The following is a 57,671-nucleotide window of genomic DNA, read 5'->3' on the forward strand; positions in this document are numbered from 1 at the left end:
CAACGATTGATGGTTTTTTTGGATTAAGATCAATCTTACCCACTTGAACCGGACCAGATATAATTGCTCTCGCTTTTATAACCTCTTGTTGTTTTACTCGCTCTTCCTCAATTTTACGTTTGTCTTCGATTTCTTTCTCTCGTTCTAAACGCAAAGCTTCTTTTTCTTTTCTTTTCTCTTCCCCTACTTCTTTAGAAGCCTCCTTATTCCCTTTGTCACCTGCAAACTGACCGCACAAGACATTGTATACATCATCAGAAATTTTTGCGTTTGGATTTGCTTCAATAGCAATCCCCTTATCTTTTAGATAATCCACAGCTCTTTCTAAAGAAATATTCAATTCCCTTAAAACTTTGTTTATTCTAATAATTCTCTCTTCAGACATAAAACCTTTTTATTATTACCTTTTTTGTTATTCCTCACTTTACTCCCAACCCGATACCTACCGAGCAAGAATTAATTGTAAAGTGGCATGTTTATCGTTGAAGACACATTGACTAGCTGTCAAATTCTTCTTTCAATATTCTCATTACATCTAGAATCGTTTCCTCTTCCAGGTCTGTTCTTCTTACTAAATCTTCTACTTCTTGTTTTAAGATACTTTTTGCTGTATCCAAACCAATTTTTGCAAATTCTTCAATAACCCAGTCTTCAATTTCATCTGAAAACTCAGTCAATTCAACATCATCCTCATCAGCTGTAGCACCTGCAATATCACCTTCACGAATAACGTCTAGCTCATAACCAGTCAATAAACCCGCTAATTTAATGTTGTGCCCACCACGACCAATTGCTTTTGAAACTTCTTCAAGCTTCAAGAAAACTTCTGCTCTTTTTGTTTCTTCATTTATCTTAATAGAAGATACTTTTGCTGGACTTAATGCTCTCGTGATATACAACTGAATGTTACTTGTATAATTGATAACATCTATATTTTCGTTTCCTAATTCACGAACAATTCCGTGAATACGAGATCCTTTCATACCCACACAAGCTCCTACTGGATCAATTCTGTCATCATAAGAATCTACGGCTACTTTTGCTTTTTCACCAGGAATTCTTACTACTTTCTTAACCATGATTAAACCGTCAAATACTTCCGGAATTTCTTGTTCAAATAATTTTTCCAAAAACTTCTCAGAAGTTCTAGACATAATAATTTGAGGTTTATTTCCTTTTAATTCAACGCTTTCTATTATTCCTCTAACATTATCTCCCTTACGGAAAAAGTCAGAAGGTATTTGTTTTTCTTTTGGTAAAATAATCTCATTCCCTTCATCATCAACCAAAATTACGACTCTTGGACGCACATGGTGTACTTCAGCAGTATAGATATCACCTATTAAATCTTTAAATTGCTTGTAAAGATTCGTGTTATCATGTTCATGAATTTTAGAAATTAAATTCTGACGCAAAGCTAAAATTGCTCTTCTACCTAAATCAATTAATTTCACTTCTTCGGAAACTTCTTCACCAATTTCGAAATCAGGCTCAATTTTTCTAGCTTCAGTCAACGTAATTTCAAGATGATCAAAATCCAAGTCTTCATCAGCAACGATTACTCTTCTCTGCCATATCTCCATATCTCCTTTATCAGGATTTATAATGATATCGAAATTATCATCTGAACCGTATTTTTTCTTCAATGCATTTCTAAATACATCTTCCAAAATTGCCATAAGCGTTACACGATCAATAAGTTTATCGTCTTTAAACTCTGAGAATGAATCGATTAATGCTAAATTTTCCATGCGAATTCTTTAATTAAAATGTTACTGTAACAATTGCTTCTTTTATATCTACGTAAGGCAATTTAAGCTCTTTTTGAACTGTTTCTTTCCCTTTTCCTATTTTTTTAGGCTCTCTTGCTTTCCAAGACAAAATTACAAAATCATCATTAGCATCAACTAATTCTGCCTCAATAATTTCAGCCGAAGTCTTCACAATCAATGTTCGACCTATATTTTTCTTGTATTGTCTTATTAATTTCAATGGAGACCCAACTCCTACTGAAGCTACTTCTAAAGAGTAATCCTGTTCCTCTCTATCCAAATTACTATCTATGAATTTACTCACATCGATACAATCTTGAAGTGCCACTCCATTATCTCCGTCCAAAGTCACCATAACCTTGAAAGCATCCGTAATGATAAGGTCTATCAAAAAGATTGACGGCTTTTCTAACAAGCCTTCTGTCAACAACGTATTTACTTTTTCTTTAAATGTCATATTTTTATAAAAAGAGGGGACATTTAGTCCCCTCATTATCTAGATTTTAATAAATAACGGTGCAAATATAGTGTTTTTTTTTATAAACTAAAATAATCGATTGCTGTAAAATAATTTCTTATCTTTATAGGAGCATTAAAATAACAGTTTTTATCATAATTTAACACTTTATAGTTATGAAACGAATTTTAGTCCCTACCGATTTTTCTGAATATGCTGAAAACGCTTTAAAAATAGCTGCCATAATTGCAAAAAAAAATAATTGTGAAATCTTTTTGTTGCATTTATTAGAATTACCTAACCAAATGAACGACGCAGTAACCGGCGGAAGCAGCATTCCCGAAGTAATGTTATTTATAAAAAAAGCAAACGAAACACTCCAAAAAATCAAGGAACAGCCCTACTTGAATGGAATTTCAGTAAATGCGTCTGTACAATTCGAAAGAGCTTTTAGCGGCATTTTATCTTTTAATAAAAAAAATGAAATTGATTTAATCGTGATGGGCTCGCATGGAACTTCAGGCATCGAAGAAGTACTCATTGGGTCCAACACCGAAAAAGTGGTTCGACTCTCAGAAATACCGGTACTGGTTATAAAAAAGGATATTCGAGACTTTAAATTCAACAACTTTGTATTTGCTTCTGATTTTTCAAAAGAGACTAAAAAACCTTTCAAAAAAATGATAGAATTTGCCAAAATATTTAATGCAAATTTATACTTAGTCACGATTTGCACACCCAATAGTTTTAAAACTACCAAAATGTCTGAGGAAATAATGAAAAATTTCATCACCTCATTTGAAATCGAAAATTACTCCACTCACATTTACAATGACGTTAACATAGAAAACGGAATCATTAATTTTACCAATAGCATTGATGCCGATTTGATAGGCCTTTGCACACATGGAAGAACTGGATTTGCTCATTTTTTTAATGGAAGCATCAGTGAAGACTTGGTAAACCACACTGTCAAACCAGTGATAACTTTCAAGATTTAATCAATCCAGACGAAAATCAAACTCCAAAAACAATCTGTTCAATTCATTGCATAAAAAAACCCCTCAAGAATGAGGGGTTTTACGTTGGTCTACAAGGACTCGAACCTTGAAAGACTGCACCAAAAACAGTTGTGTTACCATTACACCATAGACCAGCATTGCTGCTAAGCGAGTGCAAATTTAAAATAAATTTTAGTTTGTACAAATTTATTTTGCCTTTTTATGAAAAAAAATTTGCTGAAAATTCAAAACAACTTGAAAAAATTACAAAAAACCTTTACACTCAATGTGTTATTGAAATGTAATACTTTTCCAGAAAATATTGTTAATGCTATCAAGGTTAAACAAAAAAACATTTTCTTTGTAACTCAAAATTAAATTAAATTTTAGTACATGGATAAAGCAGCATTCAATTTCAATAAATGGAATACAATTATTGGTTGGTTTACATTTGGAATAGCATTATTAACATACACTTTAACTGTTGAACCCACCATGAGTTTTTGGGATTGTGGCGAATACATTGCTACAGCAGCAAAACTTGAAGTAGGCCACCCTCCCGGAGCTCCATTATACCAAATGATTGGTGCGTTTTTCGCCATGTTTGCTTCAGATAACACAAAAATTGCCTTAATGGTAAACATGATGTCTGTATTTTCCAGTGCTTTTACTATTTTATTCTTATTTTGGTCTTCATCGATAATCTTGAAAAAATTAGTTTCTAGATTTTCAGACCCGAGCCAAAAAGGCGAACAGGCGGAGCAGACGAATAAAAACAATGACATTGTTATTCTTGGAAGTTCATTCGTAGGAGCCTTGGCCTATACTTTTTCAGATAGTTTTTGGTTCAATGCTGTAGAAGCCGAAGTATATGCTATGGCATCTTTATTAATTGCCTTATTATTTTGGTTGGGTTTACGCTGGGAACAAGACATGGACAAGCCTAGAGGAAATAAATGGCTGCTGATTATCTCTCTTGTTGTCGGGCTTTCTTTTGGAGTTCATTTCATGGCATTACTAACAATTCCAGCAATAGGTTTCCTTTATTTTTTCAAAAACTACAAAGTAGTTACCCTTAAAAATTTCATCATTGCAAATGTTGTTGTAATCGCTATTCTATTATTTATTTTCAAATTGCTTCTTCCTCTGACTATGGGATTCTTTGGTAAAACCGAAGTTTTCATGGTTAACAGCTTAGGATTACCTTTTGACTCAGGAACTATATTTGTTGCTTTAATCTTAATTGCTTTCTTTTACTTTGGACTAAAATACACCAAACAAAAAGGTTTCGCATTCTACAATACTATAATCCTTTGTATATTATTTATTTTAATTGGTTTCTCTACATGGATGATGTTACCCATCAGAGCAAATGCCAATACCGTAATCAACGAAAATAAGCCTTCGGATGCTGCCGAAGTTCTTGCCTACTACAATAGAGAACAATATGGTGTAAATCCTTTGTTTTACGGCCCTCAATACACAGAAGCCTTTGCTGGTTTAGACAAGGACAATCCTTATCTGGATAAAGCACCCAATTACGAAAGAGATTATAAGACCGGAAAATATATTATTACAAATAATTTCAAAAATGCCGAGCAAAATTCAGACAACAATCAAAAAACTATTTTGCCAAGAATGTGGAGCGGTGAGCACATCGAAAACTACATGAATTTTACAAATCCACCTCAATTCAGACTAAATCCTGATTATCCATACGAGGATGATTTAGCCAAATACGGTATCGATCCAAGTCAGTTGAGTGAAGAAGATTACAACAAAGCGATTGCTCAACTAAAAAACGAAACCGAAAAAATTGTTACCGAATTCAGACAAGCTTACGCTCAAAAACAAATTGACAACGAAGGTTATGTAACGTTCTTGAAAAGCTATGGTGATTATTTAATTGTAGAAAAACCTACAACTGCTGATAATTTAGGATTCATGGTTGAATACCAATTTGGTTATATGTATTGGAGATACTTGATGTGGAATTTTGTTGGAAGACAAAACGACATTCAAGGAAAATACGACTATCTGGACGGGAACTGGCTTAGTGGTATCTCTTTTATAGATGAATTACACTTAGGAAGTCAAGACAATCTTCCTTCGGATGTATTGAACAATAAAGGTCGAAATGTGTATTTCTTTCTACCATTTATCCTTGGCCTAATCGGTTTAATGTATCATGCCAATAAAGATTTAAAAAGTTTCTATGTATTACTCGCCTTATTCCTTTTTACCGGAATAGCACTAAAAATCTACTTGAACGAAAGGCCTTTCGAACCTAGAGAAAGAGATTATGCCTTAGTAGGTTCCTTTTATGTATTTGCCATTTGGATAGGCTTTGGTGTTTATGCATTATACGAAAGTGCCCAGAAATATTTAACCCCAAAACTGGCTGGTCCAATTATTATTGCAGCAAGTTTATTGGCAGCTCCAGTTCTTATGGCTTCTCAAAACTGGGATGATCACGATCGTTCTGGTAAATATACAGCTGTTGCAATGGCAAAAGCATATTTGGAATCATGCGACCCAGACGCCATTTTATTTACAATTGGCGATAATGATACGTTCCCGCTTTGGTACGCCCAAGAGATTGAAAAAGTGAGAACGGATATCAAAATTGTAAACACAAGCCTTTTCATGACTGATTGGTATATCGATCAGATGAAAACTAAAACATACGAATCAGATGCTCTTCCTATTTCATTTAAACACGATGAATATGTAGGTGATAAACTGGATTATGTAGCTCACATTCCAAAAATTGATAGCCGTTGGGACATAAAAGACTTTATCAATTTTATCAAAAATCCAAAATCAACTGTAGACATGCAAAACGGACAAACAATCCATTTTTATCCTACAAATAAGATCCGAATTCCTGTTGACAAAAATATAATCATAAAAAACAAAGTGGTTAATCCTAAGCACAATGATTCTATTGTTCCTTACATCGACTTGGATATAAAAGGAAATGCATTGTACAAAAACAGATTGATGATGCTTGATATTGTTGCTAATAACAATTGGAAAAGACCAATTTATTTTAGCGGTGGCGCATTTGACAACGAAGATTATATCTGGATGAAAGAGTACCTTCAATTAGAAGGAATGGTATACAAACTTGTTCCAATAAAAACCGCTTTGTCAAAAGATGCGAGTCCACTTGATATGGGACAAATCGATTCTGATAAAATGTATGCTAAAGTTATGAAATGGGATTGGGGCAATGGCGAAAGTCCAAAAATTTATCATGATCCTGAAACTCGCAGAAATAGTATAACGTACAGAACCAACCTTTCCAGATTAATGAATCAATTAATTGTTGAAGGACAAAAAGATAAAGCAAAGAATATTATCGATTTGGCGATGACAAAAATGCCATTGGAATATTTTGACTATTACTCTTTAGTAGAACCTTTTGCTGGCGGATATTACAAAATTGATGAGAAATTAAAAGCACAACAATTGCTAAGCAAATTGATCTTAAAATACAGAGAAAACCTTAATTATTATGGCAATCTAAAATCTTCTGAGCAAACTAGTATTGCCATTCCTATCATCACAGATATTGAACGATACAGAAGCCTTTTAAGCGTAATGAAAGAAAATGGTGATTTAGATTTCTACAACAAAAATAAAATTGTATTCAATACTTATATTAAAATGTTTGACCGCTTTGGACGCGAAAAAGAATAATTTTAAATAGAAAACTCTAATTAGAAAAGGTAGCGATATTGAAAAATGTCGCTATTTTTTTTTAATTTTAAAACTAAAAAATGAAACTGTACTGGATAAAAACAAGTCGGATTATAAAAAAGATTTTCTCAAATTATACTTGGGATGTTTCCAATACGGGAAACAGTAAGACAGTCTACCTCACATTTGACGATGGGCCTATTCCAGAAGTTACACAATGGGTTTTGGATGAATTAAAAAAACACAATGTAAAAGCTACTTTTTTTTGCATTGGAGATAATATTGATAAAAACCCTGAAATATTCAAAAAGGTGATTAGCGAAGGTCATTCCATAGGAAACCACACTTTTAATCATTTGAACGGGTGGAAAACATCAACCGAAGTTTACATTGAAAACACTAGACTATGCGAAGAAGCGATTCAAAAAAACAGCCCTTCTAATCTAAAATCTAAACTGTTTCGTCCACCATATGGCAAGATAAAAGCATCTCAATCTAGAAAAATCAGGAAACTGGGTTATAAAATAATTATGTGGGACGTCCTCAGTGCTGATTTTGACCAAACTTTATCGCAAGAAGAATGCTTAGAAAATGCAACATCAAATCTAAGACCAGGAAGTATTATTGTTTTCCACGACAGTATTAAAGCCTTTAAAAACTTAGAATACGTATTGCCTAAAACATTAGCTTATTTAAAAGAAAACAATTTTAATTGTGAGGTGTTGTAATGAGATGCGTTACAATTGTTCTTGAACAATACTAATAATAGTGTTCGCATCTAATTCTCCAGATTGTCTCCAAATCATTTGACCTTGTTTATAAATCATCAACGTAGGCAAGCCTTTAATGCGTAAAGCATCGGCTAATTCTTGATTTTTATCCACATCAATCTTTATGACTTTTGCTTTATCACCAAGAGCGGCTGCTACATCTCTAATTACAGGATGCATTGAAACTGAAGGCTCATTCCATTCTGTGTAAAAGTCTATTAACACAGGTACTTGAGCGTTTATAAGTTCTCCAAATTTTGACATAAAACCAAAAATTTAATTTTTTAAATTCACTAAAAAGAGATATTTATTTTACAAATGTAGCATTTTAAACGAATTATGCCACATTAACACCTTTTTTTAGTTCGATGACCGTTATTTCCGGCATGATTCCCACTCTGCCCGGATAGGCATGAAAACCAAAACCTCTATTTACATAAACGTATCGTCCGACGTTTTCATATAATCCTGCCCATTGTTTATATACATATTGTGCCAAACTCCATTTAAAATAACCTGGTATTTCGATTCCAAACTGCATTCCGTGTGTATGACCGGAAAGTGTAAGGTGGAAATTTTTCTCATGATGCTGCACTTCATGTTCCCAATGCGAAGGGTCATGACTCATCAAAATTTTAAAATCTTCTTTATTTACATGTCGGGAAGCTTTGTTGATATCGCCCGCTTTTTTGAAATTATGTCCCCAGTTTTCTACGCCAACTAATGCAATTTTCTCATCTCCTTTTTCAATAAAAGTATGTTCGTTTAGCATTAATTTAAAACCAATTTGTCCGTATAAATCTTTAATAGCTTTAAAATTATCTTCTTTTGCCGCCTCTGATGGCCAAGTTACATATTCTCCATAATCGTGATTTCCTAAAACTGAATATTTACCATATTCATGTTTTTTAATCCTGTTAAAGGTTTCTATCCACGGATGCATTTCTTTGGCATCAGTATTCACGATATCTCCGGTAAACAAAATCATATCTGAATTTTGCTCATTGACTAAATCTATTGCATAATTAATTTTCTCTGGATTATCAAAACTTCCACTGTGAACATCTGATATTTGAGTAATCGTAAAACCATCAAAAGCATCGGGTAAATCAGGAAAAAATATACGTTGCTTGATGACTTTATAATTGTATTTACCTATAGTTACCCCATATATTAAAGACAAAAAAGGAACAGCTGCTAATCCTAATCCTATTTGACTGACAAACTTTCTTCTTGAATTCAGAAAGTCTGTGTTTTTATCATAATTGACAAAATAGTTAACAGTTCCGGCACCTAATCTAAAGATGTCTTCTCCCATTAATATCAATGTCAAAATTAATTTTGGAACATACACAATAAGCAACAAACCCATGACAACCATCATTTGTTTGGTCTGACCTACGCTTCGGTCAAATTGCATCAAAGAATAAACAATATATACTAAAACTAATATGCTTATAATCTGAATTGAAAACAATATTGGCTTTGATTTTATTAAAGTTTTTAATACTTGAAAAGTATAAAGCTCAATAACAAGAAGGATTAAGCACAAGAATACGATACGAAAGATCATTTTAAAAAAATTTTTAACAAAATAACAAAACAATTAACCAAAATGGTTTTTTATTAATTAAAATTTAACTGTTGATTAAACTTAAAATAAGCTCCTGCAATTTGAGAATATGGAATACAAATAAAAACCGCATTATTTAGGTTTAAAATAATGCGGTTTTTAATAAATTGTAAATTGATATTTTTTATTTCATTGATATATTATATGAACGAAATGTAAATGTTTTATTTGTACCATTTAACCGCTGTGCATACAATTCAACATATTCTCCATTGGCAAGAGTTATGGTTCCAGAAACAGAGAAACTTTGCACATTTGCTGTATTAGAGTCTATAAAAGTTTCTGAAGAAGTTATAAAAGTATAAGGAGTTCCACCAGAAGCAAATTTAACAAAATAAAACAGAAGATCAGCACTACCAATTCCACCTTCGAAGGAAACTGACGCTGTCATCGTAAAAGTTCTTGGTTTTCTACCTAAATAAACTAATCTGTTATTTGTAGCCCCATCCATTCTATATAAATTAGTTGAAATCGTTGTTCCTGGGACTTTATAAGCAGTATTTGTATTTACAAGTGAAATTGTTGGCGAAGCTACCACCCTATCCAAATATAGATTACCAGTTGCAAAAGAATCTCCCTCATTTGGAATTCCTGTTGAACGTACTGTCCAAAAGCCATTAAAATTATATCCTGAATAACTTCCAACTGTATATCCGTTTACATATTTTCCTGTTGTCACTGTTCCTGTAAAAACTACCGTTTCCATAACGGCATCTCCCGTTATTGTTGGATTAGAAGATACATCAAAACCAATGGCTGCTCCAGAAACCTCGCTAAAACCTCCTTGCTTTTGCACTAAACCAAATGTTCCTTGCAATTTTTCATAAGTCCCTCCATTATTACTAAACCACGCTGCATTACTTATCAATAATTTACTGATAGAATCATAAACAATACCGGTAGTATTTCCAACATATTGAACTATACTGACAAAAACTAATCCAAAACCAGTTATAGAACCTACACTAGAAGAACCTGCAATTACTGTATCTCTAATAATTATACTTTGTGTTGCTGCTCCAGATAAGTTAAAAACTTTCCCTCCTCCGGTAACCTGAATGGTAACATTTCTAATACTTCCTCCTGTCGCACCATCAAACAGATTTCCAGATGTTCTAACTAATTTATCCTCATTAGCATCCTGACCTGAAATATAAGCGTTGTTTAAATCAATTGGCAAATCAAAAATTATGGTCCCATTTATTTCATAATAGGTATTAACATCCAAAACATACTTTGTATTACTTCCTGCAGCCTTCTCTGCCGCCAAAACTGTCGCTAAAACATCTGTAGATTTTATACGTTTAAACTTTAATCTACCAGTTGTACCACTATTTATTACATTCCATGATGTTAAAGTTGAATTGTAATGATAAAAAGATTTCAAATCTGTATCATAAACCATTAAACCATCAGCAGGAGACGCAATAGCCGCTCTTTGCACAGTTGTCATTCTGGGCGTCAACATCCCTTGGGTTGTTGATGAAACATCCAATACAGAACTTGCATGTGGTGTAATCGTTCCTATACCTACTTGGGCAAACACATTTGTTGTTATTATCATGAAAAATAACACACAGGCTTGTAATACCTTTTTTGAAAAATAATTTTTTCTCATAATATAACGAATTAAAGATTTAATATAAATAGCCTCACTGGGCTTAAAACTCTGTGTGTAAATTTACGCAAAACAACGTTTAAATACATAAATAATCGATTAAAAGCATCTTTTTATTAAATGTACATTTATATTCTTACAATTTAGTTGTTTAAAAATAATTATGCGTAACAGATTAATAACAATTTTCTTTCAAATCATTATTCGCAATGTTTCTCGAAATAAAAAATTGATTACAAAATTTTCCAGTCGAAATTTTCAAAAAACAAAAAAAGAGGCACCTGTATCAATCCTAAGAAATATTTCAAACCTTCACTCCTTTATCTCACAAGTTTTGTACTTTTGAAAACTTTACAAAATCACAATTATGTCACAACAAAAAAGACTTTTCCTTCTTGATGCCTACGCCTTAATCTTTCGAGGCTATTATGCTTTCATAAAAAACCCAAGAATCAACTCTAAAGGGATGGACACATCAGCCATTATGGGATTTATGAATTCCCTGATGGACGTAATAAAAAGAGAAAAACCAGACCATTTGGCCGTTGCTTTTGATAATGGCGGAAGTCAATTGAGAAATGATATATTTCCAGAATACAAAGCCCATCGTGACGCCACTCCCGAAGCTATTAAAATTGCTATACCTTATATCCAAGATTTACTGAAAGCCATGCATATTCCTATTATAGAAGTAAAAGGTTATGAAGCTGATGATTTAATTGGTACAATTGCTAAACAAGCCGAAAAACAAAACTACAAAGTCTTCATGGTTACTCCAGACAAGGATTTTGCACAGCTCGTTTCTGAAAATATATTCATGTATAAACCTGCTCGAATGGGGAACGGAATAGAAATTTGGGGAATTCCAGAGGTTTTGGCAAAATTTGAAATCGAAAGACCAGACCAAGTAATTGACTTTCTTGGAATGATGGGCGATGCTGCCGATAATATCCCCGGACTTCCTGGTGTAGGCGAAGTAACTGCTAAAAAACTTTTGAAAGAATTTGGAACCATGGAAAATCTTTTAGCCAATACAGACAAGCTAAAAGGAAAAATGAAAGAAAACATTGAAGCCAATAAAGAAAAAGGATTATTATCCAAAACTTTGGCGACAATTTTACTGGACTGCCCCGTTATTTTTGACGAAACGGATTATGAATTATCAACCCCCGATGTCGAAAAAACAGATGCGCTTTTTAATGAATTAGAGTTCAGAAGAATGGCAGAGCAATTTGACGCCATATTCAAAAAAGGCGGAACTGCAACTACTAACAATAGTCCTGTTGACGAAACCAAACTATACAAAAAACCACAACCAAAAAACGAAGAACAATTTGATCTTTTTGGAAGTACATTACAAGATGATTCATCAGAAGAAACGCGTCATCAGTACTACAATTCATTAGAAAACACTGCACATTCATACCAGATAATTCAAGGGGATTTAGGATTGCGATTGCTGTTGCAAAATTTACAAAACCAATCTTCCGTTTGTTTTGATACTGAAACAACCGGTTTGGACGCTTTACATGCGGAATTGGTCGGCATCTCATTCTCCTATGAGAAAGGAAAAGGATTCTATGTTCCGTTTCCGGAAAATCAAGAAGAAGCACAAACTTTAATTGAAAAATTCATTCCTTTTTTCGAAAATGAAAGCATTGAGAAAATTGGTCAGAATTTAAAATACGATTTAAAAATTCTTTCTAATTACAATGTTACCGTAAAAGGAAAATTATTCGACACCATGATTGCACATTATCTGATTAATCCGGATATGCGTCATAATATGGATATTTTGTCAGAAACGTATTTGAAATATTCCCCTCAATCCATAGAAACTTTAATTGGTAAAAAAGGGAAAAACCAAAAATCAATGCGTGACGTTGCATTGGAAGAAATAAAAGAATATGCCGTTGAAGATGCTGATGTAACCCTGCAACTTAAGGAAATATTCACATCGGAATTGGATAAAACCGGAACCAAAAAACTTTTTGAGGAAATCGAAATTCCATTAGTAAAAGTTCTGGCCGATATGGAAAAAGAAGGGATACGTGTCGATGTAGATTTCTTGAAATCACTTTCTAAAACATTAGACGATGACATTAAAATATTAGAAGCAAACATTTTTGAAACTGCCGGAGAAAAATTTAATCTGGCTTCTCCAAAGCAATTAGGAGATGTTTTATTCGATAAATTGAAAATTGGAGGTGTAAAACAAAAGAAAACCAAAACTGGTCAATATGCAACCGGAGAGGAAATCTTGAGTTATTTGGCCGCCGAAAACCCAATTGTAAAAGACATTCTGGATTGGCGACAATTGGTAAAACTTCAAAACACCTATGTCGAGGCTTTGCCAAACCAAGTAGACAAAATCACGCAGCGCATCCACACCGATTATATGCAAACCGTTGCCGCAACAGGCCGTTTGAGTTCAAATAATCCGAACTTGCAAAACATTCCTATTCGTACCGAACGTGGAAGACAGATTAGAAAAGCATTCGTGGCCCGAGATGAAAATTACACCTTGGTTTCTGCGGATTATTCCCAAATAGAATTGCGTGTAATTGCGGCATTGAGTGGTGAAGAAAACATGATTAAGGCATTCCAAAATCACGAAGACATTCACAAATCTACTGCTTCAAAAGTATTTAATGTTCCACTCGAAGAAGTAACTCGCGAGCAACGAAGTCATGCCAAAACAGTGAATTTCGGAATTATTTATGGTGTTTCGGCTTTTGGATTGAGCAATCAAACCTCATTATCCAGAAGTGAAAGTGCCACTTTGATTGAAGCATATTATAAAACGTATCCAAGATTGAAGTCCTATATTCAAGAACAAATAGATTTTGCAAGAGATAATGGTTATGTACAAACCATCTTGGGCCGTCGTCGTTATTTGAAAGATATTAATTCGCAAAACGCCATTGTTCGTGGTGGTGCAGAACGAAATGCGGTAAATGCACCAATTCAAGGAAGTGCTGCCGATATTATCAAAATTGCAATGATTAATATTCATGAAAAACTAACCTCCGAAAATTGGAAAAGTAAAATGCTGCTTCAGGTGCATGATGAGCTTGTTTTCGATGTTCATAATTCGGAACTCGAAAAAATCCAACCGATGATAAAACACGAAATGGAACATGCTTTCAAACTTGATGTTCCTTTGGATGTTGATTTAGGAGCAGGAAAAGATTGGCTGGAAGCACATTAAATATCTTCCATCATACTCATAAAAAAAATCTCTAATCATTTAAAACGATTAGAGATTTTTTTTAAACCTATTATTAAATGAGTTTCTACAACTTCCTAGTTGACTCTCTTTCTTTCAGTTTTGTTTTGATTACCACCGTTTCATAAGGCAGATCTTCTTCTTTGGATTCTAACCTGTCAATAAGCAATTTAGCGGCCACCTCACCTATTTCGATTCCGTGCTGACTCACCGTTGTTAAACTTGGAGACAATCTTCTGGAAGCAAGAATTCCATCGGCAAAACCAATGATAGAAATTTCTTCCGGTACTTTATATCCTTTTTTAAGCGCAATACGCAAAGCTGCTACTGAGTCATTTTCTTCAAGAGCAAAGATTCCATCAATTTTATTTTCAAAAACTTTTTCGATTTTATCCTTTAAATCATCTTCAGAATCCGTTCTTAAAATGATATCGTTGTTTACAGCAATATTATTATTTTCCAATGCTTTCAAATATCCATCGGCTCTTAATTTACCAACACTTAAGTTATCGATAGAGGACAACAAGGCAATATTCTTGCATCCTATATCAATTAAATGTTGTGTTGAATTTAAAGCGGAGTCAAAATCATCAACAATTACTTTGTCACAATCTACGCCATCGGCAATACGATCAAACATAACAATTGGAGTTCCATCATTAATGATTGCGGAGAAATGGTCGTAATCCTGATTTTTTTGTGCTTCTTCAGAAACCGAAACAATAAATCCATCGATAGTTCCATTACTTAGCATTTCCAGCGTATGGGCTTCTTTTTCTGATGATTCGTTAGAGATACACATAATAACGTTGTACCCTTTTTCGTCGGCTATTTTTTCGATACCGCTGAATACTTTGGCAAAAAAAGAATTTAAAATATTTGGAATAATTACACCAATGGTTTTTGTCTTTCTATTTTTAAGGTTCAGACCAATAACATTGGGTTTATAATTTTTAAGCTTAGCATATTCTTTAATTTTAACTTTCGTCTGCTCGCTAATCTCCGGGCTATCGTTCAACGCTTTAGAAACTGTAGAAACAGAAACATTCAGTTCTTTAGCGATTTGTTTTAAAGTTGCTTTAGCTTTCATAAGAGAGATTTTTGACGTAATTTATATAATAAAAACAGTGACAAGATATGAATAATTAGAATATTAACTGTTTAAGTGACAAAAATAGCCAATAAAATGTAAAATTTGCTTCCAAATATTAGAAATATACAATAAAATTAAATAAAAACAACAGCACCTCGAATTCAACTCACCCAGAAGTGAGAAACACAAATTCAATCTTAGAATATTATTTTAAATATACATTTGATTATCAGAGTAAAAACAAGAAAAAAATATTCATTTAAGGTATTTGTATTTAAAATAATTAATTGTACTTTTGCAACCCCTTTATTGGGGATGGAATGTTTAATTAAAAATATATTATGGACGCATTAAGCTACAAGACACAATCAGCAAGCAAAGCCACAGTTACAAAAGAGTGGATTGTTGTAGATGCTGATGGTCACAACTTAGGTCGTCTTGCTTCAAAAGTCGCTATGATTTTGAGAGGTAAGTACAAGCCAAGTTACACACCACACGTGGACTGCGGTGATAACGTAATCGTTATCAACTCAGAAAAAATTAACCTTACAGGTAACAAAATGGATGAAAAAACATACATCCGTCACACTGGTTACCCAGGAGGTCAAAGAACTTTAACTGCTAAAGTATTGCAATCAAAAAACCCTGCATTATTAGTAGAGAAAGCTGTAAGAGGGATGTTACCTAAAAATAAATTAGGTGCTGAACTTTTTAGAAATTTAAATGTTGTTGTAGGATCTGAGCACAAACAAGGCGCTCAAAAACCTAAAACAGTTAACCTTAACGATCTTAAGTAATGGGAGTTATTCACAAAATCGGTAGAAGAAAAACCGCTGTTGCACGTGTTTATGTTTCAGAAGGAACAGGAGTAATCACTGTAAACAAAAAAGCATTCGAAACGTACTTCCCAACTGCAACTTTACAGTACAAAGTATTACAACCTATGTCTATGACAGAAAATGTAAGCAACTTTGACGTAAAAGTTAACGTTTATGGTGGTGGTTCAACTGGTCAAGCAGAAGCTGTAAGAATGGCATTGGCACGCGTTATGTGTGAAGTAAATGCTGAAAACAGAGCTATCTTGAAACCAGAAGGTTTATTAACAAGAGATCCAAGAATGGTTGAGCGTAAGAAATTCGGTCAGAAGAAAGCTCGTAAGAGATTCCAATTCTCTAAACGTTAATATTACCTGTCTTGTTCAAATGGGACAAGACATCGTTCATTTATTATTGAATTTAAAAAAACAGTTGTTGTTGCTCTCCTACTGAGGTAGGAAATAGTTTAGCATCTAAATGTATAAAGCCGAGAAATCGCCATTTATTCATTGCTAATCAACAGAACGTAAACTAGAACAAAATGGCAAACAAAGTAGAAGTAAAAGAATTACTAGAAGCAGGTGTTCACTTCGGGCACATGACTAGAAAGTGGGATCCAAACATGGCTCCTTACATTTATATGGAGCGTAATGGTATTCACATTATCAATCTATATAAAACTGCAGCAAAAATTGAAGAAGCTAATGACGCTTTGAAAAAAATCGCTGCATCAGGTAGAAAAATATTATTCGTTGCTACCAAAAAACAAGCAAAAGACATCGTTGCTGAAAAAGCAAAAGCTGCAAACATGCCTTACATCACTGAAAGATGGCCTGGTGGAATGCTAACTAACTTCGTAACTATCCGTAAAGCTGTTAAAAAAATGGCTACTATTGATAAAATGAAGAAAGATGGTACATTCATGACTCTTTCTAAAAAAGAGCGTTTGCAAGTTGATCGTCTTCGTGCTAAATTAGAGAAAAACTTAGGTTCAATCGCTGACATGTCAAGACTACCAGCTGCATTGTTCGTAGTTGATATCAAAGCGGAACATATCGCAATAAAAGAAGCTCAAAAATTAAACATTCCAGTTTTTGCAATGGTTGATACAAATTCTGATCCTCGTGAAGTAGAATATGTAATTCCTGCAAATGATGATGCTTCTAAATCAATTGATAAAATTTTATCTTTAGTTACTGCTGCAATTGTTGAAGGACTTTCTGATAGAGGTTCTGACAAAGAAGCTGAAGCTACTGCTGAAGTTGTTGCTCCTGCTGCTGAAGCTGTAGAAGTAGCTCCCGCTGTAGAAGCTGCTGCTCCAACTGCAACTGAAGAATAAATAAACATTTAATTCCAAGTTTTAAATTCCTCTCCAAAAAAAATTAGAAACCTAAAGTTGATAATTTAATAAAATTGGAAATTGGATTTAACACTTGGAATTTTTTACTTTTAACCTTAAAAAATAATACAATATGGCAACAATTACTGCTGCAGACGTAAATAAATTAAGAACAATCACTGGTGCAGGTATGATGGACTGCAAAAAAGCCTTGGTTGAAGCAGACGGAGATTTTGATTTAGCTATCGAAAACTTACGTAAAAAAGGACAAAAAGTAGCTGCAAACCGTTCAGATAGAGAATCTACTGAAGGTGCTGCAATTGCTGTTGTAAATGCTGACAAAACTGCTGGAGTTGTTATCACATTGAACTGTGAGACTGACTTCGTAGGGATGAATGAGAACTTTGTAAAAATGGCTACTGAAATGGCTAATTTAGCATTGAACTTCAATACTAAAGAAGAATTTTTAGCTGCTGACTTCAACGGAATTACTGTTGCTGATAAATTAATCGAGCAAACAGGAGTTATCGGTGAAAAATTAGAAATCAGAACTTTCGAAAAATTAGAAGGTGCTTTCATCGGATCTTACATCCACTCTGGAAACAAAATCGCTACTTTAGTTGCTCTTTCTGCAAATATTGAAGGTGCTGACGAAGTTTCAAGAAACGTATCTATGCAAGCAGCAGCTATGGCTCCTATTGCATTGAACGAAGAAGGTGTTGATGCTGAAACTATCGCTAAAGAAATCGAAATTGCTAAAGACATCCTACGTCAAGAAGGAAAAGCTGAAGCAATGTTAGACAATATCGCTAAAGGTAAACTAGCTCGTTTCTTTAAAGACAACACTTTAGTAAACCAAGATTACATCAAAGACAACAAATTAAGCGTTGCTGCTTATGTTAAATCTTTAGATAAAGATCTTATCGTTACAGGTTTCAAAAGAGCTGCTTTAGGATAATCATTCTAAAATCGTTTCAGAATTATAAATTTATTTACAATTCTGATTACAAATATAAAATCCCATTCGTTCACTCGAATGGGATTTTTTTTTAAATCAACTACTGTTTGTTTTATAAAACATAAATTTCAAATTAAAATACTAAATTTGAGTACTAATTATCATTTATGTTTAAAACCAAAAAAGAGCTCGTATTTGTTATACTCGCCGGAATCTTCATTACTAATGCTGTTACTGCCGAATTAATCGGTGGAAAACTGATACAAATAGGTCCGTTTGTAATGAGCATCGGGATTTTACCTTGGCCTATCGTTTTCCTGACTACCGATTTAATCAATGAATATTTTGGAGAAAAAGGAGTAAAAAAATTGTCTTTAATTACAGCCGTTTTAATTGCTTACGCTTTTATCCTCTTATTTTTAGCCATAAGCATTCCAGCAGCAAAAGGAATAAGTCCGGTAAATGACGACCAATTCTTTGCTGTTTTTGGTCAAAGTATGTGGATCATCGTTGGAAGTATCATTGCATTTCTAGTTTCACAATTGATTGATGTAACTATTTTTTGGTTTTTCAAAAACCGCACAGGAAATAATAAAATCTGGCTTAGAGCAACGGGCTCCACTATAATTTCTCAATTATTCGATTCTTTTATTGTTCTTGGAATTGCTTTTTGGTTGCCCGGAAAAATTAACTTTGACACTTTTATAACTTCCGCATTGACGGGCTATACATTCAAACTTGGAATTGCCGTTTTATTGACTCCGCTAATTTATTTGGGGCACTACATTATAAAAAAATATTTATCAGAAGAAACAGAATAAATCATGATAGAAAAAACAAGATGTAAATGGTGTGTTGGTATTGATATTTACGAAAAATACCATGATGAAGAATGGGGGGTTCCAGTTTATGAAGATCAAAAATTATTTGAATTTCTAATTCTGGAAACCTTTCAAGCTGGACTAAGTTGGATTACAATCCTAAAAAAAAGAGAAAACTTCCAATTAGCTTTTGATGATTTTGACTATAAAAAAGTTTCGAATTATACTGAAGATAAAATCCAGGAATTACTTCAAGATGCAGGGATTATTCGCAATCAATTAAAAATTCGCGCAGCCGTTTCGAATGCCATTGCTTTTATGAAAGTACAAGAAGAATTTGGTAGTTTTTCAAAATACATTTGGAAATTTACCGATGGAAAACCTCTTCAAAACAACCGACAATCCTTAAAAGAAGTTCCTGCAACAACGCCACTTTCGGATGAAATTAGTAAAGATTTGAAAAAACGTGGATTTAAATTCGTAGGCTCTACAGTAGTTTATGCTCACATGCAAGCCACTGGAATGGTCGATGATCACGTAGCAGATTGCTGGAAAAAAAGCTAGCACTCAGATTGAAGTTGCCATTTAAAGTATTAGAAATCGGAATCTGAAAATTATTTGCTTTTCAAAATCTCCATAAATTCTTCTCTGTCAATTTCCCTGCAGCCCAAACTTTCAAGATGCGGATTATAAACTTGGCAATCCAACAATTTGTAATTTTCTCTTTTTAATTGGTTTACCAAAGCAATGAAAGCCACTTTGGAAGCATTAGAGACTTTAGAAAACATACTTTCACCACAAAAAACATGACCCAAATCGATTCCGTACAATCCACCAACCAAAACCTCATCTTGCCAGACTTCAACCGATTTTGCAATACCTAATTCGTTCAATTTACAATAGGCTTCAATCATATCATTCGTTATCCAAGTCCCATTTTGACCGTCTCTCTTTATGTTTTGACAGTTTGAAATTACGTCCCTGAAATTCTGATTAAAAGTAACCTTGAAACTATTTCGATTCAGAATGTTACGCATACTCTTGGATACAATCAATTCATCCAGAAACAAAACCATTCTGGGATTTGGCGACCACCATGTAATAGGTTCTCCATCTTCAAACCACGGAAAAATGCCACTTTTATAAGCAAGTTGCAATCGTTCCGGTGATAAATCTCCTCCAAGAGCAAGAATACCCGAAGAATTAGTCAGAGAAACTGGAGGAAAGAATAGTGCTGCAGTTAAATAATACATTCTTTATTAAAAAATAAAACCCGACAGTGTTTTGAATACCTGTCGGGTTTGTTTTTACTATATCAATAGAAATTCAAATGATTAAAAAGGTAAATCGTCTGCTTCTTCTTCGTTTAAGTTAGTTGCTGGTGCAAAAGCTTCTGCAGCCGGCATTGGAGGCATTTGTGCAGCAGAAGGAGCTTCAGCTTGCAATTTTCCTATTCTCCATCCTTGGATAGTATTAAAATAAACCGTTTCCCCTTGAGGATTTGTCCATTCTCTACCTCTTAAATTAATATCAATTTTCACAGGCTCACCTACTTGAAAACCGTTCAATAAGTCACATTTATCCTGAACAAACTGAACTAGAATATGTTGTGGATATTGCTCATCAGTAGTAACAACTACATCTCTTTTTTTGAAACCTCCAGATCCAACTTCTTTAGTTTGATCGATCATTTTAATTTTTCCTGTAACTTCCATCTTCTATGTTTTAATTGTTTTGCTCTATTTTTTTCTTTCTGCCAAAAGTACTTTCCATGCTGAAAACACGTCGTTGGCATTTAAATATTTTTTAGCTTCCAAATGCACTTTTAACTCATCATCGGAGCTTAAAACTCCTTTTACCGCGAAATTTTGTTTTACAAATATAGTAACTTCTTCCTTTGTAGGCAAGGCTTCAATATTCCCTAAAATCCCTAAATCATTTCCATCAAAAACAGTACTTTCTTTTATAAAATCCGGAATAGCATCCACTCCAATTCCTAATGTGGATAATGGTTTTGGCACTTCAAAAAGACCTTGATTCGACCTGGAATACCAGTTGCCGCCTAATCTGGAAACTAGATCAATCTTGTGTTGATCAATCGCTCCGTTTTCGTCTAAAACAGATTCGTCAATATGAATACGCACTACTTCACAAAGTACTAAATTTCCGGCTCCTCCTTCAGTTCCCAATGGAATAATCTGAGTGACTTTGCATTCAAATTGAACGGGGGATTCTTTTACCCTAAAAGGTTTTACCACCTCCGAAGCAATTGGAGTCAAGCCAGATTTTATAAACTCATCAACCCCATCAGCATATTCCGTACTGGCCAGAGACGTTTGCTGAACTATATTATAATTTACCACATTAATCACCACTTCACGAGTCGCTTCGGCATTGATTAAGGTGTGTTTTATCGAATTATCACGAACGCGTCTTGCAGGCGAAAATATCAGAATCGGAGGATTAGCACTGAACACATTGAAGAAACTAAAAGGCGATAGATTAGGATTCCCTTTAGCATCCATCGTACTCGCAAAAGCAATAGGTCTTGGTCCAACGGAACTTTGCAAATACCCTTGCAGTTTTGCTGTTTCAATACTTTTAGGATCAATAGTAATCATACGTTTTTAATTTATTGCTGAAAGATACAAAAGTAGACAAATGAATTAAGTTTAAGAAGCAGTAACCTCAAATTAGAATAAAATAAAGGATTGATTTTCTCAAAAAAAATTCTTTCTCCAAAACTAAAATACAAAAGCATTTATTTCGTTATATTTATACCACTAAATTATATTTATGCAGTTTTCTGAAAGAAGAAATACAACTCGTTGGGTTATTATTTTTGCATCCTTTTTAATCATTTCATTAATTCTCTGGAACACTTATACTTTTTTTCAAATCTTCAAAAATGAAGAACGATTAAAAATGAACCTTTGGGCAAAAGCTCAAAAAACACTTAACAATGCCGGTGAAAATACCGATGTAGAACTCCCACTTCAAATTTTCAGCAACAATACCTCAATTCCTATTATAGTTACGGAGAATGACAGCATCATAAACACCGTAAACATTGACGATGCTATTGTGAAAAATAAGTCCAAAGCCCAGGATTTTTTATCCAAATTAAAAAGCGAAAATGAACCTATTGTCATTGAATATGTCCCGGGGAAATTTCAAAATCTGTATTATGGTAACTCTGCATTACTGAATAAATTAAAATATTATCCCGTTGCTTTGGTACTCATCATTGTTCTTTTTGGAGCGCTCGTTTACAATTTTTACAGAAGTACCAAAATGGCTACGCAAAATAAACTTTGGGCCGGAATGGCAAAAGAAACCGCGCACCAGATAGGAACGCCGCTTTCTTCCTTGATTGGCTGGGTCGAACTCTTGAAATCCGAAAATGTTGACGAAAGCACCACTTTCGAAATTGAAAAAGACATTGAACGTTTACAAACCATAACAGATCGTTTCTCTAAAATAGGTTCAGAACCAAAATTAGAAAATAAAGACATCGTAGCAGAAACCTTTCAATCCTACGACTATTTACAATCCCGATTTTCGAAACAAATTGAATTTTCATTCAAGGCACCAAAATCACCTATCATTGTTTCTTTGAATCCTACTTTACACAGTTGGACCATTGAAAATCTTGTGAAAAATGCCATCGATGCCATGAAAGGAAAAGGGAAATTAGCACTTGAAATTGAACAAGAAGGTGATTCTGTAAAAATAAACGTTACCGATACTGGAAGCGGAATTCAAAAAAACCAATTCAAAAGCATCTTCGAGCCTGGATTTACAACTAAAAAACGCGGTTGGGGATTGGGTCTCTCATTGACTAAAAGAATCGTTGAGGAATACCATAAAGGAACCATCAAAGTGTTGAATTCCGAGATTGGAAAAGGAACAACGATGCAAGTCAGTTTTAAAAAAAGCAATTTAGTTTAACGGAACACCAAACCAAGTAACTTTTGAAAACATCGTTTTTCTGACTATTTTAGACTTACTCAAATAATTTTTCACAAACAAGGAATGTTCTTCGGCTTGCGCCAAAGCTGCTCCAATCGATTTTTTAATCGATGCTACACTAGACGCATTTTTGCTACCAACTGAACCCACGCTGTAAATATCATTCTGACATTTCACCAGCTGTTCTCTTGGCGTTTCAATCATATTGCTAATTTCATCATCTGATAAAGCAGGCTTGAACTTATTGTTTCTGTAATAAATAAAATCATTCAATAAAACAACTGCCTGATTCATCTCATTCACAATGGAATTCAATTTCTCGATATTCGTATTATGTCTCAAATAAGTCAACTGCTGCTTTTTCCCTTCATAACGTTCCAGAATCATGGCGTTTTTCAATCCATTTTTCTCTATTCTTTCTGCCGAATCAAATAATTGATCAGCTTCAGACGAGGCATTATATTTGATAATTTCTTTCTCAAAATCAAAGTATTTCTTGGTTTTGTTGATTTCAATTTTTCCTTCATAAAACTCACCATTGGTAATAGGATAATTGGAAAATTGCCATAAATAATCAAATGGAATGTGGGAAGCAATTATTTTAGTGGGTTCAGCCTTAAAATAATAGTTATTTATTTTTTTATAAAACCTCCCATTATTGACATAACCAGAACCCCAAGTTGGATCAAATACATACCACTTTTTGTCAATTTTTGCGGCTATCCAAGCGTGAGCTAAATCGCTTACTTTTCCGTTTTGCTTTGTATATCCATCGATTATATAGGATTGAATTCCTGTTTTTTGCGAAAGCTCATTAAAAACGACAGCATAATGAATACAAACACCTTTTTTGGTTCTTAACGTCCTTGCGATTTGTTCCTGTACCGTTTCATTGAAATTTACAACAAACATATTGGCAACATCATAACTTATATTTGATGTAGTCCAATAAAAAACAGCCCTGATTTTATCCGTTTCTGTTTTAAAATTAGCATTGATATATTTGGCAATTGCATTGGTTGAAGTTGTTGAATTAGCAGGAATAGCAGCCATTTTAGCATCAACCAAAGGATATCCGGCATTGACCTGTCCAAAACTCAAAAGTGAGAAAAAGAAAAAAAGTACTAAACAAATGTTTTTCATAGTATATAATGTAGTCTCAAAAAATTAAATGGGGATAGGTTTTCACCTATCCCCATTCTAAACTAAAATCATACCAATTTATTTTATTTACTAAAATATTACAAATTAGCTTTAATGCTTTCTGCCAAAGCTTCAAATTCATCTTTGGACAAGGATACTTTATTTTGAAAACGCATTTCATCCATTTCATTCAAGGGAATTAAATGAACGTGCGCATGGGGAACTTCAAGTCCTACAACTGCCATTCCAATTCTTTTGCATGGAACCGTTTTTTCAAGGGCAACTGCTATTTTTTTAGAGAATTGCATCAGTCCGATATACAAATCATCTTCCATCTCAAAAATCTTATTTATTTCTTGTTTTGGAATACAAAGGGTGTGTCCTTTTGCATTTGGATTTACATCCAAAAAAGCCAAGAAATTTTCATCTTCTGCGATTTTGTAACATGGGATTTCTCCGTTTATAATTTTTGTAAATATACTTGACATTGTTGAATTGGTTAATTGTTGAATCGGCTAAACCTTTAACTATTTAATCACGAGATATTTCTAAAATTTCAAATTTCAACACTCCGTTTGGAACAGTGATTTCTGCCACTTCTCCTACTGATTTCCCCAACAAACCTTTCCCAATAGGCGAGGTTACTGATATTTTTCCAGTTTTCAAATCGGCTTCACTTTCAGCTACCAGTGTGTATTTCATTTCCATTCCATTGGTTTGGTTTTTGATTTTCACATTAGACAAAACCAATACCTTAGAAACATCCAGATGTGTTTCATCTATTAATCTGGCATTAGAGTGTACTTCTTCCAGTTTAGCAATACGCATTTCCAGCATTCCTTGTGCTTCTTTAGCAGCATCATATTCGGCATTCTCAGAAAGGTCGCCTTTATCTCTTGCTTCAGCTATATCTGCAGATGCTTTTGGACGCATTACGCTTTTTAAATAATCTAATTCTTCTCTTAATTTCTTTAACCCTTCTGCGGTGTAATACGATACTGTACTCATAACTTCATCATTTATATAAATAGAAAAAATCCCATCAGGACGGGATTTCTTTCCACAAAGATACTATTATTATTTTTTCGTCTATAAATATATGTTAATCATATATAATTCAAAGTTAAATAAATTAAATTTGTTTCACTAATACTTTGACACTATTTTAAAATGAAAAAATACCTGCTGCTTTTCGTTATAATTCCTTTCTTTTTCTCTTGTAGTGATTCAGGTTTTGACAATACAAATCCATATATCCCAAATTATACTTTTACGGTAGATATTAATATGAATTTGCCTGCGTATTCAAATCTTAAATACGCGAGCAATGCTATTTATTATGCCGGAGTAGGCGCACGTGGTATTATTGTTTTTAATACCGGCAGCGGTTACAATGCTTTTGATGCGGCTTGTCCTAATCAAGCAATAAGTTCCTGTTCTACCATGACCATAGATGGGATAAATGCCGTTTGTGGATGTGACAGTAAAGAGTACAGTTTATTTACCGGACAGGGAACTTTACAATATCCTATGAAACAATATCGTGTTCAAGTAAACGGAACTTCTCTTCGAGTTTATAATTAAACAAAAAATCCTGACAGATAAACCATCAGGATTTTTCTCATTATAACTAAAACAATATTCTAAAACTTCAAAGTCAATCCGGCAAGGAAATTAATTCCCGCTTGTGGATAATAATACGGGTATACATCATACATGTATCCGTTAGAAACATATTTTTTGTCTAAAAAGTTATTCACTAAACCAGTCACAATAATCGATTTAAAAACTGATTTTGGTTTAAACTCATACGCAACGTTCAAGTCATTCACAAAGTAGTCTGCCAACTTTGCAGCCGGTAATTCAATGTTATTCATGTATTGTTCCCCAACGAATTTTTGCATCCATGAAATGTGAAGATTTTCCACTGGCGTATAAACCAAAATATTTCCCGCAATAATCGATGGTGAATATGCGATATCAGTAGTACCATAATTCTGTCCTTCTACCGCTAAATCCGTATTTTTATTAGCACTCAAGGTAAAATTAGGACGGATAATCAATTGATTTGTCAACGCTATTGTAGCGTCTACTTCCAGTCCTAAACGGTAGCTTTTTTCGCTATTGGAACGTATCGGAGCGCCTACATCATCCAGATTTCCAGTTAAAATCAATTGATCTTTATAGGCCATATAATACACATTCGAATTGAATTGTACTTTCTCTGCAACATATCTCCAACCCAATTCAAAGTCATTCAATTTTTCTGACTTTACGTTTCCGCCTTCATAATCGGTTCTGTTTGGTTCCCTGTTCGCTCTGGCATAGGAAAAATACAAAGCATTATTAGCATTGATGTCATACGTCAACCCAGTCTTTGGATTAAAAAAATTAAATGTATCATCTACTACGTCTGCCTGAACCCCGTTGGCTTTATAATTAACCGTACGATATTGTAAATCTCCAAATAAACTTAATTGCGTTGTGATTTGGTAATTGGCTTTGGCAAAAATAGTTCCATCCGTTTTGACAGCATAATCGTCATAATAACGATCTCCTAATTCGCTCTGCGAAGCAAATCGTGCCCAAATAACTTCCCCGAAGTGACTGCCTTCATATTTATTCCATCCGCCACCAAAAATCACATCTAATTTATCTTTCTTGTAATTTGCAGAAAATGTAGTTCCGTAGAAATCGTTGTCCAACCATTTTTGACGAATCAAATCAGATGTAGTCACGGTACCAACTGGTTGTAATCCATAATCGGTTAAATCAGCGTCTTCTTTGTAATTTTCATAGAACCCTTTTCCTTTGGTGTAATGCAACGCAAAATTAGTACTCCAGTTTTCTGATATTTTTTCGTTCCAATGCAATTGAGAGTGATCTTGTTGGTAATTATCGGTTTCATTGTCATAAAAACGAGCATTTCCTTGTTCATCCGTAAAAGCTCCTGCTGAATTAAACGTGCGATCATTGTTCAATGTTTCGCCATCAATTCCGTTCCAAGACTGATACGTTTTCTCTTTACCTCCAAAAACCAAGGCTTTTATCAACGTAGTTTTCCCTACATAAGTACCTTGAAGAAAATAGGATTTCAAATCAGATGCGCCACGATCCACATAACCATCTGAATTTAAAGCAGACAAACGTCCAGCGATTTCAAAATGATCGTTCATTAGACCTGTACTGAATTTTACTGTATGTTTTCTGGTATTGAAACTTCCAAAAGAGTTGGAGATTTCTCCTGTGCTTTCTTTAGCAAAATTATCCGTAAGCATATTTAAACTAGCACCAAAAGCTCCTGCTCCATTAGTTGAAGTCCCTACGCCGCGCTGCAACTGCAAACTCTCCACTGAAGATGCAAAATCAGGCATATTTACCCAATACGTCCCATGACTTTCAGAATCATTGTAAGGAATTCCGTTTATAGTAACATTCACTCTTGTTGCATCACTACCACGGACGCGAATTCCGGTATATCCTACACCATTTCCCGCATCAGAAGTGGTCACAACTGAAGGCAGATAATTCATCAGAATAGGAATATCCTGTCCTAAATTTCGGAATTTGATTTCCTTTTTGTCCAAATTGCTAAAACTAACTGGTGTTTTTGTCGTCACACGAACTGCCGAAACCAAAACTTCATCAAGTTGGTTTACTTTCGTCGTGTCTTTGACTTGTGAGAAAGAGATAAAAGTTGCTAGAAAAAAGGCCGAAGACATATAATATGTCAGATTCTTGGACTTTGAGACTTTGAGACTTTGAGACTTTGTAACTGTAATAAAAGTATTCATCCGTAAAAAGATTACGAATAAAAGGGGGAATTATTCTTTTGTTAAATTAAAAAATGATTGTTTCCTATGACAAATAAAGTAGTGTGCACGCTATTTGTTTGTCATTTTTTCCCTTGACAACATTACTTGTCCAGGTTCTTTGGGTATAATCTCAGCTCGTTATTTAGAGCACCCCTTTGAGACAGCGCAAAACTAATTATAAATTGTGAATTATAAATTATGAATTGGAATAAATTTTAAAAATCAGGTTTTCTGCGTGTCTTTTTAATTTCAGAAATGTTCTTTTTGTCCTTTATTCGCTTTCTAATAAACGACTTAGGGATTTTAGTAGGTTTACGTTCTTTAGGAATAAGCAACGCATTTTTTATAAGTTCCAAAAATCGTTTGATTACAATTTCCTTGTTTCTAAACTGACTTCGATCTTCATCACAATTCAAGATTAAAACAGAATCAGTTGTTAACCTTGAAGACAATTTGGTTTCGACCAAAAGTTTTTCTTCTTCGGTTAAAGCCTGAGAATTTTTCAAATCAAAAGTCAGTACCACTTTTGAAGAAACTTTATTTACGTTCTGGCCACCGGCTCCACTGCTCCGGACGGCTTTAAAACTTAACTCAGCTATAATTTTTTCGTTTTCCATTGATGTTGTCCCGAAACTTCGGAAATGTTTCAGTAAAATTATTACGGCTGATGCGCTGGTTTTAATAAATCATTTACTGTTTTTACCGGATTAAAAGTAATCAAAGGCACTTGAACAAATACCGTCATCCATTTTGCCATGGCACCATTCCATAAACCAGGTAATTCATACGATTTAATATCTCTTCCAAAAGTAGTTTTCTCTACTACAAAGCCACTGTTATGATCCACAAACTGAGTCAGGTCGAACTTCTCCTTTTTATAATTTTTAATTCCGCATACTAAATCCACCGGGTTAAAATGTGTAGAAGCATTCAGTATTTCCTTTTGATTATCATCTGATAAATCGACTTGGGGGCTTTCAACAATTTGCAACGAAATTGAACCTTTCTCATCTTTTACCCAAAAAGGACCGCCACCTGCTTCACCTTCGTTTTTTACCATTCCACAAACCCTTATAGGTCTATTTAAAATAGCTTTAATCTCGAATATTTTATTTTCAAAACTAAGCTTGTAAAAACTGTTTGGGACTCTAATATTTAATTTTTCTTCCAAGAAAAGTAAAATTTCTTCACTTTGCTCTTGTTGAATTTCTGCAGCATCAATTGCATGTAAATAATTAAATACCTGCTGTTGCAATTCTATTAAAATTCCTGCTAATGCTTTTTTATACAAAGCAATTTTTTCAATATTATTTTGGATTACGTTGTCAATATTTTTTATAAAAACAATGTCAGTATCAAGATTGTTTAAGTTTTCTATCAAAGCTCCATGACCACCCGGCCTAAAAAACAACCTGCCGTTTTCATCTCTAAAGGGGTTATTTTCAAAATCTACAGCAAGAGTATCCGTATTCTCATTCTGACAAGAGTAATTAACATGTATTGCTATCCCTGACTTTTTTTCTAATTTGCCTTTAATAGCATTAATCGTTGTTTTAAACTGAGCCAAATGAGATTCTGACACTGTAAAATGCAAGTTTGAATTTGAATTTGAATTTGCATAATGAACACACTCATTAAGATGTTCTTCCACCGGTGTATAAATATGGTTTAGATATTTATGAAAAGGTAGTACACCTTTAGGCTTACCGGCAAAATTGAAGTAATCCGGAGCCAAAAGTAATTTTATGAAATAATAATTTTTATAATCTCGATGAAGAAACTCAAAGTCAATAAATTCCTCTCTTAGTTTTTTATCAACTGCCTTGAAAAACGGAAATTTCTCTAAACCTACTATAAAAACAGGAAGTTCTGTTTCTTTTTTTCTATTGACATAAGCATTAATCGTTTCATTTTCGACATCAAAATCCTTCAGAAAAGAAAGCAAAAATTTAAACATTCTAGTGGCTGCTCCAGATGCAGGGACAAATTTTTCCAGTTTTAAACTGGATTTATTTTCATCAAAATAATCTGCTTTTAGTCGAAAATCATTTTCTGATAATTTTAAAATACCATTAAATAAAGTTGCCGGTCCAACCAGATTACTTTTTGTAATTCCATTTCTGAAAAAAATAAGCTGTTGCTGAATATTTTTTAATGGAACACCTTTTTCATAAATTTGAACAAAATCAAGAGAAGAAAGTCCCATCTCTTTGGCTTTTGTCAAATCATTAATAATAGCAACTGCTTTCTTCAGTCTTAATTTTTTATCTCCTGAAAGAATGACAAATGGTTTCTTATTATCAATTAAGGATTGTTTGAAAATTGCAAATACAGATTCTCTTTCATTTGGATGATCTCTTAAATCATCTTTTTCCCACGGAACATCAATATCCGTAAGAAAAAATAAGTCGTACTCATGTTCGCGAGCCGCTTGATCTAATAATGGATCACAATAATCATAATACACTTCCGAAAAAACTTTGGTTACCAATAAATTAGTATCACAAAAAAGGTAGTTATTAGCAATTAAAGCACTTTCATTTTCTAATTTGGTTTGCCCAAAAGCAATAGGAAGCATGTCGTCAATATCACAAATCTGTTGATTTACATCCCATTTTTCTTGAAGGTATTCTCGTGCATATTCAGGAACCCATTCTGTTTTATAATATTCAGCGAGTTGTTTTGCTAATGTGGTTTTTCCAGTACTTTCCGGACCAAATAGAGCAATTTTAATTATTTTTGTAGCTCCGTTTGAGAGCTGTCTGAGATTTTCTTCCATTCTAAATAGCCAAAAATGGCAACTATTGTAAATACTATGTATTGAAAACTTGTAAAAGTAAATCCTTTTGAAAAATATAATGGAATTGAAATTACATCTCCAATAATCCAAAATATCCAATTTTCTACTTTCCTTTTGGCCATGAGCCACATTCCTACAAAGAAAATTCCTGTGATAAATGTATCTACATAAGCATACCAAGTGGTGAATTTTCCGAAATAATGATATACCGAAACCACAAAAGCGACTGTAAATATAAAAAGAATTATCGCAATTCGTTTTTCAGAACTCGATATTTTTGAAATTGGGAACTCAACTGTATCATCTTTTTTTCTAGTCCAATGATACCAACCATAAATACTCATCACAAAATAGTATCCATTGATCATCATATCGCCCCATAAAGTCCATTTCCAAAGTAAATAAACATAAATGGATGTACTTACTAATCCCGTTGGAAAAACTAAAATATTGTCTTTTTTAGCATACCAAACACTTAATAAACCAAAAACAACTGCTATAATTTCTAAAACTATATCTAAGGTTGGATAATCCGCGTATTGAGAAAAAAAGTATTCTATCATTCCAAAATTAAATTATTGATTAAAAAAATTCATGTCGTTTTCAAAGGCTGTTCCTATAATTACTAAATCGGCACCGGCATGATAGGCGTTTTGAATTCCTTGCAAATCTACAATTCCGCCTCCAACAAGTAACGGAATTTCAATATTTTGAGAAACTAATTCAATCATTTCTAACGGAACAGCTTGTTTTGCACCACTTCCCGCTTCCAGATAAATCAATTTATTACCTAACATTTCGCCCGCTTGTGCTGTTGCCAATGCTAAATCCAGATTATTTCTATCTAAAGGCTTTGTTTTACTAATGCGTTCTACGGCGGTTTCACTTCCACTTTCAATCAAAATATAACCTGTAGAAATGATTTCGAGTTGGGTTTGTTTTAAAATGGGTGCTGCTTTTACTTGGTGTTCAATTAGAAAATCAGAATTGCGACCAGAGATTAAAGACAAAAATAAAATCGCATCGGCTTTATCTGAAATCTGAGATGGATTTCCCGGGAAAAGAACGATTGGTAAATTGCAGTTTTGTTTAATTTTCACAATTAATTCATCAATAATAGTAGTTGTAACCAGGCTTCCGCCAATGAAAATATGAGACGCCGGCGATTGGTTAATTTTTGAAATTAAAAGATCCAAGTTTTCTAAAACCAATTTGTCGGGATCAAGAAGGATAGCGAGTAATTTTTGGTTATTCGTTTTGGCTTTTATTATTTGGCTGTATAGGTTCTCCATAAGTTTTACCGCTAATTCACTAATTTTCGAAAGCGTAAACTAACGTAAAATCCTCTATTTCTTCAAAATGAATATTGAAATCTATAATCAAATTATTAAAATGAAGTTTAGCTTTATTTTGTTTAACGTTTAATTCAAATGACTGAACATTTATATGATCTTTGAAACTAATCCCTTTTTCGTTTCTAATTTTAAAAATGGCTTCTTTGGCACCCCAAATTACAGTCAATTTTCGAATGTATTCGTCACTGTCCATATCCAAAAATTGAAATTCGGAGTCACAGAATTTATCGGCGATTCGGAGGATTTTGTCTCGCTGCAATTCGATATCGATTCCTACGGTTTCGTCACTGATGATAATTGCCGAAAAATTATGGGAATGTGTTATGGAAATATGGTTCTCTCCATGTAGATGTGGCTTCCCGAATTCGTCATAATACAAATCCAAATCCGTGTGGCCCGTTTCCTGTAATAACTTGCGAACACTCAGAAAGGCACGTTGGTGCATTTCAGATTTCATTCCGTCGAGGCGGAGGCGATTGCTATCGTTTAAGACCACTTGTTCTAATAATTCGGCATAGGATTCGGTTACTTTCCAAACGAGGATTTGAGTAGTGGTCCCGACGCTTCGGGAGAAATGTATCGTTTTGTAAAGTGGCATCGTATTGTGTTCTTGGTTTTTTAGCCCCGGTAGCAGCGGCATCCTTTTTTCACGCTTTTTTGCGTGGAAAAAGATATAGCGAATAACGGGAAATAGCTCCAGAAACTGAAATAAGTTCAGCTTAAAGAAATTATTTAGTTAATGTTCAAAAGATTAGCGAATTAAACAATTCATAAATCTTTTAGAAAACAGTTAAATTCTAAAGTTATTACGTAAATTTGCAAAAAATTTTACGCCCGAGCCTAAAGGCAAACGGACGAAGTAATTACAAATATACTATAAATGAGTACTACAACTATGCCTTTTGTGGCTTTCAAAGTAAAAGACATTTCTCTAGCGGCTTGGGGAAGAAAAGAAATTGAACTAGCTGAAGCTGAAATGCCAGGTTTAATGGCGCTTCGTGCGGAATACAAAAACGAACAACCACTTGCTGGTGCTCGTATTGCAGGATGTTTGCACATGACAATCCAGACTGCGGTTTTGATTGAAACTTTAATTGCTCTTGGTGCTGAAGTGACTTGGAGTTCTTGTAACATTTTCTCTACTCAAGATCAAGCTGCTGCTGCGATTGCTGCTGCTGGAATTCAAGTTTATGCTTGGAAAGGTTTGAACGAGGAAGATTTTGACTGGTGTATTGAGCAAACTTTATTCTTTGGTGAAGACAGAAAACCATTGAACATGATTCTTGATGACGGTGGAGATTTGACCAATATGGTTATTGACCGTTACCCAGAATTGGTTTCTGGAATCAAAGGATTATCTGAGGAAACTACAACAGGTGTTCACAGATTGTACGAAAGAGTAAAAGCGGGAACATTGCCAATGCCTGCTATCAATGTAAATGACTCAGTTACTAAATCTAAATTCGATAACAAATACGGTTGTAAAGAATCTGCAGTTGATGCTGTTCGTCGTGCAACTGATATTATGCTTGCTGCAAAAAGAGTAATCGTTTGTGGTTACGGTGACGTAGGTAAAGGAACTGCTGCTTCTTTTAGAGGTGCTGGTTCTATTGTTACAGTTACTGAAATTGACCCAATTTGTGCTTTACAAGCTGCAATGGACGGTTTTGAAGTGAAAAAATTAGATACCGTTATCGCAACTGCTGATATTATCATTACGACTACTGGAAATAAAGATATCGTTTTGGGTTCTCATTTCGAAAAAATGAAAGACAAAACTATCGTTTGTAACATTGGACATTTTGATAACGAAATTGATATGGCTTGGTTGAACGAAAACCACGGTGATTCAAAAATCGAAATCAAACCTCAAGTTGACAAATATACTATTGCTGGAAATGACATCATCATTTTGGCTGAAGGTCGTTTAGTAAACCTTGGTTGCGCTACAGGTCACCCAAGTTTTGTAATGAGTAACTCATTTACTAACCAAACTTTGGCTCAAATCGAATTGTGGAAGAACAGCGCGGCATACAACAATGACGTGTACATGTTACCAAAACACTTAGATGAGAAAGTAGCAATGTTACACTTAGCTAAATTAGGTGTTGAATTAGAGACTTTACGTGTTGATCAAGCTGATTATATTGGCGTTCCAGTTGAAGGTCCATTCAAACCAGAATATTACAGATACTAGATTTTAGTAATTAGTCCTTAGTGATTAGTAATTAGCTAAAATTATTCATAAAGAAACCTTTGCATTGCTGCAAGGGTTTTTTGTTTTAAATTGGCTTTTATAACAACGTACAAGATGTATGAATTAGTCTTATAGTTGTATCCCAGATTTTTCGAATTAACAATTTACAATTGTAGTAAAGAAACATTTTCTAACAGTATGAAAAAATATTTATCCAACTTATTATTATTCATGTCTATACAGATTTGGTCACAAGACGCTATTCGGAATCAATATCAAAAAGAAAATTTTGAATCAGCAAAAAACACCCTTGAAAACGGCAATCATACAGTAGCTATCCGAGAATTCTTACTAGTCTACGACATGAATGCAAAATCTGAAATTGCTCAAATTGCTATAAAAAAAGCAGATTCATTAAAATCAATTATTAGAAATAATAAGCTCAATAGATTACTTGGAGATTGGAAATGGGTTTCTAAAGAGGGAAACTGGGCTATCCGAGAAGACGGCTTAGGTGGAAAAATGATTACTATCAATGTAGATGAAATCCTATTTTTCGAACTGTATCGTAATTCAAAAAAATGGGAATTAGTAAAAACAGAAAAGATTAAGTTTTCCGAAAATCCAGAGTCGTATTCTTTTACAGAATTTTTATATTCAAACAAAGAGATTTGGGATTATAGTGTAGATGAAAATTCAGGAGAATTAAAAGCTTATTACATTGGAGAAAAAACCGAGGAAGGATTTTCAGAATTAGTTTGTGGGAATCCAGTATTTTATTATTTTAAATTGCAATAATTATTAATCAAATACTGTGGAGAGCACAAAAAAACCCATTTCGAAAGAAATGGGTTTTTATAATAATTGAGAAAATCAATTATGCTTCAACTTCAAATGGAAGGATAGAAACATACGATTTGTTATCTCTTTTCTTTTGGAAGAAAACAACTCCATCTACTCTTGCGTGTAGTGTGTGATCTTTACTAATGTAAACGTTTGCACCTGGATTATGTTTTGAACCTCTTTGTCTTACGATGATGTTCCCAGCAATAGCAGCTTGACCACCAAATATCTTAACGCCTAAACGTTTTGATTCTGATTCTCTACCATTCTTAGAACTACCGACACCTTTCTTGTGAGCCATGACGTATTAGTTTTATTTTGTTATTATTCTTTTGTGTCTTCTTTTTTAGCTTTAGCTACCTTTTTCTTTGGAGCTTCAACTTCTTCTGTAGTTGCTTCAACTGCTGCTTTTTTAGGAGCTGCTTTCTTTGCACCAACACCAGTAATACCTTCAATTACAATTTGAGTAAGATATTGTCTGTGACCGTTTCTCTTTTTGTATCCTTTTCTTCTTTTCTTTTTGAAAACGATAACTTTATCTCCTTTTAAGTGTTGTAACACTTTAGCTTCTACTGAAGCACCTTCTATAGCTGGGGCGCCTAAAGTGATAGTTCCGTTATCATCTAATAAAAGAACTTTGTCAAAAGAAACTTTTGAACCTTCTTCATTAGTCAAACGGTGAACATAAACCTTTAAGTCTTTGCTTACTTTGAACTGTTGCCCTGCTATCTCTACGATTGCATACATACTGAATTGTTTTAATAATTTTTAAGGTTGCAAATATACAATTAAATATTTAACCTGCAATTAGTAAAACAAAAAATATTTACCACGCCTAACACCCTGATTTATTATACTTTTGAAGCTGTTTGATAAAAAACTCAAATGAACAGTTGTTAAAGTTTTATTCCGTAGTATTTTTGATGTAACAATACCCCTTTTTCCGTTACTAATAGAAAATAAAAATTATTAATCTAATTATGAAAAAATCAATAATGGCCTTAAGTACAGCGCTCATGCTTGGTGGAGTAGCTTCGGCTCAAAAAGTAGTTTTCGAAGAATATAATTTAGACAATGGCATGCATGTCATTTTACATAACGATCCTTCTGCTCCCGTAGTTGTAACTTCTGTGATGTATCATGTGGGCTCCAAAGACGAGAAACCGGACCGAACTGGTTTTGCCCATTTCTTTGAACATTTATTATTTGAAGGAACTGAAAACATCAAACGCGGTGAATGGATGAAAATTGTAAGTTCAAACGGAGGCACGAACAATGCGAACACTTCGGATGACCGAACGTATTATTACGAAGTATTTCCTTCTAATAATTTAGAATTAGCACTTTGGATGGAATCCGAAAGATTAATGCATCCTGTAATAAACCAAATTGGTGTTGATACTCAAAATGAAGTTGTAAAAGAGGAAAAAAGAACCAGTTTTGACAATCGCCCTTATGGAAATATCCTTACGGTTGTAAAAGAAAATATGTTCAAGAAACATCCGTATCGATGGAACACTATTGGTTCAATGAAAGATTTGGATGCTGCAACCTTAGAGGAATTTCAGGCATTTAATAAAAAATTCTACATTCCAAATAACGCTGTTTTAGTTGTTGCCGGTGATTTCGAAAAAAATCAGGCCAAAGAATGGATTCAGAAATATTTTGGACCAATAAAAAAAGGAACTGCTGTAACGAAACAAACTTTTGTTGAAGAGCCAATCACTCAAACGATAAAAGCGACGTACCAGGATGCTAATATCCAGATTCCAATGTTAGTTGCTTCGTACAGAACACCATCAATGAAAACAAGAGATGCCAGAGTTTTGGATTTCATCTCTTCTTATTTAAGTGATGGAAAAAGTTCAAAATTGTACAAAAAAATCGTTGATGATAAAAAAATGGCATTACAAATAGGTGCCGTTGGTTTTAGTCAGGAAGATTACGGAATGTATATTTTGTATGGTTTGCCAATGGGAACTAATACAGCTGCTGATGTATTAAAAGAAATTGACGAAGAAATTGTAAAAATTCAAACTGAATTGATTTCGGAGAAAGACTTCCAAAAATTACAAAATAAATTTGACAATAATTTTGTGAATGCCAATTCAAATGTAGAGGGAATTGCTGAAAATTTAGCAACCTATTATATGCTTTACGGCGATATCAATTTAATCAACACCGAGATAGAACTTTTACATTCTATTACTCGTGAGGAAATTAGAGACGTAGCGAAAAAATATTTGAATCCAAACCAAAGATTGCTTTTGGATTATATTCCTTCTACAGAACAGGCTAAAAACTAAGACATTCTAAATCATGAAAAAAACAAATATATTATTATTCATTTTGTTGGTAACAGGAATTATGCAGGCACAAGATCGCACACAACCAAAACCTGGAGCTTCGCCAGTAGTAAACATCAAAAAACCACAAACTTTTGTTATGCCAAATGGTTTGAAGGTTATGATTGTTGAAAATCACAAGCTGCCAAAAGTTAGCTTCAGTCTTTCATTAGACAATGCTCCTTATGCCGAAGGCAATAAAAAAGGAGTTGATGACTTAACGAGCAGCATGATAGGAAACGGAAGTAAAAAATTAGCAAAAGATGCTTTCAATGAAGAGATTGATTTTCTGGGAGCTGATCTTAATTTTAATTCTCAAGGCGCTTATGCAAGCACTCTTTCTAAATATTCTAAACGAATACTGGAATTGATGGCCGAAGGAGCTTTACATCCAAATTTCACTCAAGAAGAATTCGACAAAGAGAAAGCTAAATTACTGGAAGGGCTTAAATCTCAGGAAAAAAGTGTCCCAGCAATTGCAAACAGAGTTGTTGACGCGCTTGCTTTTGGAAAGAACCACCCTTCTGGAGAATACATGACCGAAGAGACGATTAAAAACGTAACTCTTGCAGACATTCAAGCCAATTACACTAATTATTTTGTTCCCGAAAACGCTTATTTGGTAATTATTGGAGACATTAAATACAAAGAAGTAAAACCATTTGTAGAGAAACTATTTGGGTCATGGCAAAAAAGAAGCACACCAAAACTGACGTACGCAGCACCCGAGAATGTACCTTTCACTCAAATCAATTTTGTTGATGTTCCCAATGCAGTACAATCGGAGATTTCATTAGTGAATACAGTGAATTTAAAAATGAGTGATCCTGATTTCTTTCCTGCTGTAATTGCGACTTCTATTCTTGGTGGTGACTTCAACAGTTACCTTAATATGAATTTAAGAGAACAACACGCATGGACTTACGGTGCCAGTTCTGTAATAGGAAGCGGAAAATACGTGACTAAATTAAGATCGACTTCGGCGGTAAGAAACGTAGTTACTGATAGTGCAGTAGTTGAATTTATCAAAGAAATCAAAAAAATACGTACCGAAAAAGTAAGCGAAGAATTACTGAGTGACACTAAAGCCGGCTACATAGGAAGATTTGTTATGCAGGTAGAAAAACCGCAATCAATTGCACGATATGCCTTGAATATTGAGACGGAAGACCTTCCAAAAGATTTTTATGAAAACTACATCAAAACGATCAATGCGGTAACTGCTGATGATGTACTTCGTGCAGCCAACAAATATTTCCTTTTAGACAACAAACGAATCATTATTGCCGGAAAAGGATCGGAAGTAATTCCAGCTTTGGAAAAACTAAAAATTCCAATGTTTTATTTTGACAAATACGGTAATCCATTGGAAAAACCAGTTTTCAAAAAAGACATTCCTGCTGGCATAACTGCGAAAAGCGTTATTGATAATTACATCAAAGCTATTGGTGGTGAAAAAGCGGTTTCTGCTGTAAAAACGATTGTAATGAATGGAACAACGACTATTCCTCAAGCGCCTTCTCCTTTAAGTTTTACTTCTAAGATAGATGCAAAAGGAAAATTAATGGTTGAATTAGCGATGGGAACCATGAGCCTGATGAAACAGGTGGTAAATGAAAAAGGAGCTTACGTAATGCAACAAGGGCAACGCCAAAACATCGAAGGAACGATGCTTACTGATATGAAAGCAAGCGCAACTACTTTTGAAGAATTATTGCTTTCTAAAAAAGAAGGATTGGTATTGGGCGGTATTGAAACAATCAACGGAAAAGAGGCTTATGCTGTAAAAAATGGGAAAACAACATTCTATTATGATGTGACTTCTGGATTAAAACTGGCTGAATCTAAAGTAATAGAACAAGGCGGTCAAACCATAACACAAACTACAAATTATGGAGATTACAAGGATGTAAAAGGAGTTAAGATTCCTTTTAACATCATTCAAAATGTAGGGTTTGAACTGGACATTAAAATGTCTGATGTAAAAATCAATGAAGGTGTTTCAGATGCTGATTTTCAATAATCAAAACTTGAATTAGTGAATAAAGGCTGTCTTTTTAGGCAGCCTTTATTGTTTTACAAAGTTTCCGAATCTATTTCTTAGCCGATAAGTACACTCCGATTAGAATAATAAAGGCACCGAAAAACTGAACCACAGTAAGCATTTCATTGTCTAATAACCCCCAACAAAAAGCAACAACAGGAATCAAATACGTTACTGACGTAGCAAAAACCGGTGAGGACATTTGGATAAGTTTAAAGAACAGAATATTTGCAATTCCAGTTCCCACAACCCCAAGAACCATGATAAACAAAACAGACTCCTGTACTTTTACATCATGTACCACTTCAAAGAAACCAGAGAAAAATAAGATGATGAATGCCGGAAAAAACAACACCATAAAATTACCGGTAGTAATACTCAACGGACTCAAATCATGCAAATATTTCTTAATCAGATTCACATTGACAGCATAACATATTGACGCTATTAAAACCAAAATAGCATAATAATAATTTTGTTCCGGATGATGAATAGCACCATTCAAAATCAACAAAGCACTTCCTATTAAACCAATTAGAATTCCAAAAATCTGATTCCTTTTGAATTGTAATCCAAAAACCAAAGCTCCTAAAATCAATGTATTCAAAGGAGTCAGGGAATTCAAAATAGAACTCACGGAACTGTCAATTTCCGTCTGGGCAATCGCAAACAGATACGCTGGTATAAATGTCCCGAACATGGAAGTCAAGGCAATATATTTCCATTTGTGTGCCGGAATTTTGGATAAACTTTTAAATCCTATCAGCACTAAAAAAACAGCTGCAAAAATAATTCGCAACGATCCCAATTGTAAAGCTGTTAAACCAATAAGCCCTTTTTTTATTAATATAAATGAACTTCCCCAAACCAAGGCAAGAACCATCAAGTACACCCATTTTAACTGCTTCGATTCCATAAAGATAATTTTGCCCCAAAATTGTAATTATTTTATGAATTACTCCTCCTTTTTTTAATTAATTTTGCAGTTCAGAAACACGCTTTTAATCTTTAAAATTTACATCATAATGAATTTCAAAAAATCAATCGTAACACTAGTACTTACAAGTGTTTTATTTGTAGGCTGTAAAGAAAAATCAACTGAAATAGTTTCGAAAGAAATTACTGAAACAGCATCTCCAAAAGTTAAAAAAGAAATCGCAACTGCCAATCTTCAAACAGCCAGTTTTTCTGTAGAAGGAATGACTTGCGCTATAGGTTGTGCCAAAACGATTCAAGAAGATTTAACCGGACTGGATGGTGTTCAAAAAGCAACGGTAGATTTTGAAACAAAATTAGCCACCGTGACTTTTGACAAAACGGTTCAAACTCCAGAAAAATTGACTAAAGTTGTCGAAGCCGCCGCTGACGGTAAAACATATAAAGTTTCGAATATGAAGTCATAAATTGACTTTTACATTTCACAAAAAAAGCATTCGTTACTGGCGAATGCTTTTTTTATACAATACTATTTCCATTTCAAAGTTTCCAGCAGTCGCTGCATGTCATTTTTGATATAACTTGCCGCTGGCATAATGGAATCATAATTGGGTTTTGCATAGAAATAAACAGAACCTGTTACAAAATGTTTGGTGCTGTCAGTAGCGTAAAACTGGGAATTAGTTGCCGCATTTCCTTCTACCTGATAAAACATTCCATAGACCTTTTTGTCTGAATTCAAATACGGTTGTTCTAATATATCATCCGCTTTTATCACGTGTTTATAAGTCAATGTTTGTGCATCACGCAACAGTTCATTAATATTTTTCGCCACTGGCTTATAGGTAAGATAAATAGTCGCTTTCATTTTTGGATACGTAATCGTAAAACTACAATCGGCCTCTTTTTTAATAACTGCATCTGAATTCATTTCGAAAGCAAAAGGGCATTCGTTTTGAAAATTCACATATTTGGCTTCCGGATAATCCAATCGCAAATAGCTTGAAGGTTTTGGCAAGACATCATCTTTACAACTAAAACTCAAGAATGAGACTGCAATTATTGCCGAAAAAGCGATTATTTTTTTTAACATTTTTACTTATTCAATTGTTACTTTTATTTGTTTCACCCTTTTTTGATCCACAGCTTCTACTGTAAACAGACAATTTTCGAATGAAATTTTTTGATTTTTTTTTGGAAAATTTCCCAAAATTTCAAGAATAAACCCAGCCAGCGTTTCAGCTTCTCCTTTTTTGATTTCGAATAATTCTTCGTCGACATCAATTATTCTGTAAAAATCCTTGAGGTTTATTTTTCCTTCAAAAAGGTAATTTCTATCATCAATTTGGGAGAAATTAATATTCTCATCGTCAAATTCATCGCTGATATCACCTACTATTTCTTCGATCACATCTTCAAGCGACACTAATCCTGAAGTTCCACCATATTCATCGACTACAATCGCAAGATGGCTTTTCATACTCTGGAAATCTTTTAGCAAATTGTCCAGTTTTTTATTTTCAGGAACAAAGAAAGGTTCCCGTAACAATGATTTCCAGTCAAATTCATTAGTATTAATGTGCGGAAGTAAATCTTTGACATACAAAACGCCTTCTATCTGGTCTATATTGTCTCGATACACGGGAATTCTCGAGTATCCTTTTTCTATGATTTTAGGACAAATAACAGCAAAAGATTCGTCTATTTCTAAAGCGAAAATGTCAATTCGAGGACTCATCACTTGTCTTGTATCGGTATTTCCAAAACTTACTATTCCTTCCAATATTTTTTGCTCTTCGGTAGAAGTTTCATCCGAAGCGGTTAATTCTAAGGCTTGAGACAATTGATCGACAGAGAAATTTGTTTTTTGCTTTCCTAATTTATTGTGCAAATAAATCGTGGCTGCGCGCATGGGCAAACTTATTGGCGAAAGCAATTTGTCCAAAAAAGCAATTGGATAGACAATCAGTTTAGCAAATTTTGTATTGTTTCTGCTGGCGTATACTTTTGGCAAGACCTGACCGAATAATAAAATTAAAAAGGCTGCAGTCACTACTTCCAGAATAAATTTTAAAAGTGGTGCTGTTACTCCGGAAAAAATTGTTTTTCCAACAAACGAAAACAATAACACTATGGAAATATTAATGAAATTATTAGCAACAAGAAGTGTCGCTACCAGTTTTTTTGGTTTTTCTAAAAGTTCCGAAATAATTTTGCCTTTGGAGTTATTTTCTTGTACCGTTTCATCGATGTCTTTTTGTGACAACGAAAACAAGGCTACTTCAGCGCCTGAGATTAATGCTGAACAAAACAGCAAAATGGCAATTCCTGTAAAGCCAAATACTACATTAGCATCAATAGCGTAAGAAAAAAATAAACTGGGCTCTGGGTCCAAACTAGTTAAGATTAATTAAACAATCAAAATGGCAAGTCATTAATAGGCAAGACATTATTTTCCGAGTCAAAATTAGTGTTTTTCGAGACATCAGCTACAGGAATTTGTTTGTTGTTTTCACTGTCTTTTTTTGTGGAAAGAAAAGTGAATTCGGTTACCTGAATTTCGGTGGTGTGTTTTGTACTTCCATCCTCTGATTGCCATTGACGGGACTTTATGCGTCCTTCCACATATATTTTATCTCCTTTAGAAAGGTATTTTTCACAAAGTTCAGCCGCTTTATTGCGTACTACCAAATTATGCCACTCAGTAGAAGTGATTTTTTCATTGGTGGTTTTGTTGATATACACTTCGTTTGTTGCCAACTGAAATCTTCCGATACAATTGCCTCCGTCGAAATAATGCATTTTGACATCATCGCCAAGAAAACCGATAAGCATAACTTTATTTAATGTTCCGTTCATTGTAGGATTTGGTATTTCTATCAAAGATACATTTTTTTGGAAATAGTTTAAAAAAATCATTTTCTAATTATATTATGAAAAATATAAAAAATAGGAATTTTCATATTTTTTTTTATATTTGTAAGGCTTTATACTGTAAAACAATTTTATAACCATTAAAACTATTATTTTGAAAAAAACATTATTTTTAGCAGCTATTATTTTAGTAACGCTAAGCTCTTTTGCAACAAAAGAAAACACAGTAAATAAATTTGAAGAAGAAATAAAATTAGTTAGATGGAACTACCAATGTAATGATGGAACTGGTCATACAGGATCATTCCTTGCATCATCAACAACTTCGCAGGAAGACGCACTAGTTATAGCAACAAAAATTTGTTCAGATAGAAAAACTGAAGGTTTAGAACCTTAATGAATTTTAAAACGAAGATATAAAGCCTTCATAAATTTTTAAAACAGTATAAAGCATTTTTTAATATTAAATAATTCAAAATGAAAATAAAGATTCTTTTTTCTCTGCTTTTTTTTACCACTATTGTTTTTTCACAAAACAAAGGATTAGTATATTATGGTTACATAGAAGCCTTACTTGATGGCAATGCAAAAGGGGCTGATAGCAATGCTTATCTTGTTTTCAATAAAGAACAGTCTTATTATGTCACGGCCAAAGATAGTTTAGAAAAAACGGCTAAAATTAACTCAATGACTGTTTACAAAAAAAATTACGAAGGAAAAAGGGAATATACGGGTAAACGAAGTGCCCAAGGAGATCAGGTAGTCTATAATATAAAAGCAAATACCATGTGGTCGAATTTATATTTTGACAAACAAATTTACGTTAAGGATGAAGCCACTAAACTAAATTGGAAACTAAGTACAGAGTCAAAAAAAATTGGTAATTTTTTATGCAAAAAAGCAACTACTTTTTTTAGAGGTCGTAACTATACCGCGTGGTATACCTCTAAGATTGCAATACCTTTTGGACCATGGAAATTGCATGGATTACCTGGACTAATTTTAGAAGCCTACGACACGGAAAAAAATGTTTATTGGTATTTCAAGAGCGCTGAATACCCATCAAATACTAAAGAAAATGTAAACTCCATCAGGAAAGCAAAAGGAGGAAAACCCATACAATTTGTAAATCAGACAGCCTTCAATAAATTTCGTTTAGACAGACAGGAAGAAGCCATTGATGTAAATAGAATGAATCAAAAAAACTTTAAAGGAGTAATTTTTATTGATCCAAAATTATCCGAATTATTTGTAGAATTTGAATAAATGAAAAAAATAATTTTACTGTTCCTTATTTTACCAATTTACTGTTTTTCTCAACAAATAAAAATAAACGGGACTATTTTAGACAACAACAACAGAGGCCTTGAAAATGCTTCTATTGTTGTTTTTGATACGTCTGAAAATATTTTAGGTTTTAAATACAGCGATGAAAAAGGAATCGTTAATTTAAGCCTTGAAAAAGGGACATTAGAATCCATTAGGATTGAAATTACAAATTTAGGCTTTGTAAAAAAAGAACTAAAATTTGATTTGAAAACAGATAAATCATTTACGTTTACTATTTCTATGCAGGAAGACGTAGAAACATTAAAAGAAGTCATCATTCAATCAGATCAGAAAATCCGAATAAATCAGGATACTACATTCATAAAAGTAGATAAATTTTTAAATAAGACAGAACAAACCTTGGAAGATGTTCTGAAAAAATTACCTGGAATAAAAGTGGAAGTTGATGGTAGTATTAAAGCTCATGGTAAAGCAATAGACAAATTACTTATTGATGGCGATGACCTTTTTGATAAAAATTACAAAATATTATCAAAAAACCTGGATGCAAAAGTTCTAGATGAAGTACAAATTTTAGACAATTTCGAAGAAAATCCAATTTTGAAAAACCTATCAAATTCCGACAAAGTAGCCTTAAACATTAAGTTTAAAAAAGGGTATTCAAATATCTGGTTTGGAAACACTTCTTTAGGTCTTGGAACCAAGAATAGATCCAAACAAAGTCTAAACTTAGGACTGTTGAGAAAAAAAATAAAATTTTTTTATTTTGGTGATTACAACAATATTGGCGAAAAATCAACAAACTTAATTACTGGTAATCAAGAGTCTATAGATTTTTCTGATTTCAACGGGAGAATAGAAAAAAAGACAAAAATGCTATTTAAAATCAATAGCAACGAAAACACACAATTTAACACCACTCAAAGTTTATTTAACAAAGCACTTTTAAACTCAATAAGCGTAAGTTCAAAAATAACTGATAAAATTAAACTTAGAGCTGTTGGGTATTATTTAAACGACAAACAAAATCAAAATTCCAGTGCTTTAACGGAATACAATATTGACCCAAATCCGATTATTTTTTCTGAAAGCAATACCTACAGAAATACTAAAACATTAGCGTCGACAGAACTAGAATTAAAGCTTTTAGCAACTAAAAAAAGCTATTTCACAAATTATTTTTCTTATCAAAATAACCCTGAAAAAGTGTTTGATGATTTAGTATTTAATCAGAACATAATCAATCAAGATTTAAAAAATAAAAATGAATCTTTTTATAATCATCTTCAAAACACATATTCAATAGCCGAAAATAAAATATTAACCAATTATTTTTATTTTGGAAATAATAAAATAAACCAGAATGCAACTATAAAATCTGATTTATTGAACAATTACCTTGACAACGATTTAAATCAAAACGTGTTACAAGAAGTAAATAACAAACTCACTTATTTTGGATACAAAACGACTTTGATTATAAAGAAAAACCATTTAGAGAGTAACTCTACTTTAACCTTGGAAAGCAATAAAGAGAGGCTTAAAAGCATTTTAAAGAATCCCGAAAATTTTGAATTCTTGAATAATAATACGATTTTCAGTCAAAAAATTATCAGCTTAAACCAAAATGTAAAATATTTTATCAGCAAACAAATTCAATTTTCATCAAATATTAATATTTCAAAAAACAGCATTAATGACCAAGATTTCTTTTTATTAAATCCTAGTTTAAAACTTGAATTTTCACTAAAAAGAATAGGTCGATTAGGATTTAGCTTTGATTATAACTCTAAATTACCTGAGAATAATATATTGTCCCCAAACAATCAACTTAATTCATACAGAAGCTTTTTAAAAGGCGAACAAGAAATTCAAAAAATGTACGGAAAAGTTTTTTCAGTAAACTATTCATTGTTCAATACTCCAAAAAGATATTCTATAGAAGCTTCATTACTCTATTTTAATACAACGTTAGACTATAACATAGAAAGCACCATTGACCAAAATTTCACTCAATCCAATTACTTCATAGCAAGAGGAGGCGAGAACACAATGAGCAACTTTGGTTTAACAAATTACTTTAGAAAGTTAAAATTGGCAACAAAAATCGAATCAAATCAAAATTGGTCAAACAATCCAATAAAAATCAATTCTAATACGACGGAGATCATAAAAAACTATTATAGTAGCTATAAAATATCAGGGACTACATTTTTTAAAAAATTTATTAATTTCGATTTTGGATATAATTATAATTTTTTCCAATCCAATTACAAATCAAATATTTCAAAAAACAAAACTTCTGATTATTTTGTAAACATTAATCATACATTTAAAGGAATTTGGATAGCAGAATTAAAATACAATTTTTATAATTTAGATTCAAAAGACTATACTTTTATAAATGCATCATTATCATACCTTCCTAGAGAAAGTCATTTTTCATATTCCATAATATTGAATAATCTAGCCAATGAAAATACATATTCAACACAGTCAATTAGCTCCTATTCCTATTTCAAAACTACAATAGATTTAGTGCCTCGATATTTTTTATTCACAACAAAATACCGTTTTTAAAATCGATTATTTTCAATAAAATTATGAATCACAATTGGGAAAGGAAAAGTTCTCAAAGTTTCCCCATCAATTCCGTTTTCAATTGTCCCTTTTACTTTTACTTTCCAAAACTTGATATGCAAATGCTGGTGTGACAATTTATGAATGATGCTTTTTTCGTTGTATTCTAACATGCTTATAATTTCATATTGGTTGCCAAAATCCTTTTGAACCATAGCAACAACACTATCAAAATCTTCTGCCGCATCGGTTTCTATCAAAGGGAATTCATATAAGTTGTGCCAAATTCCTTTATCTATTCTTTTCTGGATAATTGTATTTCCCGTTTCGTCTTCAAGAACCAAATAATTAAAGTATCGGTTCCTAACTTTTAGTTTTTTGGATTTTACAGGCAACTGATCGACTTTGTTTTTTTGCAAAGCGGCGCAACTTTCGTTAAAAACACAAATGCCGCAATTCGGACTTTTAGGAACACATTGCAACGCACCAAACTCCATAATGGCTTGATTGAAAGTTGCCGGATTATCTTTTGGCATGAGTTCGAAAGCCAAAGCAGCGAATTCTTTTTTGGCGGAAGCCTGAGCAATATCCGTATCCATGTCGAAATAACGAGACAAAACCCGGAACACATTTCCATCAACAACAGGAACGGCTTCATTATAGGAGAAAGAAGCAATCGCCGCTGCGGTATATTCTCCTACTCCTTTTAATTTCAATAAGTCATTATAAGTTCCTGGGAAAACTCCCGATAAATCAAAAGCGATATGCTGTGCTGTTTTATGTAAGTTTCGAGCTCTGGAATAATATCCTAATCCCTGCCAAAGTTTCAAAACTTGTTCTTCATTGGCTTTCGCCAAATCAAAAACGGTAGGAAAAGCGGTTGTAAAAGATAAAAAATAAGGCATTCCTTGTGCAACACGCGTCTGTTGTAACATGATTTCAGAGAGCCAAATAGGGTACGGATTAGTGGTATTCCTCCATGGCAAATCGCGTTTATTTTGTAAATACCATTGTACTAGCAAGTTAGAAAAAATCATGTTTTAATTATTTGTTAGCAAAAGTAAAAGTTTATGTGATTAAAATTTAATCAATTAGCTTGAATAATTGTTTTTTAAATTCCTATATTTGCAAACTCAAAAAAATAGTACAACATTATAAATAGGAAAGAAAATGACGAAAGCAGATATCGTAGCAAAAATTTCAGAAAAATTAGGTCTTGAAAAAGGAGATGTACAGGCAACTGTAGAGACTTTTATGAATGAAGTAAAAAATTCATTAGAAACTGGAGACAATGTTTATTTAAGAGGTTTTGGAAGTTTTATAGTGAAGACTAGAGCTGAGAAAACAGGAAGAAATATTTCCAAGAATACAACAATAAAAATTCCTGCACACAACATTCCTGCATTCAAACCTGCAAAAGTATTTGTAGAAGGAGTGAAAACAAATAACGAAGCAAAATAACAATATTAATTAATCATAAAATCTACAAGATATGCCAAGTGGTAAAAAAAGAAAGAGACATAAGGTAGCAACGCACAAACGCAAGAAAAGAGCGAGAGCTAACCGTCACAAAAAGAAAAAGTAGTTTTAAACTACTTTTTTCTTTTTAAACGTTCATTGAAATTGAGAATTAGTAATCAGTATTCAGTTTTTAGTATTCAGTTAACTGCGTACTTACCACTGCAAACTGCCAGCTAATTTTCCCCGGGTTCAATACCTGTTAAAATATTGTTTAATCCATTTGTTCGCCTTGGCGAATAGATAAAAAATTTACAGTGTGAATAAAGAATTAATCATTAGATCTAGTTCTGAAGCCGTAGATTTTGCCTTATTAAAAGATGGAAAACTAATTGAATTACACAAAGAAGAAGAAAAAAGCAACTTCCAGGTTGGTGATATTTTTATTGCCAAAATCAGGAAACCAGTTGCCGGATTGAACGCTGCTTTTGTAAATGTAGGCTTCGAAAAAGATGCCTTTTTACATTATCACGATTTAGGTCCTAACTTATCTTCCCAACTGAAATTCATAAAACTTGTAAGCGCAGGTAAATTAAAAGATTTCTCCCTAAAAACCTTTCAGTTTGAAAAAGAAATAGATAAAGATGGTACTATCACTGATATATTAAGTGCCAATCAATCTGTTTTAGTACAAGTCGTCAAAGAACCTATATCTACAAAAGGACCAAGAATTAGCGCTGAGCTTTCTCTTGCCGGAAGATTTATAGTTTTGGTTCCGTTTTCTGACCGCGTTTCTATTTCACAAAAAATAGAAGACAAAAAAGAAAAAGAACGCTTGAAACGATTAGTACAATCCATCAAACCAAAAGGATTTGGTGTTATTGTTCGCACAGTAGCCGAAGGCAAAAATACAGCCGAATTAGAAAAAGATTTGCAGAACCTGCTCAGCAGATGGACTGCAATGTGTAAAAAATTACCAACTGCTCATCATCCATCCAAGGTATTAGGAGAACTCAACAGAGCCTCTTCCATATTAAGAGATGTATTTAATGATACCTTCAGCGGTATTCAGATTGATGATGAAGAGTTGTACAACCAAACAAAGGATTATTTGCAAGAAATTGCACCTTCAAAACAATCAATTGTTAAGTTTTATCAATCAAAAGACACACCTATTTTTGAGAAATACAACATAGAGAGACAAATCAAAACTTCTTTTGGAAAAACAGTATCCATGAGTAAAGGAGCTTACCTTATTATCGAACACACTGAAGCTTTGCACGTTATAGACGTAAACAGCGGAAACCGTTCTAATAAAGCCACCAACCAGGAAGATACCGCCATGGAAGTCAATATGATTGCAGCAGCCGAAATCGCAAGACAATTACGTCTTCGTGATATGGGCGGAATCATCGTAGTTGATTTTATCGATATGTCAAATCCTGAAAATCGTAAAGTTTTGTTCGATTTCTTGAAAGAAGAAATGAGCGACGATAAAGCGAAACATAAGATCTTACCTCCGAGCAAATTTGGATTAGTTCAAATTACAAGACAAAGAGTAAGACCAGAAGTAAACATTAAAACTAGAGAAGAAGATCCAAACAATGAAAATGCGGAGATTGAAGCTCCAATATTAATCATTGATAAAATTGCTTCCGATTTAGAAAGAATTTTAAAAACCCACAAAGACGTTGTGCTTAATGTACATCCATTTGTGGCTGCATACCTCAGTAAAGGTTTTCCATCATTACGTTCAAAATGGTTTCTTGAACATAAAAAGTGGGTGAAAATCATACCTCGTGACGCTTACACGTATTTAGAATATCATTTCTACGATAAAAAAGAAAATGTTATTATAGAATAGATTCTGAAATAAATTCAGAATAAAAAACCGCCTTTCGTGAGATTGGCGGTTTTTTTATGTCTTTTTATTACTGATAAAACCGTAAATTTAAACAACTTGCAGTTTCAAAGCACTTCTCTTTATCTGGAGAAATATAAAAGTAATTAGAACTCCTACTATAGACATACCAACACCTACTAAGTTGGGAGATGCATAACTAAATCCAAACACCAAAGGCAATCCGCCAAGAAAAGCTCCTAAAGCATTTCCTATATTAAATGCAGCTTGTATCGCAGCCGAAGCAATCATTTCTGCACCTACAGCCGTCTGAATCATAAGCACCTGTATTGGAGCCACAACCGCAAAAGAAATACAACCCGTAGAAAACACTAATGCCAGAGTCATATACTGGTTTGAAGAAAAGAAATACACTAATAATAAATCCAAGGCCATTATAAAAAGCAACATCACAATTGTTTTTGCAGGAGAAAATCTATCTGCTAATTTTCCTCCGATAAAATTTCCAAAAACCATTCCTAAACCAGCTAGGATTAGGATATAAGGCACATCTCCGGCTGAAAATTTAGAAATATCTGTGAGTAACGGGGCTATATAACTAATCCAGCAAAATAATCCCCCAAAACCAAAAGCAGTAATTGAAATGATTAGCCAGGCTTCTGTTTTTTTGAAAAACTGTAACTGACTTTTAATTGTTTCTTTGGCGCCAGCTTTTAGATTTGGCATCCAAAAATAAAGAGAAACAAAAGTTAAAAATCCAACAATTGCAATTATTATAAACGTATAACGCCACGTATAATGATGCCCAATGTAGGTTCCTATTGGCACTCCCGCAAGGTTTGCAATTGTCAATCCCGAAAACATGATAGAGATAGCCTGCGCTTCTTTTCCTTTGTCAGCCAGACTGCTGGCAACAACAGCTCCAACTCCAAAAAAGGCTCCGTGAGGCAATCCAGAAAGCAATCTTGTAGCGAATAAAAATTCATAATTGGGTGCAATAATCGAAAGCGCATTGAAAAAGGCAAGCATAGCTGCCAAAATCAAAAGTATTTTTTTAGGAGGATAATTTCTCGCAATGATGACCAATAAGGGCGCGCCTATTACAACTCCTAAAGCATAGGCAGAAATTAAATGTCCAGCTACCGGTATTGAAATCTTTAAATCTGATGCAATATCGGGCAATAAACCCATCATCACAAATTCAGTTATTCCTATAGTTAAACCGCCCAATGAGAGCGCGATGAGACTTTTCTTCATTTTGTTTTATAAAATATTAATATGAGTGTTTTAAAATCGATTGTTTTTTCATCCGACAAATTTATTTATAACAAATCCAAACAAGTTGTACATTTGCAATATAAAATTGTAATTATACGCTATGCCTAAATTAAATCAATTTGAAACATTAGTTATTGATGAATTCGAAGAAGACAAATTTCACCTTCCCACTCACAGTCATACGTATTATGAAATCATCTACATAGTAAAAGGAAACGGGATTCATCACCTGAACAATAATTTATTATCCTATAAAACGGGAGATTTATTTGTGATTTCACCTGACGATGAGCACTATTTTGACATTAAAAAAAGTACGCGTTTTGTCTTTATAAAATTTACCGACAATTATTTTAATTCCAATAAAAAGCTATCCTGTGATGAATTTCTGTTGAATACGCCGGAAAATTTTATGAGAGATAAATCACTAAAAGAAAATGTCTTAAAACTAGATGAACCTTGCAAAACCATTTTAAAAAATACGATAGAAAACATTACTGCTTACAATAGCAAAACGAATGTTTCTTCATCGCCAATTGTTTTTTACCAAGTTTTGTCAATTTTCGGATTAATAAAGGAAACGATGCGCTGTATGAATATGCAAATTACAGGAACTGGTATTGATAACGAGCAAATCATATCTTATATTCATCAAAACATTTATAATCCAAAACTGGTTCAAATAAAATCAATTTCGACGCATTTTAATATAGCCACTACCTACTTCGGCACGTATTTTAAACGAAGTTTTTCAATAACTTATAGAGATTATATTAACAACCTGCGAACCAAATTAATCGAAAAAAGATTTTTCAACAATCAAGTGCCCATCAAACAAATTGCCTATGAATTTGGCTTTACAGATGAAAGTCATCTGTCTAATTATTTTAAAAAACAAAAAAACATGAAGCCCAGCGACTTTAAAAAGTTGTAGTTTTTTCTAATTTAGGATTGTTTTTATTTTCTTCTTTCGGCAAAAAATCGCTTCATCAACTCCGAAGCCTCATTTGCCAGAATTCCAGAAACAACAGTAGTTTTAGGATGCAATTGCGTTCCCATTTTTACAAAACCGCGATTTTCATCGCTGGCACCAAAAACAATTTTAGAAATCTGACTCCAATACAAAGCACCGGCGCACATCTGGCAAGGTTCCAGTGTGACATAAAGCGTGCAACCAATTAAATATTTACCTCCAAGAAAATTAGCTGCTGCAGTAATAGCCTGCATTTCGGCATGAGCCGTAACATCAACCAGCATTTCAGTAAGATTATGCCCTCTGGCAATCACTTTATTATCAATTACAACAATAGCACCAACAGGAATTTCGCCTTTTTCAAAAGCCATTTCGGCTTCCTGCAAAGCTTTTTTCATAAAATATTCGTCGGTGAAAGGATTTATCATAGCTACAAAAATAAGAATTCAATTCGTACATTTGCTTTATGTCAGATAATTTACTTTCAAACATCAATAACCCAACCGATTTAAGACTGCTTGATGAAGCCCAACTTCCTCAGGTGGCGCAGGAATTACGTGATTTCATTATCGATATTGTGGCTGTAAAGGAAGGCCATCTTGGCGCCAGTCTTGGCGTTATAGAATTGACCATTGCCTTGCATTATGTGTTTGACACACCGAATGATTTATTGATTTGGGATGTAGGTCATCAAGCCTACGGACATAAAATACTGACAGGAAGAAGAAAAAATTTTCATACTAACAGACAATTGGGCGGTATTTCCGGTTTCCCAAAAAGAAGTGAGAGTATTTACGATGCTTTTGGCGTAGGCCACTCCTCTACTTCTATTTCGGCAGCTTTAGGAATGGCAATTGCCTCTAATTTGAAAGGCGATTTCAATAAACAACACATTGCGGTGATTGGAGATGCTTCTATCGCATCAGGAATGGCGTTTGAAGGATTAAATCATGCCGGAGTTACCGATGCTAATTTATTGGTTATTCTTAATGATAATGCTATTGGAATTGACCCAAGTGTAGGTGCTTTGAAACAATACCTCACTGCCGTAAAAGCAGGAAAAAATCCGAGGCAAAACAACATGATTAAGTCTTTGAATTTTAATTATTCAGGTCCAATAGACGGTCATGATATTTTTGCTGTCATCAAAGAATTGAAACGTTTACAAAAAACCAAAGGACCAAAATTCCTTCATATCATTACCACCAAAGGAAAAGGACTGCAACAAGCCGAAGAAAATCAGGTAAAATATCATGCCCCCGGAAAATTTGACGCTGCAACAGGAGAAATTCACATCAAATCCGAAGAAAATCTACCTCCAAAATATCAGGATGTTTTTGGCTTGACCGTATTGGATTTAGCTAAAAAAAATGAAAAAATCATAGGAATTACGCCTGCAATGCCATCTGGAAGCTCCTTGAAATTTATGATGGAGGCTTTTCCAAAACGTGCTTTTGATGTAGGAATCGCCGAGCAACACGCTGTGACTTTAGCAGCCGGAATGGCAACTCAAGGAATGGTCGTTTTTTGTAACATTTACTCCACTTTTTTACAAAGAGGATACGATCAGGTGATTCACGATGTGGCTTTACAGAATCTTCCAGTGATTTTTTGTTTGGATAGAGCCGGTTTAGTAGGAGAAGACGGCGCAACGCACCACGGTGTTTTCGATTTGGCTTATTTACGTTGTATTCCTAATATGATTGTTTATGCGCCTTGCAACGAAATAGCATTACAAAATATTTTATACACCGCACAATTGGGATTAGATCATCCTATCGCTATCCGTTATCCAAGAGGACGCGGTGTTATTGCCGATTGGCAGACGCAACATCTTGGAACGTACAAAAAAATAGAAATTGGAAAAAGTGCTTGTATAAAAGAAGGTTCAAAAGTAGCCGTTTTATCCAATGGAACTATTGGCAATAATGTCACTTTGGCTATAGCCAAAATAAAGCATCCAGAAACCATTGCTCATTATGACTTTCCATTTGTTAAACCATTAGACGAAAATGCATTACATACCATTTTTACAGAATTCGCAACAATCATTACTATAGAAGATGGTGCCGTAAAAGGCGGTTTTGGAAGTGCGATTCTCGAGTTCGCCTCAGAGCATAATTATACCTCAAAAATAACGACTCTTGGTATTCCAGATGCGTTTATTGAACATGGAACTGTAGCTGAATTACAACAATATTGCAAAATTGACGTTAAAAGTCTTGAAATACTTTTTTCGAGTTATTAAAATAATTATTTTGCAACCTTAAACACAACTAGTCCAAAATGAAATTATTAACCTACACACTCCTTGTACTTACTTTTACAATCTCATTTAATAGTTTCTCCCAAGAAATAAGAATCACACCGTTATCTGACACACTTAGGCCTATAACGACGCTTTCTACAGCAAACAAACCGTTGAAAGTAGCATTTAAAATACAAACTCTGACGTATTATCTTCCATTATCCCATTGGAGTAAAAAAAACAGTTTAGGTTTTGACATCTCTGAAGTTGCCTTTGTCAACTGGAGTGCAGGGGGAACAAGTTCGATTTCAGGATTATTTAAAGGAAAATTTCATAGAGTTTACGCCAGGAGCAATTACAACTGGTCGAATGAATTAATCGTTAAATACGGTTTGAATAAACAAGACGGAATCGACATACGAAAAACAGAAGATGCGATACAATTAAACTCCACATTTGGCTACAGAAAAGACACTCTTTCCAACTGGTATCATTCGGCTAAATTCAATTTTAACACGCAATTCACGAATGGTTATGCATATCCAAATACTGAAAAAGCAATCTCAAAACCTTTTGCGCCAGCTTATGTTTTTATGGGAGTAGGTGCTGAAAACATTGATAAAGAAAAGAAAAGAACGTTTTATATCTCGCCATTTACATTTAAAACAACCTTAGTTTTAGATCAAAGATTGGCAGATCAAGGTGCTTTTGGTGTTGCCAAGGCTACCTATGACCTAGAAGGAAATCTACTCACCGAAGGAGAAAGATCAAAAATGGAACTTGGTTTTTTAATAACCAATAAATACAAAAAAGAAATCTTCAAAAATATCAATCTGGAAAATCGTCTAAGCTTATATTCTGATTATGTAAATCGTTTTGGAAACATAGATGTAGATTGTGACTTTCTAGTAGAACTTGTGGTGAATCAATATGTAAAAGCCAATATTGGAGCACATGTTATCTATGACGATGACATCAAATCTAAAAGAGAAATTGCTGGAATACAAGTAACCGAAGGTCCAAAAACTCAGGTCCGCCAAGCGATTGGAGTTGGAATCGAATATATTTTTTAAAAATTAATTCTTCTTTCTACCATTAATAGTTTCAAATAATTCAAGCGCATTCCCATCAGTCAAAAGTGACACATAATGGCAAATATGGAGTAATCTACCATATAGATTCTCTTTTTCCAAATGATGTTTCTCAGGCAACATTTTCAGGATTAAGGTATCATAGTTGGACGCATTTCCGTTGAATTTATTATTGAAAGCCGTTATGAATTTATCTAACAAGGTTTGTATAATTTGGTACCCGACAATTTCTTTCTCGATGACTTCACGGCTTTGGTAAATGTTTTTAACGCTGATTTTAATGATATCATCCATCTGCGCTTTGTACTTACTTTTATCCATGATAGCAAACGGGAATTTACCATCCATAATTAATGCTTCATTTTCGATAAAAACTTTCACAGCATCATTAATTAAACTACCAATTGCCAAAGCACGCAAATAACTGATTCTATCTTCTTTGGTTTCTAAAGTTTTGTATTTAGAGGTGTCAATACTGTCTTTTACCAATTTTATCAAATATTCTAAAGCAAAATCCTCCGAAACTAATCCTAAATTAATACCGTCTTCAAAATCAATAATGGTGTAACAAATATCATCCGCAGCTTCGACTAAATATGCCAAAGGATGTCTTTCGAAACCTATATTATCTCCGGATTTATTTGGAATTAAACCCATGTCAGAAGCCACATCTTGAAAAAAGGCTTTTTCGGTTTGAAAGAAACCGTATTTTTTATCGGCAATGTCTTTAGTTGGTTTTTTAGGCAAGCTTTCTTTTGGGTATTTCATAAAAGCACCAAGAGTCGCATACGAAATTCGAAGTCCGCCTTCAATTCCGGGGCGACTAGCCGTCAGTACTGAAAACCCATTGGCATTCCCTTCAAAATCAATTAAATCCTGCCATTCTTTTGCGGTAAGCTGATCTTTGTATTGCTGTCCTTTTCCAATCGAAAAATATTCTCCAATCGCTTTTTCACCAGAATGTCCAAAAGGTGGATTCCCAATATCATGTGCCAAAGATGCTGCGGCAACAATAGCCCCAAAATCATTCATATGATATCCGTGAACTTCTTTTAAGTGTGGATATTTTTCGATGATTTTTTTACCGACTAATCGTCCTAAAGAACGCCCCACAACCGAAACTTCTAAACTGTGCGTCAATCTGGTGTGCACAAAATCAGTTTTTGATAAAGGAATAACCTGTGTTTTATCCTGTAAACTTCTAAAAGCGGAGGAGAAGATAATACGGTCATAGTCAACTTCAAAACCCAAACGGGTATCGTCTTGTTCTACACGCAATCTTTTGCCTTTGTCGCCTTGTCGTCTTAGTGATAAAAGTTGTTCCCAGTTCATGATTTTATTTTTGGTATTTACAAGG

Annotated in this window: 54 protein-coding genes and 1 tRNA gene (1 of these 55 cut by a window edge); 25 read left to right on the forward strand and 30 right to left on the reverse strand. The window is 33.7% G+C overall.

Translation table 11 applies throughout. The features are described from left to right. The 3 genes from infB to rimP all read right to left on the reverse strand — a co-directional run. Positions 1 to 385 carry the 5' portion of a translation initiation factor IF-2 gene (gene infB / locus C8C87_RS13055; RefSeq protein WP_121342887.1) on the reverse strand. 2,513 nt of this gene lie to the left of the window's left edge, so only the first 385 of its 2,898 coding nucleotides appear in the window; it begins with the start codon at positions 383 to 385; the stop codon falls past the left edge of the window. Positions 386 to 497: 112 nt separating this feature from the next. Next, on the reverse strand, positions 498 to 1,751 hold the full coding sequence (gene nusA / locus C8C87_RS13060) for a transcription termination factor NusA (RefSeq protein ID WP_099714281.1): 1,254 nt from the start codon (positions 1,749 to 1,751) through the stop codon (positions 498 to 500). Positions 1,752 to 1,764: 13 nt separating this feature from the next. Then, complete coding sequence (gene rimP, locus C8C87_RS13065; RefSeq protein WP_121342888.1) at positions 1,765 to 2,229, reverse strand: ribosome assembly cofactor RimP; 465 nt, start codon at positions 2,227 to 2,229, stop codon at positions 1,765 to 1,767. 176 nt (positions 2,230 to 2,405) lie between these two features. On the opposite strand from rimP, the gene C8C87_RS13070 reads away from it, so the two are divergent. Continuing rightward, positions 2,406 to 3,230, forward strand: coding sequence for a universal stress protein (locus C8C87_RS13070; protein WP_121342889.1), 825 nt, complete (start codon positions 2,406 to 2,408; stop codon positions 3,228 to 3,230). Positions 3,231 to 3,314: 84 nt separating this feature from the next. On the opposite strand, the gene C8C87_RS13075 is transcribed toward C8C87_RS13070, so the two are convergent. Further along, positions 3,315 to 3,385 (reverse strand) — tRNA-Gln (locus tag C8C87_RS13075). A 238-nt stretch (positions 3,386 to 3,623) separates the two neighbouring features. On the opposite strand from C8C87_RS13075, the gene C8C87_RS13080 reads away from it, so the two are divergent. Both C8C87_RS13080 and C8C87_RS13085 read left to right on the forward strand, forming a co-directional pair. Beyond that, positions 3,624 to 6,935: a DUF2723 domain-containing protein gene (locus C8C87_RS13080; RefSeq protein WP_121342890.1), complete on the forward strand. Its 3,312-nt coding sequence runs from the start codon at positions 3,624 to 3,626 to the stop codon at positions 6,933 to 6,935. An 80-nt stretch (positions 6,936 to 7,015) separates the two neighbouring features. Then, on the forward strand, positions 7,016 to 7,663 hold the full coding sequence (locus tag C8C87_RS13085; protein WP_121342891.1) for a polysaccharide deacetylase family protein: 648 nt from the start codon (positions 7,016 to 7,018) through the stop codon (positions 7,661 to 7,663). A 9-nt stretch (positions 7,664 to 7,672) separates the two neighbouring features. Here the strand turns inward: C8C87_RS13085 and C8C87_RS13090 are convergent, their stop codons facing one another. The 3 genes from C8C87_RS13090 to C8C87_RS13100 all read right to left on the reverse strand — a co-directional run bounded on the left by C8C87_RS13090 (position 7,673) and on the right by C8C87_RS13100 (position 10,956). Continuing rightward, positions 7,673 to 7,969 (reverse strand): co-chaperone YbbN, encoded by a 297-nt coding sequence (locus C8C87_RS13090; protein WP_099714276.1) that lies wholly within the window; start codon positions 7,967 to 7,969, stop codon positions 7,673 to 7,675. 73 nt (positions 7,970 to 8,042) lie between these two features. Beyond that, positions 8,043 to 9,278, reverse strand: a complete 1,236-nt coding sequence (locus C8C87_RS13095; RefSeq protein WP_121342892.1) for a metallophosphoesterase — start codon at positions 9,276 to 9,278, stop codon at positions 8,043 to 8,045. A 184-nt stretch (positions 9,279 to 9,462) separates the two neighbouring features. Continuing rightward, positions 9,463 to 10,956, reverse strand: a complete 1,494-nt coding sequence (locus tag C8C87_RS13100) for a hypothetical protein (RefSeq protein WP_121342893.1) — start codon at positions 10,954 to 10,956, stop codon at positions 9,463 to 9,465. 367 nt (positions 10,957 to 11,323) lie between these two features. On the opposite strand from C8C87_RS13100, the gene polA reads away from it, so the two are divergent. Then, complete coding sequence (gene polA, locus C8C87_RS13105; protein WP_121342894.1) at positions 11,324 to 14,167, forward strand: DNA polymerase I; 2,844 nt, start codon at positions 11,324 to 11,326, stop codon at positions 14,165 to 14,167. Between the two features lie 85 nt (positions 14,168 to 14,252). Here the strand turns inward: polA and C8C87_RS13110 are convergent, their stop codons facing one another. After that, positions 14,253 to 15,275, reverse strand: coding sequence for a LacI family DNA-binding transcriptional regulator (locus C8C87_RS13110; RefSeq protein WP_121342895.1), 1,023 nt, complete (start codon positions 15,273 to 15,275; stop codon positions 14,253 to 14,255). Between the two features lie 344 nt (positions 15,276 to 15,619). On the opposite strand from C8C87_RS13110, the gene rplM reads away from it, so the two are divergent. The 6 genes from rplM (at position 15,620) to C8C87_RS13140 (ending at position 19,775) form a co-directional block, all read left to right on the forward strand. Further along, positions 15,620 to 16,075 (forward strand): 50S ribosomal protein L13, encoded by a 456-nt coding sequence (gene rplM / locus C8C87_RS13115; RefSeq protein WP_099714271.1) that lies wholly within the window; start codon positions 15,620 to 15,622, stop codon positions 16,073 to 16,075. Then, the gene (rpsI, locus tag C8C87_RS13120; protein ID WP_066080508.1) at positions 16,075 to 16,461 is read left to right on the forward strand and encodes a 30S ribosomal protein S9; all 387 of its coding nucleotides are present in this window, start codon (positions 16,075 to 16,077) and stop codon (positions 16,459 to 16,461) included. Before rplM ends, rpsI begins: the two co-directional genes overlap by 1 nt. Before the next feature lie 173 nt (positions 16,462 to 16,634). After that, on the forward strand, positions 16,635 to 17,432 hold the full coding sequence (gene rpsB, locus C8C87_RS13125; protein ID WP_121342896.1) for a 30S ribosomal protein S2: 798 nt from the start codon (positions 16,635 to 16,637) through the stop codon (positions 17,430 to 17,432). 133 nt (positions 17,433 to 17,565) lie between these two features. Further along, complete coding sequence (gene tsf, locus C8C87_RS13130) at positions 17,566 to 18,390, forward strand: translation elongation factor Ts (RefSeq protein WP_121342897.1); 825 nt, start codon at positions 17,566 to 17,568, stop codon at positions 18,388 to 18,390. A 167-nt stretch (positions 18,391 to 18,557) separates the two neighbouring features. Then, a complete protein-coding gene (locus C8C87_RS13135) occupies positions 18,558 to 19,211 on the forward strand; it encodes a queuosine precursor transporter (protein ID WP_121342898.1) in 654 nt (217 codons plus the stop codon). Between the two features lie 3 nt (positions 19,212 to 19,214). Then, positions 19,215 to 19,775: a DNA-3-methyladenine glycosylase I gene (locus C8C87_RS13140; protein WP_121342899.1), complete on the forward strand. Its 561-nt coding sequence runs from the start codon at positions 19,215 to 19,217 to the stop codon at positions 19,773 to 19,775. A gap of 50 nt (positions 19,776 to 19,825) precedes the next feature. Here C8C87_RS13140 and aat read toward each other — a convergent pair whose 3' ends face one another. The 3 genes from aat to C8C87_RS13155 form a co-directional block, all read right to left on the reverse strand. Further along, positions 19,826 to 20,464 (reverse strand): leucyl/phenylalanyl-tRNA--protein transferase, encoded by a 639-nt coding sequence (gene aat, locus C8C87_RS13145; protein ID WP_121342900.1) that lies wholly within the window; start codon positions 20,462 to 20,464, stop codon positions 19,826 to 19,828. A gap of 81 nt (positions 20,465 to 20,545) precedes the next feature. Beyond that, complete coding sequence (locus tag C8C87_RS13150) at positions 20,546 to 20,926, reverse strand: DUF3127 domain-containing protein (protein ID WP_099714265.1); 381 nt, start codon at positions 20,924 to 20,926, stop codon at positions 20,546 to 20,548. Between the two features lie 24 nt (positions 20,927 to 20,950). After that, a complete protein-coding gene (locus C8C87_RS13155) occupies positions 20,951 to 21,832 on the reverse strand; it encodes a flavin reductase family protein (RefSeq protein ID WP_121342901.1) in 882 nt (293 codons plus the stop codon). 175 nt (positions 21,833 to 22,007) lie between these two features. Here C8C87_RS13155 and C8C87_RS13160 point away from each other — a divergent pair, with 175 nt between their 5' ends. Next, a complete protein-coding gene (locus C8C87_RS13160) occupies positions 22,008 to 23,162 on the forward strand; it encodes a PAS domain-containing sensor histidine kinase (RefSeq protein WP_121342902.1) in 1,155 nt (384 codons plus the stop codon). On the opposite strand, the gene C8C87_RS13165 is transcribed toward C8C87_RS13160, so the two are convergent. From C8C87_RS13165 to greA, 3 genes are all read right to left on the reverse strand, one after another. After that, entirely contained in the window at positions 23,154 to 24,326 is a 1,173-nt protein-coding gene (locus C8C87_RS13165) for a transglutaminase domain-containing protein (protein WP_121342903.1), read from the reverse strand. The genes C8C87_RS13160 and C8C87_RS13165 overlap by 9 nt on opposite strands. A gap of 98 nt (positions 24,327 to 24,424) precedes the next feature. After that, positions 24,425 to 24,814 (reverse strand): HIT family protein, encoded by a 390-nt coding sequence (locus tag C8C87_RS13170; RefSeq protein ID WP_121342904.1) that lies wholly within the window; start codon positions 24,812 to 24,814, stop codon positions 24,425 to 24,427. Positions 24,815 to 24,857: 43 nt separating this feature from the next. Beyond that, positions 24,858 to 25,334, reverse strand: coding sequence for a transcription elongation factor GreA (greA, locus tag C8C87_RS13175; protein ID WP_091165910.1), 477 nt, complete (start codon positions 25,332 to 25,334; stop codon positions 24,858 to 24,860). Positions 25,335 to 25,496: 162 nt separating this feature from the next. Here greA and C8C87_RS13180 point away from each other — a divergent pair, with 162 nt between their 5' ends. Further along, complete coding sequence (locus tag C8C87_RS13180; protein ID WP_121342905.1) at positions 25,497 to 25,910, forward strand: hypothetical protein; 414 nt, start codon at positions 25,497 to 25,499, stop codon at positions 25,908 to 25,910. 59 nt (positions 25,911 to 25,969) lie between these two features. Here C8C87_RS13180 and C8C87_RS13185 read toward each other — a convergent pair whose 3' ends face one another. From C8C87_RS13185 to C8C87_RS13210, 6 genes are all read right to left on the reverse strand, one after another. After that, positions 25,970 to 28,120 carry a TonB-dependent receptor gene (locus tag C8C87_RS13185; RefSeq protein WP_121342906.1) on the reverse strand — a complete coding sequence of 717 codons (2,151 nt, stop codon included), beginning with the start codon at positions 28,118 to 28,120 and terminating at the stop codon, positions 25,970 to 25,972. 236 nt (positions 28,121 to 28,356) lie between these two features. Beyond that, positions 28,357 to 28,758, reverse strand: a complete 402-nt coding sequence (arfB, locus tag C8C87_RS13190) for an alternative ribosome rescue aminoacyl-tRNA hydrolase ArfB (RefSeq protein ID WP_099714258.1) — start codon at positions 28,756 to 28,758, stop codon at positions 28,357 to 28,359. A gap of 41 nt (positions 28,759 to 28,799) precedes the next feature. Then, positions 28,800 to 30,920 (reverse strand): DUF4301 family protein, encoded by a 2,121-nt coding sequence (locus C8C87_RS13195; protein WP_121342907.1) that lies wholly within the window; start codon positions 30,918 to 30,920, stop codon positions 28,800 to 28,802. Continuing rightward, positions 30,875 to 31,504 (reverse strand): nicotinamide riboside transporter PnuC, encoded by a 630-nt coding sequence (gene pnuC / locus C8C87_RS13200; protein ID WP_121342908.1) that lies wholly within the window; start codon positions 31,502 to 31,504, stop codon positions 30,875 to 30,877. Before pnuC ends, C8C87_RS13195 begins: the two co-directional genes overlap by 46 nt. Positions 31,505 to 31,516: 12 nt before the next feature. Then, entirely contained in the window at positions 31,517 to 32,233 is a 717-nt protein-coding gene (locus C8C87_RS13205; RefSeq protein ID WP_121342909.1) for a geranylgeranylglyceryl/heptaprenylglyceryl phosphate synthase, read from the reverse strand. 19 nt (positions 32,234 to 32,252) lie between these two features. After that, positions 32,253 to 32,894: a 4'-phosphopantetheinyl transferase superfamily protein gene (locus C8C87_RS13210; RefSeq protein WP_121343376.1), complete on the reverse strand. Its 642-nt coding sequence runs from the start codon at positions 32,892 to 32,894 to the stop codon at positions 32,253 to 32,255. A gap of 282 nt (positions 32,895 to 33,176) precedes the next feature. Here C8C87_RS13210 and ahcY point away from each other — a divergent pair, with 282 nt between their 5' ends. After that, positions 33,177 to 34,493: an adenosylhomocysteinase gene (ahcY, locus tag C8C87_RS13215; protein WP_099714254.1), complete on the forward strand. Its 1,317-nt coding sequence runs from the start codon at positions 33,177 to 33,179 to the stop codon at positions 34,491 to 34,493. 198 nt (positions 34,494 to 34,691) lie between these two features. After that, positions 34,692 to 35,291, forward strand: a complete 600-nt coding sequence (locus tag C8C87_RS13220; RefSeq protein WP_233550036.1) for a hypothetical protein — start codon at positions 34,692 to 34,694, stop codon at positions 35,289 to 35,291. A 79-nt stretch (positions 35,292 to 35,370) separates the two neighbouring features. Here C8C87_RS13220 and rpmA read toward each other — a convergent pair whose 3' ends face one another. Then, positions 35,371 to 35,637 carry a 50S ribosomal protein L27 gene (rpmA, locus tag C8C87_RS13225; RefSeq protein ID WP_086453627.1) on the reverse strand — a complete coding sequence of 89 codons (267 nt, stop codon included), beginning with the start codon at positions 35,635 to 35,637 and terminating at the stop codon, positions 35,371 to 35,373. Between the two features lie 23 nt (positions 35,638 to 35,660). Further along, the gene (gene rplU / locus C8C87_RS13230; RefSeq protein ID WP_121342910.1) at positions 35,661 to 36,083 is read right to left on the reverse strand and encodes a 50S ribosomal protein L21; all 423 of its coding nucleotides are present in this window, start codon (positions 36,081 to 36,083) and stop codon (positions 35,661 to 35,663) included. A gap of 233 nt (positions 36,084 to 36,316) precedes the next feature. Here rplU and C8C87_RS13235 point away from each other — a divergent pair, with 233 nt between their 5' ends. Both C8C87_RS13235 and C8C87_RS13240 read left to right on the forward strand, forming a co-directional pair. Continuing rightward, positions 36,317 to 37,642 carry a pitrilysin family protein gene (locus C8C87_RS13235; RefSeq protein WP_121342911.1) on the forward strand — a complete coding sequence of 442 codons (1,326 nt, stop codon included), beginning with the start codon at positions 36,317 to 36,319 and terminating at the stop codon, positions 37,640 to 37,642. A gap of 13 nt (positions 37,643 to 37,655) precedes the next feature. Further along, the gene (locus tag C8C87_RS13240; protein WP_233550037.1) at positions 37,656 to 39,704 is read left to right on the forward strand and encodes a pitrilysin family protein; all 2,049 of its coding nucleotides are present in this window, start codon (positions 37,656 to 37,658) and stop codon (positions 39,702 to 39,704) included. 70 nt (positions 39,705 to 39,774) lie between these two features. On the opposite strand, the gene C8C87_RS13245 is transcribed toward C8C87_RS13240, so the two are convergent. Further along, positions 39,775 to 40,641 carry a DMT family transporter gene (locus C8C87_RS13245; protein ID WP_121342912.1) on the reverse strand — a complete coding sequence of 289 codons (867 nt, stop codon included), beginning with the start codon at positions 40,639 to 40,641 and terminating at the stop codon, positions 39,775 to 39,777. A 109-nt stretch (positions 40,642 to 40,750) separates the two neighbouring features. Between C8C87_RS13245 and C8C87_RS13250 the strand changes: the two genes are divergently transcribed. Next, positions 40,751 to 41,128, forward strand: coding sequence for a heavy-metal-associated domain-containing protein (locus tag C8C87_RS13250; RefSeq protein ID WP_121342913.1), 378 nt, complete (start codon positions 40,751 to 40,753; stop codon positions 41,126 to 41,128). 62 nt (positions 41,129 to 41,190) lie between these two features. Here C8C87_RS13250 and gldD read toward each other — a convergent pair whose 3' ends face one another. From gldD to C8C87_RS13265, 3 genes are read right to left on the reverse strand one after another with little or no spacing between them, the layout of a single operon-like run. Further along, on the reverse strand, positions 41,191 to 41,754 hold the full coding sequence (gldD, locus tag C8C87_RS13255; protein WP_121342914.1) for a gliding motility lipoprotein GldD: 564 nt from the start codon (positions 41,752 to 41,754) through the stop codon (positions 41,191 to 41,193). Positions 41,755 to 41,760: 6 nt separating this feature from the next. Continuing rightward, on the reverse strand, positions 41,761 to 43,056 hold the full coding sequence (locus C8C87_RS13260) for a gliding motility-associated protein GldE (protein WP_121342915.1): 1,296 nt from the start codon (positions 43,054 to 43,056) through the stop codon (positions 41,761 to 41,763). A gap of 23 nt (positions 43,057 to 43,079) precedes the next feature. Next, complete coding sequence (locus C8C87_RS13265; protein ID WP_099714247.1) at positions 43,080 to 43,520, reverse strand: single-stranded DNA-binding protein; 441 nt, start codon at positions 43,518 to 43,520, stop codon at positions 43,080 to 43,082. A 169-nt stretch (positions 43,521 to 43,689) separates the two neighbouring features. Here C8C87_RS13265 and C8C87_RS13270 point away from each other — a divergent pair, with 169 nt between their 5' ends. The 3 genes from C8C87_RS13270 (at position 43,690) to C8C87_RS13280 (ending at position 47,405) form a co-directional block, all read left to right on the forward strand. Next, positions 43,690 to 43,932: a hypothetical protein gene (locus tag C8C87_RS13270; protein ID WP_121342916.1), complete on the forward strand. Its 243-nt coding sequence runs from the start codon at positions 43,690 to 43,692 to the stop codon at positions 43,930 to 43,932. A gap of 80 nt (positions 43,933 to 44,012) precedes the next feature. After that, complete coding sequence (locus tag C8C87_RS13275) at positions 44,013 to 44,801, forward strand: GLPGLI family protein (protein WP_099714246.1); 789 nt, start codon at positions 44,013 to 44,015, stop codon at positions 44,799 to 44,801. Then, complete coding sequence (locus C8C87_RS13280) at positions 44,802 to 47,405, forward strand: hypothetical protein (protein WP_099714245.1); 2,604 nt, start codon at positions 44,802 to 44,804, stop codon at positions 47,403 to 47,405. Here C8C87_RS13280 and mutY read toward each other — a convergent pair. Further along, entirely contained in the window at positions 47,402 to 48,442 is a 1,041-nt protein-coding gene (mutY, locus tag C8C87_RS13285; protein ID WP_121342917.1) for an A/G-specific adenine glycosylase, read from the reverse strand. The genes C8C87_RS13280 and mutY overlap by 4 nt on opposite strands. A gap of 133 nt (positions 48,443 to 48,575) precedes the next feature. Here mutY and C8C87_RS13290 point away from each other — a divergent pair, with 133 nt between their 5' ends. Both C8C87_RS13290 and C8C87_RS13295 read left to right on the forward strand, forming a co-directional pair. Further along, on the forward strand, positions 48,576 to 48,866 hold the full coding sequence (locus tag C8C87_RS13290; RefSeq protein ID WP_066080765.1) for an HU family DNA-binding protein: 291 nt from the start codon (positions 48,576 to 48,578) through the stop codon (positions 48,864 to 48,866). 316 nt (positions 48,867 to 49,182) lie between these two features. Beyond that, the gene (locus C8C87_RS13295; RefSeq protein ID WP_099714243.1) at positions 49,183 to 50,727 is read left to right on the forward strand and encodes a ribonuclease E/G; all 1,545 of its coding nucleotides are present in this window, start codon (positions 49,183 to 49,185) and stop codon (positions 50,725 to 50,727) included. Positions 50,728 to 50,814: 87 nt separating this feature from the next. On the opposite strand, the gene C8C87_RS13300 is transcribed toward C8C87_RS13295, so the two are convergent. Continuing rightward, positions 50,815 to 51,981: an MFS transporter gene (locus C8C87_RS13300; protein WP_121342918.1), complete on the reverse strand. Its 1,167-nt coding sequence runs from the start codon at positions 51,979 to 51,981 to the stop codon at positions 50,815 to 50,817. A 121-nt stretch (positions 51,982 to 52,102) separates the two neighbouring features. On the opposite strand from C8C87_RS13300, the gene C8C87_RS13305 reads away from it, so the two are divergent. Continuing rightward, positions 52,103 to 52,936, forward strand: a complete 834-nt coding sequence (locus C8C87_RS13305) for an AraC family transcriptional regulator (RefSeq protein WP_121342919.1) — start codon at positions 52,103 to 52,105, stop codon at positions 52,934 to 52,936. 23 nt (positions 52,937 to 52,959) lie between these two features. On the opposite strand, the gene C8C87_RS13310 is transcribed toward C8C87_RS13305, so the two are convergent. Continuing rightward, complete coding sequence (locus C8C87_RS13310; protein ID WP_121342920.1) at positions 52,960 to 53,403, reverse strand: nucleoside deaminase; 444 nt, start codon at positions 53,401 to 53,403, stop codon at positions 52,960 to 52,962. 38 nt (positions 53,404 to 53,441) lie between these two features. Here C8C87_RS13310 and C8C87_RS13315 point away from each other — a divergent pair, with 38 nt between their 5' ends. After that, complete coding sequence (locus C8C87_RS13315) at positions 53,442 to 55,223, forward strand: 1-deoxy-D-xylulose-5-phosphate synthase (protein ID WP_121342921.1); 1,782 nt, start codon at positions 53,442 to 53,444, stop codon at positions 55,221 to 55,223. 38 nt (positions 55,224 to 55,261) lie between these two features. Then, positions 55,262 to 56,296, forward strand: a complete 1,035-nt coding sequence (locus tag C8C87_RS13320) for a DUF3078 domain-containing protein (protein ID WP_121342922.1) — start codon at positions 55,262 to 55,264, stop codon at positions 56,294 to 56,296. Between the two features lie 3 nt (positions 56,297 to 56,299). Here C8C87_RS13320 and C8C87_RS13325 read toward each other — a convergent pair whose 3' ends face one another. Then, entirely contained in the window at positions 56,300 to 57,646 is a 1,347-nt protein-coding gene (locus tag C8C87_RS13325; RefSeq protein WP_121342923.1) for a deoxyguanosinetriphosphate triphosphohydrolase, read from the reverse strand. Positions 57,647 to 57,671: the final 25 nt, after the last annotated feature.

The sequence above is a fragment of the Flavobacterium sp. 120 genome (assembly GCF_003633605.1).
Lineage (GTDB): Bacteria > Bacteroidota > Bacteroidia > Flavobacteriales > Flavobacteriaceae > Flavobacterium > Flavobacterium algoritolerans.

Coding starts and splice junctions, on each gene's coding strand:
- C8C87_RS13160 (WP_121342902.1), top strand. CDS start 22,008: ATGCAGTTTTCTGAAAGAAGAAATACAACTCGTTGGGTTATTATTTTT.
- nusA (WP_099714281.1), bottom strand. CDS start 1,751: ATGGAAAATTTAGCATTAATCGATTCATTCTCAGAGTTTAAAGACGAT.
- C8C87_RS13100 (WP_121342893.1), bottom strand. CDS start 10,956: ATGAGAAAAAATTATTTTTCAAAAAAGGTATTACAAGCCTGTGTGTTA.
- C8C87_RS13320 (WP_121342922.1), top strand. CDS start 55,262: ATGAAATTATTAACCTACACACTCCTTGTACTTACTTTTACAATCTCA.
- C8C87_RS13280 (WP_099714245.1), top strand. CDS start 44,802: ATGAAAAAAATAATTTTACTGTTCCTTATTTTACCAATTTACTGTTTT.
- greA (WP_091165910.1), bottom strand. CDS start 25,334: ATGAGTACAGTATCGTATTACACCGCAGAAGGGTTAAAGAAATTAAGA.
- rpsB (WP_121342896.1), top strand. CDS start 16,635: ATGGCAAACAAAGTAGAAGTAAAAGAATTACTAGAAGCAGGTGTTCAC.
- C8C87_RS13205 (WP_121342909.1), bottom strand. CDS start 32,233: ATGGAGAACCTATACAGCCAAATAATAAAAGCCAAAACGAATAACCAA.
- C8C87_RS13150 (WP_099714265.1), bottom strand. CDS start 20,926: ATGGAAGTTACAGGAAAAATTAAAATGATCGATCAAACTAAAGAAGTT.
- mutY (WP_121342917.1), bottom strand. CDS start 48,442: ATGATTTTTTCTAACTTGCTAGTACAATGGTATTTACAAAATAAACGC.
- C8C87_RS13170 (WP_121342904.1), bottom strand. CDS start 24,814: ATGTCAAGTATATTTACAAAAATTATAAACGGAGAAATCCCATGTTAC.
- C8C87_RS13235 (WP_121342911.1), top strand. CDS start 36,317: ATGAAAAAATCAATAATGGCCTTAAGTACAGCGCTCATGCTTGGTGGA.
- C8C87_RS13300 (WP_121342918.1), bottom strand. CDS start 51,981: ATGAAGAAAAGTCTCATCGCGCTCTCATTGGGCGGTTTAACTATAGGA.
- aat (WP_121342900.1), bottom strand. CDS start 20,464: ATGTATTATTTAACTGCAGCACTATTCTTTCCTCCAGTTTCTCTGACT.
- C8C87_RS13275 (WP_099714246.1), top strand. CDS start 44,013: ATGAAAATAAAGATTCTTTTTTCTCTGCTTTTTTTTACCACTATTGTT.
- gldD (WP_121342914.1), bottom strand. CDS start 41,754: ATGTTAAAAAAAATAATCGCTTTTTCGGCAATAATTGCAGTCTCATTC.
- C8C87_RS13095 (WP_121342892.1), bottom strand. CDS start 9,278: ATGATCTTTCGTATCGTATTCTTGTGCTTAATCCTTCTTGTTATTGAG.
- rpmA (WP_086453627.1), bottom strand. CDS start 35,637: ATGGCTCACAAGAAAGGTGTCGGTAGTTCTAAGAATGGTAGAGAATCA.
- C8C87_RS13210 (WP_121343376.1), bottom strand. CDS start 32,894: ATGCCACTTTACAAAACGATACATTTCTCCCGAAGCGTCGGGACCACT.
- C8C87_RS13240 (WP_233550037.1), top strand. CDS start 37,656: ATGAAAAAAACAAATATATTATTATTCATTTTGTTGGTAACAGGAATT.
- C8C87_RS13245 (WP_121342912.1), bottom strand. CDS start 40,641: ATGGAATCGAAGCAGTTAAAATGGGTGTACTTGATGGTTCTTGCCTTG.
- rplU (WP_121342910.1), bottom strand. CDS start 36,083: ATGTATGCAATCGTAGAGATAGCAGGGCAACAGTTCAAAGTAAGCAAA.
- C8C87_RS13250 (WP_121342913.1), top strand. CDS start 40,751: ATGAATTTCAAAAAATCAATCGTAACACTAGTACTTACAAGTGTTTTA.
- C8C87_RS13155 (WP_121342901.1), bottom strand. CDS start 21,832: ATGATTACTATTGATCCTAAAAGTATTGAAACAGCAAAACTGCAAGGG.
- C8C87_RS13140 (WP_121342899.1), top strand. CDS start 19,215: ATGATAGAAAAAACAAGATGTAAATGGTGTGTTGGTATTGATATTTAC.
- C8C87_RS13090 (WP_099714276.1), bottom strand. CDS start 7,969: ATGTCAAAATTTGGAGAACTTATAAACGCTCAAGTACCTGTGTTAATA.
- C8C87_RS13085 (WP_121342891.1), top strand. CDS start 7,016: ATGAAACTGTACTGGATAAAAACAAGTCGGATTATAAAAAAGATTTTC.
- rplM (WP_099714271.1), top strand. CDS start 15,620: ATGGACGCATTAAGCTACAAGACACAATCAGCAAGCAAAGCCACAGTT.
- rimP (WP_121342888.1), bottom strand. CDS start 2,229: ATGACATTTAAAGAAAAAGTAAATACGTTGTTGACAGAAGGCTTGTTA.
- C8C87_RS13135 (WP_121342898.1), top strand. CDS start 18,558: ATGTTTAAAACCAAAAAAGAGCTCGTATTTGTTATACTCGCCGGAATC.
- tsf (WP_121342897.1), top strand. CDS start 17,566: ATGGCAACAATTACTGCTGCAGACGTAAATAAATTAAGAACAATCACT.
- C8C87_RS13315 (WP_121342921.1), top strand. CDS start 53,442: ATGTCAGATAATTTACTTTCAAACATCAATAACCCAACCGATTTAAGA.
- C8C87_RS13220 (WP_233550036.1), top strand. CDS start 34,692: ATGAAAAAATATTTATCCAACTTATTATTATTCATGTCTATACAGATT.
- C8C87_RS13080 (WP_121342890.1), top strand. CDS start 3,624: ATGGATAAAGCAGCATTCAATTTCAATAAATGGAATACAATTATTGGT.
- polA (WP_121342894.1), top strand. CDS start 11,324: ATGTCACAACAAAAAAGACTTTTCCTTCTTGATGCCTACGCCTTAATC.
- rpsI (WP_066080508.1), top strand. CDS start 16,075: ATGGGAGTTATTCACAAAATCGGTAGAAGAAAAACCGCTGTTGCACGT.
- C8C87_RS13195 (WP_121342907.1), bottom strand. CDS start 30,920: ATGGAAGAAAATCTCAGACAGCTCTCAAACGGAGCTACAAAAATAATT.
- C8C87_RS13310 (WP_121342920.1), bottom strand. CDS start 53,403: ATGATAAATCCTTTCACCGACGAATATTTTATGAAAAAAGCTTTGCAG.
- C8C87_RS13110 (WP_121342895.1), bottom strand. CDS start 15,275: ATGAAAGCTAAAGCAACTTTAAAACAAATCGCTAAAGAACTGAATGTT.
- C8C87_RS13165 (WP_121342903.1), bottom strand. CDS start 24,326: ATGAAAAACATTTGTTTAGTACTTTTTTTCTTTTTCTCACTTTTGAGT.
- C8C87_RS13180 (WP_121342905.1), top strand. CDS start 25,497: ATGAAAAAATACCTGCTGCTTTTCGTTATAATTCCTTTCTTTTTCTCT.
- ahcY (WP_099714254.1), top strand. CDS start 33,177: ATGAGTACTACAACTATGCCTTTTGTGGCTTTCAAAGTAAAAGACATT.
- C8C87_RS13070 (WP_121342889.1), top strand. CDS start 2,406: ATGAAACGAATTTTAGTCCCTACCGATTTTTCTGAATATGCTGAAAAC.
- C8C87_RS13290 (WP_066080765.1), top strand. CDS start 48,576: ATGACGAAAGCAGATATCGTAGCAAAAATTTCAGAAAAATTAGGTCTT.
- C8C87_RS13305 (WP_121342919.1), top strand. CDS start 52,103: ATGCCTAAATTAAATCAATTTGAAACATTAGTTATTGATGAATTCGAA.
- C8C87_RS13325 (WP_121342923.1), bottom strand. CDS start 57,646: ATGAACTGGGAACAACTTTTATCACTAAGACGACAAGGCGACAAAGGC.
- C8C87_RS13265 (WP_099714247.1), bottom strand. CDS start 43,520: ATGAACGGAACATTAAATAAAGTTATGCTTATCGGTTTTCTTGGCGAT.
- C8C87_RS13185 (WP_121342906.1), bottom strand. CDS start 28,120: ATGAATACTTTTATTACAGTTACAAAGTCTCAAAGTCTCAAAGTCTCA.
- arfB (WP_099714258.1), bottom strand. CDS start 28,758: ATGGAAAACGAAAAAATTATAGCTGAGTTAAGTTTTAAAGCCGTCCGG.
- pnuC (WP_121342908.1), bottom strand. CDS start 31,504: ATGATAGAATACTTTTTTTCTCAATACGCGGATTATCCAACCTTAGAT.